The sequence below is a fragment of the Pedobacter sp. BMA genome, assembly GCF_001027745.1.
Classification (GTDB): domain Bacteria; phylum Bacteroidota; class Bacteroidia; order Sphingobacteriales; family Sphingobacteriaceae; genus Pedobacter.
The window spans coordinates 461,371-519,041 of the sequence record NZ_LECU01000001.1 but is presented as its reverse complement, the minus strand read 5'-3'; the positions used below and the strand labels follow the sequence as shown (position 1 = coordinate 519,041).

Below are 57,671 nucleotides of genomic sequence, written 5' to 3'. Positions count from 1 at the left end.
CTATTGCACTTGTTTTTCTAAGCTTCCTTTTGGTATTATATGCATCTTTCTTAACCAGAAGTGGTATTCTGGGTGATACATCAGTTCACTCCTTTACCGACATGGGTATGTTTGGGCATTTAATCCTGTACAACGTAGTTTTTGCTGTTCTAGCTATCGGATTAGTTATCTGGCGGTGGAAAGAATTGCCAATCACTACAAAGGATGAAGAGACGTATTCGCGCGAGTTCTGGATGTTTATCGGGGCACTTGTGGTAACCATTGCCTGCATTCAGGTTATATTCTCCACATCAGTTCCGGTATTTAATAAGGCCTTTGGAACAAATTTCTCTCCGCCTATCGATGCAGTAAAATATTATAATCAGTGGCAAGCGCCATTTGCGGTGTTGATTACACTTATTTCGGGGTTTTCTCAGTACCTAAAATATAAACGTACAGATCCACGGAAGTTTTACAGTAGTCTGGTTTCAGTAGTATTGTTTTCTATTGTTTTAACGGCAGGATTGGTGTACGTTACAGATGTGTATACCAATACCATGTATATCCTCATCACTTTCAGTTGTTTATTTGCCGTGCTTTCCAATGCCGCCGTATTATATCAGGCTTTTGGTGGCAAAGTTAAACTGGCCGGTTCGGCAATTGCACATATAGGTTTTGCCTTTTTGATATTGGGCGCCTTAATATCTGCGGCTACCAATAAACCAATTTCTATTAATGCGAATAATTTCATTCCTGTTAAAGATTTTGAAAAAACTGAAAAGCCAGGTGAGAACATTATGTTGTATAAGAACGAGCCTAAGCAAATGGGCAAATACACTGTTACTTATACAACAGACACAACAGTAGCACCTAATACCATTTACACCCTTAATTTTAAGATTGTAGACAAGGAAGGTAAGGTTAAAGAAGATTTCGATTTGCATCCGCACGTTCAGGATAATGAGAAAATGGGATTAATTGCATCGCCTGATACCAAGCATTATTTAACATATGATGTGTATACGCATATTACCAGTGCGGCCATAAAGACAGCATCGCATGATGATCACGAAGGACATTCGGACGATGAGAATTATAAAGAGCCACGCATTGTGAAAGTTTCGGCGGGTGATACCATTCACACCTCAAGTGGTGTAGTAACTGTAAAAGCTTTAAACAATAAACCAGAGGCCAAAGATTTAGTACTGGCACAAGGCGACTACGCAGTGGGATTGCCATTGGAAATTAACTCGGCAGGCAAAGTTTATAATGCTGAGCCGATGTTCTTAATCAAGGGGAACAACACTTTCGATTTTGCCCGGAAAGTGGACGAATTGGACTTAAAATTCCGTTTTTCGAAGGTTCTGCCTGATGAGAAGAAAGTGGAGCTTCAAATTTTTGAAAAGCCACAGCAGGCTAAAGACTGGGTGGTTTTTAAAGCGATAGAATTTCCATTCATTAACCTTTACTGGGCAGGTACAATTGTTATGGTTGTAGGCTTTTTACTTTCAATTTTCAGAAGAAGAAAAGAAGCCAAACTAGCTTAAGATGGATATCGTTATACTCGGTTCGGGGAATGTTGCAACAAATTTAGCCAAAGCATTTGATGCGGCTGGTGAAAGGCTATTACAGATTTACAGTCCAAACATTGAGCATGCATGTGTACTGGCCGAACAAGTCGGAGCCGAAGGTATCTCCAATTTATCTGAAGTTGTTCGTAATGCCGATTTATACATCATTTCCGTTAAAGATGATGCGATAGAACAGGTTGCTCAATCGCTTACTGAAGTAAGTGGGTTGGTTGTTCATACCTCGGGTACTACTGACCTTAAATCTTTGTCAAGGTATTTAAAAAGGGTAGGGGTGTTTTATCCTTTACAAACTTTTTCAAAAAGCAGATTGGTTTCATTGGACGATGTACCCCTTTGTTTGGAGAGTAGCAATGATGATGATTTAAGCATTCTGATTGCATTAGCAGAACGATTAAGCAGCCGGGTTTACCAATTAGATGGTGAAAAAAGAAAGGTGTTGCATCTTTCGGCAGTTTTTGCCTGTAATTTTCCAAATCACCTTTACGTATTAGCAGCAAAGGTTTTAAAAGAAAGCGGACTTGATTTTGATATCATGAGGCCATTGATCAGCGAAACTGCCGATAAAGTAATGTCGAATATGCCTTTTGATGTTCAAACTGGTCCATCTGTACGTAGGGATGAAACCACTATAAACAAGCATTTAAGTATGCTTAATAACCTTCCTCACTTGCAGGAAATTTATCAAACCTTAAGCAATAGCATTAAAATAATACATAAATAGCGTAAGTGCCGCTTTTGCTTATTACTTTTGCATTATATTATGAGCATTTTTAAATTAAAAATAAATTTTGAAGAAGCAGATCACGAATCGATAGAATTGCCTATTGCTGCGGGAGAATCTGTTTTAGATGTTTGCCTTGACAACGGTGTTGATTTACAACACAACTGTGGCGGGGTTTGCGGTTGCAGTACATGCCATGTATACGTAACCAAAGGAATGGATAACATTCAGGAAATCTCAGATAAGGAAGAAGATTTTATAGACAGGGCTGTTCGTCCGAGAATTACTTCAAGATTAGGCTGCCAGTGTATCGTAATTGATGGAGACATTGAAGTTACCATTCCAGATCAGTCTGGATTTATGGGTCACTAAATCACTCGCATCTTTAGCCTTTATTCGAGAACCATACTAAACAAACATTCAACTTTACAACAAAACAAACATGAACAACGATAAATTTGCCTTACCGTTTTACTGGAATGATTACGAAGACATAGCAATGTCTTTATATGAAAAATTTGGAGACGAATTTGGTGAAACTAAAATCTACCGTATTCGTTTTACCGACTTATTAGAATGGGTTTTAACCTTGCCAAACTTTAAAGGAACCCGGGAAGAAAGTAATGAAGGTCATCTGGAGCAAATTCAATCTGCCTGGGTTTACGAGTGGAGAGACAATCAAGATTAACTCCGGATTTGATCGGACTGTAACAGTCCTTCCCTTGTTTATAACTGCTCATGTTTCTACAAAAGCTCAAAGATATTACAACATTTATTTTTGATGTTGATGGTGTATTGACCGATGGATCTGTACAGGTAACTGATAACGGCCAATCGCTTCGCACTTTCAACATCAAAGATGGTTACGCTATGCAGCTAGCGGTAAAAAAGGGATATAAGCTCTGTATTATTTCAGGAGGCGACGGGATTGCTATGGGAAGGCGCTTTTCTAATCTTGGGATTTCAGATGTGTTTTTAGGTACCGGAGATAAGGTTGCCGTTTTTAATCAGTATTTAGCTGATAAAAATATTAGTGCTGCAGAGGTGTTGTATATGGGCGATGATATCCCGGATTTAAAAGTAATGAGGCTCGTAGGATTGGCTACTTGCCCTTCTGATGCTGTTGAAGAAATCAAGGCCGTTTCGGCATTCATTTCACCTTACCCTGGTGGAAAAACCGCTGTACGTGATATTATCGAGAAGGTAATGAAAGTTCAGGGAAGATGGCATGACGAAGATCCCAATGCAGCCGATTCCGGCGTTTAAATTCCCTTTCGATCATTATTATTTCTTCGTGTTTAGTGTTTGAGTGTAACAGTTAAGTTGCGTTTTTGCTGTTAAACTTTCAATCTTATTATGACTCCAACTAGTCTAAATTTCAAAACAAAAACAACATGAAAAAATTAATGATGATTTGTGCACTGTTATTTTCTGTGGTAACATTTGCAAATGCGCAGCAAGGTGGCGGTCCGTTAAGAGGCGGTATGATGATGAAACCTGAGGACAGGGTTAAGCAATTGGATGAGAAACTTAAATTAAGTGACGACCAAAAAACTAAACTTACAGCGATTTACGTCGAGCAGGCGGAAACGATGAAGAAAATGCGTGAAGAAGCTAAAGATGGTGATCGTGATGCAATGAGAGAGAAAGGCCAGAAATTGCGTGCTGAAAGCGAATTGAAAATCACTGCTCTTTTAACTGAAGATCAGAAAAAAACCTACAAAACGTGGCAGGATGAGCAACGTGCTGAAATGGAAAAACGCATGAAAGAGCGTCAGGGTGGTGGAAATAACTAATCTTTTTAGATTAGAACTAATATTAGGAGCGGCTTATCGGCCGCTTTTCTTATTTTAGGACCATATTATATACTATGCTGAAACACTTGTCTATTATATTAGCTTCGAAGTCGCCACGCAGGCAGGAACTTTTAACCTTAATGGGATTAAATTTTAAAGTTGTGCTTAAGGATGTAGACGAAAGCTACCCTGAAAACCTAAGTCCGGCAGAAATAGCCGTTTATATTTCTGAGCAGAAGGCCCGCGCTTTCGATGCTGCGGATGAGATTGTGATTACCGCCGACACTATTGTAGCGATTGGCGGAGAGATTTTAGGCAAACCACGCGACAAAGCACATGCTCAGGAAATGCTTAGAAAGCTTTCAGGGCAGAAACATGAGGTCTTTACCGGAGTAACGGTAATTCAGTCCGGACATTTAAGCTCTTTTTATGATCGCACTGTTGTATACTGCAGAACGGTAAGCGATGAGGAAATTGATTTCTATATAGACAATTATGAACCCTTCGACAAGGCTGGAAGCTATGGCGTACAAGATTGGTGGGGGAATACAGTAGTTGAAAAAATAGAAGGGTCGTACACCAATGTGATGGGCCTGCCAACAGAAAAGTTATACACCGTTCTTTCAGCTATATGTTAAGGGATTGATATCAGACGTAAGAAGCAATGATTCCCATTTTTAAATCGTAGGTAGAAAGCTTTAAATCAGCGATCTGCAGACGGTCTAATATGCAATTGGTAATTAATGTAGCCATCATAATCATATCTACGCGCAGGGGGATCATTCCTTTCATTTCTGAACGTTGCTGATGCGTTGATTTGATGATGTCTGTACTGATCCCAATATAATCTTCGTGTTTGAAAGTATAGTTTTTAATGTTTGCGATATCTATCACCCGATTGTATTTTGCTTCTATTAATTCAGCAAAGGTTTCAAATGCACCAGCTGAACCGATAAGTGTTTCGGGATTAAACGCTGCACAGGCGCTAAACAAATCTTGCAATTCATGTTGGATATGAGTGACAATATGAGTTTTATCGCTGTCTGCGATCGGATCGGATTTAAAAAATTGTTGCATCAGGCGAGCGGCACCTATGTTATAACTTTTCTTCCAAAATATTTGCCGTTCGTCGCACAAAATAAATTCTACGCTACCGCCTCCGATGTCCATAATGAGGCATTTTCCGTTAATGGCGCCACTCAGCTTTACGCCTCCATAAATCAACGTTGCTTCTTCATCCCCGGTTATAGCTTCAATACTGATATTGGCATTAGCTTTCGCTGCAGCGATAAATTCTTGTCCGTTGTTTGCGCTTCGAACTGCAGAAGTTGCTGTGGCTTTTACAATATCGACATTATAGGATTTAATCGTTTCGTTATAGGCCTTGAGGCAAATGATTGCTCTCTCGAAAGCAGGAGGGATGATTATGTTTTCGTTGATTCTTCCTTCGCCAAGTTTTACAGCCTGGTTGGTTTTGTAAAGTACCTGAAATGCCGAATCCTTAATTTCGACAATGATTAAATGGAATGTATTCGTACCTAAGTCAATAGCAGCAATGCGCATAATCGTTTACAATTAGAGTGACTACTAATGTAACCAGAAATAGATACAAATAAAAAAACCGGTGCTTTTGACACCGGTTTTAATAATATATTAATTACTTACTCAAAATATTCTTTCATTCTTTCGAAGAAGCTTTTATCATTTTTTCCAGGCTGTGGCTTGAAATTTGGCGATTCGCGTAGTTTTTCTAAAACGGTACGCTCTTCACTGCTTAACGCCTTAGGCGTCCAGATGTTAATATGGATAATTTCATCACCACGGTGATAAGAATTAACCTCTGGCAATCCTTTACCCTTCAAGCGTAATAATTTGCCACTTTGCGTACCTGGCTCGATCTTGATTTTTGCTTTACCATCAATTGTCGGAACTTCGATACTCATTCCCAGCGCCGCATCAACAAAGCTTAAATGTAAATCGTAAACAATATTATTTCCTTCGCGTTTCAGGGTTTCATGAGGAGTTTCTTCAATCAGTATAATCAAGTCTCCCGGAATACCGCCGTTAGGTGCGGCATTTCCTTTTCCACTCATGCTCAACTGCATTCCTTCACTTACACCAGCAGGAATATTTATGGTAATGGTTTCTTCTCCGCGAACAACGCCATCACCATGGCATACATTACATTTAGCCGTAATTTGCTGACCACTACCGTTACATGTAGGGCAGGTAGATGCCGTTTGCATCTGGCCTAATATGGTATTGGTAACTCTTCGTACCTGACCGCTACCGCCGCAGGTACCGCAAGTGCTTACTGATGATTTATCTTTTGCACCAGATCCATCGCAGGTTTTACAAACAATTAATTTGTTAACCTTGATCTTTTTCTCCGCACCATGGGCTATTTCTTCTAAAGTTAATTTTACTTTTATACGAAGATTAGATCCTTTAGCTACCCGTCGGCCACCACGTTGCTGGCCGCCGCCCCCTCCACCGCCGAAGAAGCTTTCAAACGGATTATGGCCACCAAAGATATCCCCGAAGTTACTGAAGATGTCGTCCATGTTCATGTTACCGCCACCATAACCACCGGAAGCACTGCTTCCCACGCCTGCGTGTCCAAACTGGTCGTAACGCTGTTTCTTCTCCGGATTGCTTAAAATTTCATAAGCTTCTGCGGCTTCTTTGAATTGATCTTCTGCTGCCTTATCACCAGGATTTTTATCAGGGTGATATTTTATTGCCATTTTGCGGTACGCTTTCTTGATTTCTTCTGCAGAAGAACTTTTGCTAACGCCTAATACGTCGTAGTAATCTCTTTTACTCATCTTTATTTTAATGATTGAATGACTGAATGATTGAGTGAATGAATGGGGTTAATATTCTATCATCCAAAATTCTCTCATTCAAAATTAATTTATGCTCCAACTACAACTTTAGCAAAGCGAATCACATTATCATTTAAGGTATAACCTTTTTCTACTTCATCAAGTACCTTTCCTTTAAGCTCCTCTGTAGGTGCTGGAATATTGGTAATCGCTTCATGGAAATCGGTGTTGAAAGGCTGATTGATACTTTCAACATCTTTGAGGCCTTTTTGCGATAGCGTATTTTTTAACTTATTGCTCACCAATAAAATACCTTCTTTAACCGGCGCAACATCTGCTGCAGTTTCCATGGCTTTTAAAGCACGGTCAAAATCATCCAATACCGGAAGTAAAGAAACGATTACGTCTTTACCTGCAGTTTGCAATAATTCTACGCGTTCTTTCTGGGTGCGGCGTTTGTAATTATCAAATTCCGCATAAAGGCGTAAATATTTATCGTTTAGTTGTTGAACTTCTGCCTGTAATTTTTCTTCTGCTGATAATTCAGGAGCTTGTTCTGTTTCGTTAGCAGTTGTATCAGTGTTTTCTACGTTTTCAGCAGGATTTTCTGATGCATTTTCAGTGTTCATTATATTTTCTTCTTGATCGTTATTTTTCTTCTTATTAAACATAACAGGAGGCTGAATTTTTTGTGGGATGATCAACTATTTTGCCATAAAGCAAAATCAGCCAAGCTGTCAGATTTATTTGGATTTATCTGTACAGATTGGCTGATAGACTGACGGATGTCAGCGTTTTATACGATTTGGCCGCCTTCTAAAACGGCACCGTTTTCACATTTGATGATTCTCGATGGAAAGGTACGGATGATGTGATAATCGTGCGTTGCCATCAGAACTGCTGTACCATTCTGACTAATTTGTTTTAACAGGGTTACAATTTCCTCAGATGTTTCCGGATCTAAATTCCCGGTTGGTTCATCCGCAAGAATAATTTCGGGATCATTTAACAGCGCCCTTGCAATTACAATTCTTTGTTGTTCGCCACCTGAAATTTCATGTGGCATTTTCTTGATTTTAGAACGCAATCCAACTTTATCTAAAACATCTTTAATGCGTTCACTGATCAGTTTCTCGTCTTTCCATCCTGTGGCTTTCAAAACAAATTCCAGATTTTTCTCTATGGTACGGTCGGTAAGCAATTGGAAATCCTGAAATACTACACCCAGTTTACGACGTAAAAAGGGAACCTGATTTTCTTTTAAGTTTTTAAGATCAAATCCGGCAATATTACCTTCTCCGTTACCGATGTGTAAATCGCCATACAATATTTTAAGCAAACTACTTTTACCTGAGCCTGTTTGACCGATTAGAAATATAAATTCATCTTTCTCGATATGTAAATTAACGTTTGAGAGTACTAAGTGTTTCTGTTGAAATACATCAACATTGCTTAAATGAATTACTGCGTTTCCTGCCATTTTATATTTCTAATTTTTTGATTTCCCCGAAAGGTAAATCCTTAACCATTTCCATTATGTAATCCTGCTTATCTGCCAGCCCTAGCTTTTCGAGTGATTTGTCTGGGCGATCAACCCTGAAATATGCCAGCAATGTGAACTTTTCATCCCTTAACTGAACATAATCAGGTATTTTGGCTATGCCTTTTACTTTAACGATATACATTGTGTTCAAAAATAGCATTTCAATTTATAAAACCCTTAAAAATTGATCTAATTTGGATTGAGAAATAAATTGAATGGTTTATAAAATATTTCTAATATCGTTTCTGACTTTTAGCATATCCGGATAATTGTTTTTACATTCCTGTACGCCAGCCGGATATTTGTCTTTAATAAAATCGTTGTAATCTTTACAGTTTTTAAAAATATTGAATTCATTATTTTTGAAATCCCAAAGAATTCCCTTGCTATTAACCATTGTTTGGGCAACTGCACCACCTACTCCGCCGCCCATTCCATAGGCAAAGCCCTGCGCCCAGGCATTAGCAAGGTTGGCTTCAGTATACAGATAATTGTTTCCTGAATACATTACACCTACAAATGCATTTGGATTACTATTGGTTTGAGACCGATCTGTTTTGTTCCTGTTTAACAAGATTGATTGAACGTTAAAAAATATGTAACCGCGATAGCTGATGGCAAATACATTTTTTACTTTTTTATCTGTAGCAAGTGTGTAGAAAAATGTATTCTGATTTAGGATGAGTGAGTCTTTTTTCTTACCTGGCAAGTTTTTGGGGATAACCTGCGTTGTATCACTTGGTAGTTTTTTCTGAAAGTCCTCCTTTGTCTTATAAATTCCAGTTGGATAATCGGAAACAAATAAATCACTATTTGTTAAAGCTATGTTACTGGTTGATTGTGCAAATCCTGAGCATGAAAGTGCTAATGCGAAAAAAAAGATTAGTAATTTTTTCATAATAATTTAGATATTAATGGTCATAGGTTAAAATCGTTGTCGTCTGTTTAATGGACCTCTTTGTTGCAAATGCTACCTAAGAAATGAATAGTATTCACATTATCTGCATAGTCCCACAGTTTGGGGTGCTGACTTTCTCCAAAAGGGAAGGTGGCTATATCAAGATCTAATTTCGAAACCACACATTGAATGTGATCTTCCAGGGATTTAAGTTTACCATTTACTTCATCAATAGTTTCATATTCTTCATAGTATAACACGGCCAGGGGGGAAGCCATACTATCATCTTCTTTCAGCAATAGAAAGCCATTGTCAAAATGTTTAGCTCCATTAACCAAATAAATGGACTTGTTGTAATCGTAGTTATTCTGGTATTTGAAGTGGTTAATAACCGGAAGGAAAATTTCAATTCCCTCATATAAGCTGGCAATATCATAATTTTTCGGTAAGTAAACCTTCGATACGTTTCTACATCCGAGACCAAAGTAATCGAAGATATCATTTCCAAGCAGTCCAATTTCTTCTTGTGTTTCTGATCCGTCCAGTACAGCTACACTATTTCTATTTTTTCTGATGATATTGGGCACTTTACTAAAATAGAAATCAAAGTATCGTGACGAGTTATTGCTTCCTGTTGCAATTACTGCATCAAAATCTTTTAACCTTTCCACATATTGAATTCGATCTGATAGCAATGGTTCGATATTGATCAGTTCAGCAATTACTATTTTGATCAACTTATCATCTGATGAAGATAGTTTAATTAAGGCAATATTGCCAGTTGCCAAAACGCACAATACATCATGGAAACCAACCATTGGAATATTACCCGCCAGTATCAAACCAACTTTTTTAGGCAATACAGTGAATGTCATTTTACTGAACCAGATATCGATATCAGCAGGATTTAACATCTCAGCAAATGATAAAAGTGATTTTTCTACATTTTCTGGCGTGAACCAGGAATTGCCGTTTTGAGCACTGTAAAACGCATCTCCTAGTATGTCAGTAGGGTTTATGAGCTTTTGTCCAAGCGCTTTAAATGCAATAATTACTTTATCCTGAGTTAATGCTGACATATTTAGAATTATTATTAATTGTTAATATCTTATATTTGCATCGCAAAGGTAAACTAAGCAAAAGAATTAGAAGAAAACATGGCAATTAAAATAACAGATGAGTGTATAAATTGTGGGGCCTGCGAACCAGAATGCCCGAATAATGCAATTTACGATGCCGGTACTGCATGGCGTTTCTCCGACGGAACAAATTTGGAAGGCGTTATAGATTTTGGTAATCAACAAATTGAAGCTGATGCCACTCAGGAAGCAGTTTCTGATGAAGTATACTATATTGTTTCTGATAAATGTACTGAATGTAAGGGTTTCCATGATGAGCCTCAATGTGCGGCTGTATGTCCGGTAGATTGTTGTGTTGACGATGAGGATATTCGTGAAACAGAAGAAGAATTATTGGCTAAGAAAGCGTGGTTACACCAGGAAGGATAGTGACCTGAAAGATATAGAAATGAAAGTCCCGGTATTGCCGGGACTTTTTTGTTTTCTTACTTATTTTATTGCCTGATATATCAGGGATTTAAACTGATCAGAAAGTTGTCCATGGGAAAATGGCCATTGCTGAATATAGATCTGGGCTACGATTTTCTTCTGTGGATCAACCCAATAAGTTGAGCCAAAAAAGCCTCCCCACCCGTATGAACCCACGCTCTGACCAAGCTCCCTGCTTCCCTTTTCGGAAATGATTTCAAAACCCAGGCCAAAATAATTATCGCCAAAAGAAATGTTTCCGAGCTGGTTGGTAGTCATTAGCGCTACACTCTGTTTAGAAAGTATTCTGTTACCATTCAATTCGCCGCTATTTGCAAGCATCTGGAGGAAATTACCATAATCTTTTGAAGTTGAGACCAGGCCCGCTCCGCCTGCGAAATACCCGTTGCCATTTGTCGGGTAATTAATAGTGGCACCTGGGAAAGTGCCATCTTTCCAGGGTTTAACACTTTTGGTATTAGGATCTTCGGTATATACTGTTGCCAGTCTGAATTGCTTTTCTTCTGGTAGGGCAAAATAAGTATCATTCATTCCAAGCGGCGTAAATATCTTCTCTTTAAAAAATTGGTCCAGATTTAAGCCCGATACAACTTCTACCAACCGGCCTAAAACATCCATACTTAAACTATATTGCCATTTCTGTCCGGGTTGTAGAGCAAGTGGAAGTGTTCCCAGTTTATTGATGTCGGTTTCCAGTGTTTTCTTTTTGATTACAAATCCGGCTTCAATCCCTGCTTTTGCATAAATTGCATTCATCTCTGGCGACCCAATCTGAGCATAACCCAGTCCTGACGTGTGGGTAAGTAAATCCCGAATGGTAATTTCCCTGTTTGCAGGCTTAGTGGTATAGGTCGAATCTTTTTTATTGAACTTATCTAAAACCTTCGGATGTTTGAAAGACGGAATGAATTTTGAGATGGGGTCATCGAGTGTAAACTTGCCCTGATCGAATAACATCATCACTGCAACACAGGTAACTGCTTTCGTTTGCGAGGCAATTCTTAAAATATCATTAGTTTTAAAAGGCCTGTTAATCTGATTACCAAAAGCCTTATTATATACCGTTTTTCCCTCGTAAGAAATATTTGCTGTAATGCCCTTAATCCACCCACTATCCAGATATTGTTTGAACAAGATATCTATTTTGCCGAGCCCTTTCTCGGATAAGGAATTTTTTGATTCTTTAACCTGAGCATAGGAAATATTAAAGAACAATACGAGAGATAGGAGCTGTACGTAGAAGTGCTTTCTCATCACTTAATGGCTAAACATCACATTTATTTGGGATAATCAAAACCGGACAAGCGGATTTTCGCGCCACGTGTTCTGCAACACTGCCCATCAGAAAATGATAGAGTCCGGTTCTTCCATAAGTTCCGATGACGATTAAATCTGATCCCCACTCGTCAGATTGTTGAATGATACCGTGAGCCGCTGTATCTACTACACTTAGATAGGTAGTTGTTATTCCATTGCCAAATTTGGTTTCAATTTCTCTTAGCAGAATATGACTATTTTCCTCACTGTTGTCGTAAGTCTCTAAAAATACAGGAGCCAGTGTTAAATCAGGATTTACATTCGCGGGTACGGGCTCAATAATATTGACCAGCGCTACTTCCGCGCCAAACTTTCCGGCCATATCATAACCCGCTTTAGCCGCTTTTTCCGAGCAGGTACTATTATCAACAGCAATTAATATTTTCTTAAAATTCATAACGGGCAGCTTTAAATGTGTACATCATAAAAATAACAAATTTCATGGCAAAATGTTAGGCAATGGATGTAAATTGTTAGATTTACTAAATCTTTCACGAGCATCATTAAATGGAAAATCAATACGGTATTTGCAGAATTGCAGTAGCTCCTCTAAGGGCTGAACCATCAGACAAAGCGGAGATTGTTTCGCAATTGTTATTCGGTGATCAGGTAGAAATTATAGAGAAAGAAGAAAGATGGTGGCTGATAAAAAACGGCTATGATAATTATGAAGGCTGGCTGGATTTCAGGCAACTTGCTGCTATTACTTATCAGCAGTTTACTGAAATTGAAGCTCAAAAACTATTAGCTCCATTAAGCTTTAATAATGTGTTAACTGCCTCCGATGGTAGCTTGTATCATTTAAGCCCTGGAAGTAATCTGCCATATTTGGCTGATGGCTACTGCTATGCAGGATCAGAAAAATTTAAGCTGAATTTCGAACCCTACAATATGACAGTAGCCGATTTCAAAGCTGATGTTGCATCTGCCGCTAAATTTTTCCTCAATATTCCTTATTTATGGGGTGGCAGGCACTTGTTTGGGATGGATTGCTCTGGTTTTGTTCAAACCGTTTTTAAATTGTTAAACGTGAAGCTGAAACGTGATGCCTCACAGCAGGCTGAACAAGGCGAATTAGTTGGGTTTCTGGCAGAAGTTAAACCCGGGGATGTGGCCTTTTTCGATAATGAAGATGGTAAAATAACCCATGTTGGAATTATGTTAAGCCCCAATGAAATTATCCATTCATCAGCCAAAGTAAAGATAGACCCAATTGATGATCAGGGAATTTTTAATAAAGAGCTAGGGAAATACACGCATAAGCTGAGGATTATTAAGCGGTTTGTGGATTGATGAAAGAAGTGGGTATTAACCCTCCATCTCCCAAATCATTATCTGCCTGTCGTCTCCCGTAGATATTAAATACCTTCCATCATTGCTCCATATCATTTTATTGATAGAATGCGTATGTCCGGTTCCTGTTTTTTCCAGGCTCAGGATTTTGTATAATCTAAAATTTTCTGCATCCCAGATTTTAATACTTTTATCCTGGCTGCTGGTTGCGAAATAGGGTAGGGTTGGATGAAAAGCGATGTTATATACGGTGAACATATGTGCTGGGATAGTCTGTAGCAGCTCATACGTGGGCAGGTTCCAGATTTTTAATTGTGCATCGCGTGAACCTGAAATCAAATATTTTCCTGCCGGATGATAGGCCAGGGCTGTAACTGGTAAGGTATGCCCGTCCAGGTTTTGCTTTAAACTATAGTCTTCGAGGTTGTAGATTTTAATCAGATGATCTTTACATCCAAAAGCAATTTCAGTTTCATCAGGCGATACTGCGATTACTCTCACGGTATCATACGCTGCCTGAAATCGATAAATCTCAGTAAAATCGTTTAATGACCAAACTGCAACTGTACCATCTTCGCCTGTGGTTAAAAGTTCGTTTTTACTTTTGATCGTTTGAATATTAAAAATAGGTTTTGTGTGTGCATTTATTCTTGCTACCACTTTTTCTTCAATCAAGTCATACACGCTAAAAGCGCCACTTCGCTCACCAATAAAAAGCCGGTTGTTATAGTAGTGCAGGTAATAAACCGAACTTTGAACGGGCATTTTAACCTTTACAAAAGCCATGCTTTCAAGCGACCATTCAACCACTCCTTTATCGTTTCCGGCACTGAAAAAAGTTGTAGAATGATCAGAATTAGCCAATGCATAAACAGGGTTTTGATGGCCGGAAAGTGTTTTAAGGTGTTTAAGCATATATAGGTTGGAAGGTTGAAGATTAGAAGGTAGAGGAATTAACCTTAAACCTACCTGCCTTCAACTTTATTTATGTCTTTTTTCTAAATTTTTCGCGATATCCTGAATTGATAATCCTTTTTCTTTTAACAAGAACAACAGGTGGAAAACCAGGTCAGATGCCTCACCAATAAACTCTTCTTCAGTTTCTGCTAGTGCAGCAATTACTGTCTCCACACCCTCCTCGCCAACCTTTTGAGCGATTTTATTCAAGCCCTTGCTTCGCATCTTATTGATGTAAGATCCTTCAACGGGATTTTCATACCTATCCGTAATGATGTTTTCGAGTTCGAAAATAAAGTTTTGGTTGAAATCTGTTTTAAAACAGCTGCGGCTACCGGTATGGCAGGTTGGACCAACTGCATCAGCCTTGATTAAGATGGTGTCGTTATCGCAATCCACAAAAAGTTCCTTAACATAAAGGAAGTTATTACTGGTTTCTCCTTTAGTCCAGAGACGTTTCTTAGACCGTGAAAAGAAAGTCACTTTGCCTTCCGCCTGTGTTTTCTCTAAAGCTTCGGCATTCATATAGCCCAGCATTAATACTTCTAACGTTTTGTAATCCTGAATGATTACCGGAAGTAATCCAGCTGTTTTATCCCAGTCAAGAGATGATGTATCGATATTCATTTTTATGGTGTTGCCGCCATTGCGAGATGCTAAGCAATTTTAATTGTTCTAAAATATTGCTTCGTGCCTCGAGATGACGTATTTATTATTGTTTTATATCCTTACCGGAATATGATTTCTTTTTAATTCCTGTTTTAAATCAGGAATCAGAATTTCCCCGTAATGAAATACTGATGCGGCTAATGCGGCATCAACGTTGGCTTTTTGAAAAACCTCTGTAAAATGCTCCATACTTCCCGCACCGCCCGAAGCAATGATTGGGATGTTGATCATTTGGTTTACCTTATGCAATAAACCACAATCAAAACCTGCTTTTGTACCGTCATGATCCATTGAGGTAAGCAAGATCTCTCCTGCACCTAAATCTTCTGCCTGCTTAATCCAGTTTTCGGTTTCCAGTTCAGTGATGAGCCTTCCGCCATTCAGGTGAACCATATTTTTTCCATCCACATGTTTGGTGTCTACAGCCAGCACTACGAACTGTACCCCGAATGCTTTGGCCAGTTCCTCAATTAGTTTAGGGTTTCTTACTGCAGCAGAGTTGATGCTGATTTTGTCGGCTCCTGCGTTTAATAGGGCTTCCGCATCCGCAATTTCTGTTATGCCACCACCAATGGTGAAAGGAATATTCAGCTGGCGTGCTACAGCCTTCACCATTTCTATCATTGTTTTCCGACGTTCATGAGTGGCTGTAATATCCAAGAAAACCAGTTCATCGGCACCTTGCTGTGCATATTGAGCCGCTAACTCTACCGGATCGCCTGCGTCACGTAAATCAACAAAGTTTACCCCTTTTACGGTACGGCCGTCTTTGACGTCAAGGCAGGGAATTATTCTTTTTGATAACATTTTTTTGTTTTATCGTCATTGCGAGGCACGAATCAATCCCTTTTGTGAGATTGCTTCTTGCCTCGCAATGACGAGTATTAATTGTATCTTTTTACTAATCCAAAAATTATTGATGCACTACCAATTAATAATACAGGTATAAAAAGCAAAATACAGTATTCACCTATTACACTTATTGCCCTCCAATGGTCACCCATGTAACTAAAAGTAGCAGCAATAAAAAGTAACATGGAAATTCCAAGCAATAAAAGGACAATTCCGGTAATGATAAAATTTTTTGCTTTCATTCAATTTTAAATCGAACTCAACATCTTCAAATTCCAATCTTTTACTTGTTCAATCGTGATTCGGTCTTCGTAAATGGCCTTTCCAACCACCACGCTTCTGATCGGGAATTTAGCCAGCTCATAAATATCTTCCATTGAGCTTACACCGCCTGATGCAATTAACTTAATCATCGGCGAGTGCTCCAACAGTTTTTTATACAACTCAACCGCTGCCCCGCCCAATTTTCCATCTTTGCTGATATCGGTACATAAGAACCTAAAGAAACCTAATGCAAGGCATTTATCAACATAATCCATCAATTTGATTGGCGAACTTTCCATCCAGCCCGAATACTTAATCACTTCATCCAAAACATCAATGGCAATTACGATGCGGTTGGCATAGTTATCTTTCTTGGCAAAAGCTTCGCTCAATTGCTGTAAGAAATCAGGATTGGTAATGGCCTGTGTACCTACAATAACGCGGTGTATCCCGGCATCAAGCAAATTGGTAACCTGCTCAATGGTACGGATTCCGCCGCCGTACTGCACTTTCATTTCAGTTTTTTTTATGATTTCAAATAATGATTTCTGGTTACTGAAATCGCCTTTTGCACCATTCAAATCAATGATGTGGATAAAATCTGTACCGTTTGACTGGTATTTTGCAATCATATCGGCAATAGAAACATCATATTCAGTTTTCTGGTTATAGTCGCCTTCGCGCAAGCGAACAACCTTACCGTCCAAAATATCAATAGCAGGAATTATGTACATTTTATAAGCTTAAGTTTGAAAAATTTTTTAGTATCTGTTCGCCAGCTTTCCCCGATTTCTCCGGGTGAAACTGAACCCCATAAAAGTTGTCTTTTTGCACAGCAGCGGAGAATTTCAATCCGTAATCCGCAGATGCGATGTCAAAAATAGGGTTATATTCAATAAAGTACGAATGAACGAAGTAAAATTGTGCATTATCTCCAATGCCTTCAAATAAAAGATTGTTTTCAGGAGTAACTTGGTTCCACCCCATATGGGGGATTTTGATATTCAAAGACTTACCGAATTTTTTAGTCTTCACCGGAACAATGTCCAAAAGGGCCGCATCGCCTTCCTCCGAATGCTCCGTAATCAGCTGCATCCCTACACAAATACCCAGAACGGGCTTGGTTAATGCCTTTATTGCCTGGACTAAACCTGTTTGATTAAGCTTTTTCATGGCTGCGCCGGCATGGCCTACACCAGGAATAATAATATGCGAGTATTTTTCGAGGTCGCCTTCGGTATTCACCATACCATATTCCAGGCCCAGGCGTTCTAAAGCAGCGGTTAAGGAAAAGATGTTGCCCGCGCCATAATTTACTATTCCAATCATATGTTTATCGAGTATTTAGTGTCAGGTGTTTAGTATCGAGTATCAAGTGCTGAGTATCGAAACGAGTTTTCATTAACGGCTTTAAATTTACAACATCCCCTTCGTGCTCGGTAAAACCATTTTCTCTGCATCACGCTTAATGGCCATTTTAATTGCTTTTGCAAATGCTTTAAAGATAGCTTCAATTTTATGATGCTCGTTATCACCTTCGGCTTTAACGTTCAAATTACACTTTGCTGCATCGCTAAAAGATTTAAAAAAGTGGTAAAACATTTCAGTAGGCATGTCTCCGACTTTTTCGCGTTTAAATTCAGCATCCCACACAATCCAGTTGCGGCCGCCAAAATCAATTGCCACCTGTGCCAGGCAGTCATCCATAGGTAAGCAGAAGCCATAACGTTCTATGCCCAGTTTGTTACCTAAGCCTTTCGCAAAAGCTTCTCCAAGCGCAATTCCGGTATCTTCAATGGTGTGGTGTTCGTCAATATGTAAATCGCCTTTTGCAATTACCTCTAAATCCACACTGCCGTGTCTGGCAATCTGATCGAGCATATGGTCAAAAAAATTAAGGCCTGTTTCGATTTTTGCTTTTCCGGTACCATCTAAATCAAGATTGATGGTAATATCAGTTTCATTGGTTTTACGCACATGGTTAATTTTTCTACTACCTGCTTTAAGCAGATTATAGATGTCCTTCCACTTTTGTGTTTCAAGAATAATGATGTCCAGCAAGGTTTCATGTTTATCCAAAGCTTCAGCAGATCCGAGTGCATCGTTCTGGCGAAGAAAGATGGCTTTCGCTCCTAAGTTTTTCGCCAGAACCACATCGTTCAGCCGGTCGCCGATGACATATGAATTCTTTAGATCATAATCGCCGGCTAAATATTTTGTCAACAAAGCGGTACCCGGTTTGCGGGTAGGTGCATTGTCTTTCGCGAAAGTTCTGTCGATAATAATCTCACTGAAATTTACCCCTTCACCGGCAAAAGTATCAAGCATAAAATTATGAATTGGCCAGAAGTTTTCTTCGGGATTTGACGGTGTTCCGAGTCCATCCTGGTTCGTTACCATCACCAGTTCATAATTCATTTCGCTGGCAATTTTCGAAAGGTAATACAGAGACCGCGGATAAAATTTTAACTTCGCAAAACTGTCAACCTGTTCGTCATCCGGTTCGATATTTAAGGTTCCGTCGCGGTCAATAAAAAGTACTTTCTTCATCTCTTAAAAGTTTTTCAGAATGGTTAATAGTTTATCGTTTTCTTCTTTAGTTCCTACAGTGATTCTTAAACAACCTTCACATAAAGTTACCTTCGAACGGTCGCGTACAATGATTCCTTCTTCTACCAAAGTGTCGTAAATTTTAATCGCATCCGTTACCTCGGCCAATATAAAATTTGCATCCGAAGGATAAACCTTTGTGACGATATTCAGGCTGTTTAAATCGACAGAAAGCCGCTCTCTTTCGGCAACAGATTCTTTAATCCATTCGTTAACCTGCGCAATGTTTTTCAGGGCTTCAAAAGCTAAATCCTGAGTGGCCTGATTAATGTTATATGGCGGCTTAATTTTATTCAAAACATCGATCACATTTCTTGATGAAAAGGCCATTCCCAACCGCAAAGCGGCGAGTCCCCAGGCCTTCGAAAAAGTTTGCAAAATAACGAGGTTTGCGTACTCAGTTAGCTCTTGTATAAATGTCTTTTGCCGGGCGTAATTAATGTACGCTTCATCCACTACAACGATCCCATTAAAGTTGTTTAAAATTGTTTCAATATCCTCACGGTTTATCGAATTTCCAGTCGGATTATTTGGAGAACAGATGAAGATTAATTTGGTGTTTTTATCGATGGTTTCAGCTATCTTTTCCATGTCTAACTGGAAGTTGGGAAGCAGGCTTACTTTACGGATTTCTACATCATTAATATTAGCAGAAACCTCATACATTCCATAGGTAGGAGGAAGTACAATTACATTGTCTTTTCCGGGGTTACAAAAGGCACGGAAAAGCAGGTCAATTGCTTCGTCGCTTCCGTTACCCAGAAAGGTATTTTCGATGGGCACACCTTTAATTTTACTGATCGCATCTTTCAGGTCTAGCTGTAGCGGATCAGGATAGCGGTTGTAATTTGCGGGTAGGGGAGAGCCATAACTGTTCTCATTGGCATCTAAAAACACCGATGCCTGACCTTTAAACTCATCTCTGGCGGTAGAGTATGGTTTAAGGTTTTTTATATTTTCTCTAACTAAATCGTTGATATCCATTTTTTGAGGTAAAAGGTAAAAGGTAAAAGGTAAAAAGGATTGGCATGATGCCTTGCCTTCTCTATTTTAGGCCTTTCACAGTGTTTAATCTAATCGTAACTGCATTTTTGTGGGCCTGCAAGCCTTCGGATGCGGCAAGTATTTCAACCGTACTTCCAATATTATTCAAGCCTTCCTGTGTCAAATGCTGAAAGGTTATTTTTTTTAAAAAAGCATCTGTTGATACGCCCGAATAAGCCTTCGCAAAGCCGCTTGTAGGTAAGGTGTGGTTCGTTCCAGAAGCGTAATCTCCTGCACTTTCAGGGGTAAGGTTACCCAGGAATACCGAGCCTGCATTAACTATTTTTGGGATCAGTGATTCATTGCTTTCTGTAGCCAAGATCAAATGTTCAGGTGCATATTCGTTTGAATAGCTCATAGCCGTCTCTAAATCGCTGACTAGCACTGCGTAAGAGTTGCTTATGGCTTTTGCTGCGATCTCTGCCCTGGGGAGTCGTTTTATCTGTAGCTCAATTTCTTGTAATGTTTCAGCTATAATCTCGTTTGAGGTGGCGACTAAAATAGCCTGACTATCAGATCCGTGCTCTGCCTGTGCAAGTAGATCTGCAGCTACGTATGACGGATTGGCAGTTTCATCAGCAATTATTAAAACCTCTGATGGACCAGCAGGCATATCAATAGCTACCTTGTTTTGCACCATGGTTTTGGCGGTTGTTACATAACGGTTGCCAGGGCCAAATATCTTGTATACCTGGGGTACAGTTTGTGTTCCGAATGCCATTGCAGCTATCGCCTGGGCACCGCCGATTAGGTATATTTTATCAATGCCCAGCAATACCGCACAGTAAGCAAGATAGCAATTGGTTTTACCATCACTTTGCGGCGGCGAGCAAACAATGATTTCTTTGCTGCCCGCAATTAATGCTGGTGTGGCAAGCATTAAAAACGTACTCGGTAAAACTGCTGTCCCGCCAGGGATATATAGTCCCACTTTCTCTATAGCCCTGGATTCACGCCAGCAGATAACGCCAGGCATGGTCTCTACTTTATCTTCCGTTTTAAGCTGAGATTCGTGAAAGGCTTTAATGTTTTGATAGGCCGTTTCTATTGCTTTTTTTGCATAGTCGGGAATAGTAGAAGCAATCGTTTTCAATTCTTCAGCATCCAAAAAAAGCTTATATAATTCAACTTTATCAAAAGCTTTTGCAAAGTTAAACAGCGCTTTGTCACCATCTATTTTTACGGTTTTGATGATGTCTTCAACCCGCTCCTCCACCAATTTATCGTCTTCAATTTGTCGCGAACAAAGTTCTTTGATTTTTGATTGAGATAAATCTGTATAATTGTAGATTTTCAATGTGTTAAGATTTACGATTAACTAATAGTTAATATGTTTTTTGTTTTTTTTATCCCTTTTTAACGAATAATTTTTTCGATTGGCATCACCAAAATTCCTTCTGCACCAGCTGCTTTTAAACTGTTTATTTTATCCCAGAAATCTTCTTCGGCAATTACAGAATGAACAGCTACCCAATCCGGTTCGAATAAGGGAACTACTGTTGGACTTTTAACACCTGGCAATAAATCGACAACTTTTTGAAGGTTATCTTTCGATACATTTAATACCACGTATTTATTAGATTTTGCACTTAGCACTGAACGGATTCTCTGAAGTAATTCAGCAACTTCGGGGTTATCTGCTATCGATTTATTTCCGATTAAAACCGCTTCCGATTGCATCACATCTGCAAATGGTTTGAGGCCGTTACTCTTTAAAGTTCCGCCTGTAGAAACGATATCGAAAATGGCATCACTTAAACCTAAACCCGGACCAATTTCTACCGAACCGGAGATCGTTCTGATGTCAGAATTTATACCTTTTTCTGTTAAGAATTTTTCAAGAATTACCGGGTAAGAAGTGGCAATTGCTTTGCCGTTTAGTTCGTCTAAATGCTGTATATCGCTTGTAGCCTGTACAGCGATTTTTAGCGTGCATTTTCCGAAGCCTAATTTCTGTAGATAGCTGACCTCAGCCCTGGTTTCTACAATAACATTTTCTCCAACAATTCCGAGATCAGCAATGCCGTCCTGAACATATTCAGGGATGTCGTCATCACGAAGGAAAAGGATCTCTAGCGGGAAGTTTGTTACAGTTGAAATAAGGGAACTTTTATAGTTCTCAAATGAGAGACCACAGTTCTTAAGAATTTCTACAGATTTTTCGTTTAACCTACCCGATTTCTGGATAGCAATTTTAAGTGTTTTCAAAGTATTGAATATAGAATGAACAAGAAATAATTTTACGGAAAAATAGTTTTGAAGTACAAAACAAACATATATCATCGCCTATCGGCGATGGTGCAAATGTAAGTGATGGTTCAAAGTTAATTTCATATATTTATTTCTGCCAATATCAATGCTTTAGCTGACTAGCGTTGGCAAATATAGTGTTTGAAACCGTAAAACAAAAAATAATGGCATTTAATTTGCCTTTATGCTGTTTATATATTGCAATCGGGCTATTTTTGTACTAAAACATAATGCATTGAAAAACTTCCGCTTTCTAATTATTCCCTTTGTATTAGGTATTTCTGCTTGTGGCTGGTTTAAATCTCCACCCGAAATAGGGAAAGTGTTAGCCGAACACTTCAAAAATAAAATTTACAAAGATTTCGATACAGCAGCCTACGACAGTGTTTTTGTCCAAACGATCAATGCTCTTTCTCCAGGTTTTATCAATCCGAAAACCATTAAAGCCTTTTACGCTGCAAATAACGATGCACCCGAATTGGTTACTAAATTTTACACTAATGGAGATTTGGATTCTCTGAACACTTACCTTGCAAATAGTACAGTTCATGGTCTTAATCCTAAAGTTTTTAATACAGAAGAAATAAAAGATCTGTTAAGCCAGCTTGGTGAAAATAAGTTTAAAAGAGTAGAGGATAGCTATCCAGTGATTGCCAGGCTTGAAATTTTAAGTGCCAATGCCTATTTAAACTATACCAATTTCCTGAAGTACGGGGTGGTCAATCCGAGAAACATTTTTTCCAGATATTACATCAAAGTGAAACGTCCGGACAGTGCCGGAATGTTAAGGCTTTTATCAACTGATCATTTGCTGGATTCCTTAAAATCTGCACAGCCAAAATCTCCACAATATAAGGCTTTGCAAACTGCTTATCTGAGTACAGATGTAGCCATTGAAAAACGAATTTTGTTATTGAATATGGAAAGGTTTCGCTGGCAGATGCCGGCAACCGGAACTAGTTATGTTCAGGTGAATATTCCTGATTTTAAACTCACCTGGTTTGATGCTCAGGATACCGTAATCAGTATGAAAGTTTGTGTTGGGGGGAGACGAGAAAGTGCATATGATGAGAAACTAAAAGCTTTTGCAAAATCCGGCAATCTCGATGACAAACCAAAGAACCATGAGACACCTTTGCTGTTCAGTAAAATCAATTCTATTCAGGCAAATCCAATCTGGAATATTCCTGTAAGTATTGCACAAAGCGAGATTTATTGGATGGCAAGGAAAGATCCATATTATCTTTCGAACAGCAACATTAAAGTTTATTACAAGGACAAGTTGATCGGCGAGCCTGATACCATAAACTGGAATAAATATTCGAGGGAAAAACTGCCTTTTAAATTTAAACAAGGCTCGGGCGGTGGAAATGCTTTAGGTAAATTTAAATTTATTTTCGATAATAGTTCGAGCATTTATCTGCACGATACAAATAATAAAAATGGCTTTAATTTGAGCAACCGCGCTATCAGTCATGGTTGCGTGCGTATTGAAAAACCATTGGAGTTTGCGGAGAAACTGGTAGGCGATACTTACACTTATGATAAGCTAAGAGCCGAGGTTGATTTGCCTCCGGTTGACAGCACGCATAACAGGTGGTACAAGAAACGAATGGCGGCAAAAGCTGATACTTCAAAAACTTTCCAATTGAAGCCGGCATGGTTTTCTCCAAAAAAAGATGTTCCGCTGCTCATTACTTATTTCACTGCCTGGTCTGAGAATAATAAGGTAGAATTTCGTCCTGATGTTTATGAAATGGACGAGAAGCTGTGGAAGGCGATGAAAAAATTCAGATAGAAGCTGTAGATTTGCCGGATGCAAAGTACCTCCCAGTTCAACCATCAGGCCGACATTGTGAATTCAGCCATCAGGTTTATCAGCTCATGGTTTAAGCAATCAAAGTCGATTATTAACGAATTGAACGATTTCTTTATCCTCCCAAAAGGTAAGGTGTTTGCTAAAGACGTTGTAATTGGCCGTTTGAAAGGTATTTTTGGTCAGGCTGATGAATATGTTGGTGGTAGATACGATATAATCGATGTGAACTTCGAATTGCTCGATGGTGGAAAGGGAATGGGTTTCGTTGAAGGTGTAGCGGGTTTCAGAGCAGTACTAAAAACGGAATCTAAAATCATCAGCGGTCCATTCAAGCTTTATTTTGCACTTAATAACGGCGAGTGGAAGATTGTGAATATTGAATTCCCGGGTTTCAGTTTTTAATCTTTCTAAGCTTCTATCTTCATTTCTGAAAAGCTGATTTTGCTCCCTGTTTGATGCAACATGGTTTTATTACACTTGTAATTCGCAGCTTTCCATAATTTTTCTATCTTTGGTTTTTAATGAATTTCCTTTATCCGGGCTTTCTTTTCGCACTAATATCGGTCGCTATCCCGGTTGTTATTCATTTATTCAATTTCCGGAAATTTAAAAAAGTTTATTTCTCAAACGTTCAGCTTCTAAAAGAGGTAGAACAACAAAACTCATCAAAAGAGAAACTTAAAAATTTGCTTATTCTGGCTTCCAGAATACTGGCAATCATCTTTTTGGTATTTGCTTTCGCACAACCCTATATTCCACTATCCGATCAGAAAACGGTTTCTTTGAATAATGCTGTAAGTATCTATATCGATAATTCTTACAGCATGGAGGCCATCAACAAAGATGGCAATTTATTAGATGAAGGCAGGCGCAGGGCAAAAGAACTGGTTAACGGTTTTGGAATTAACGATCGTTTCCAGCTTTTAACCAATGATTTCGAGGGCCGGCATCAGCGTTTGTTAAGTAAAGATGAGTTTCTCAAAGCACTTGAAGATGTCAGAATATCTTCGACACAAAGAAACCTTCAGCAAATATTAAACCGTCAGGCAAACGTGTTAACAGCATCCGCCAACAAATATAGTTTTCTGATTTCCGATTTTCAACAAAATATCTCTACCGGAAAAAAACTCGAAACGAAAGCTGATATCCAATATGCACTTTTGAAACTAAATGCGACTGCCTTACCAAATGTTGCGGTAGATAGTGTGTGGATGCTTTCGCCAAATCACCAATCCGGTGCAAACGAAAAACTGGTGGTACGTTTTAAAAACTATTCAGAGGAAGAGGCAAAAAACATCCCCGTAAAACTGATTGTTAACAATCAGCAGAAGGGTTTTAGTACAGTAACTATACCTGCGGGGAAAATCTTATCAGATACTTTAAGCTTCTCCGGATTAAAAGCAGGCTGGCAAAAAGGTATTGTTACCATTAAAGATTTTCCGGTAACCTTTGATGATACATTGTCATTCGCATTCAAAGTAGACGCCAGTATGTCGGTTTTAAATATTAATGGTGCAAACGGAGGCGGTTACATTAAAGCACTTTATGCTGCCGACAATTACTATAAACTAATAGAAAATACGGAAAGTAACATTAATTACAGCGCTTTTCCCAATTTTGGTTTAATCGTATTAAATGGCTTGAAAAATCCTTCAAGCGGATTGGCCCAGCAGTTGAAAAGCTATCTAAAGGCTGGAGGAAAGGTCGTTATTTTTCCAGATCTTGATGCCGATATTCAAAGTTATAATACTTTCTTAAGGGGCTTATCACTCCCGGTCATAGAGCGTTTAGATAAAACGGTAACCAGGGTTGAGCAGATTGACCTGCAAAACGAGGTCTTTAAATCTGTATTTGAGGAAGTTCCTAAAAACCTCGACCTCCCTGATGTCAGCCAGCACTTCACTTTTGCTGAAACCAATTCGGTAAATAAAGAGTCCCTTTTGTCTTTGCCGGGCGGTAAATTATTTTTTGCCAGGTTTGGCATTGGTAACGGATCAGTTTATCTATCTGCAACAGGACTTAACCCCGCCTATGGTAATATTGCGCGGCACCCCCTTTTCGTTCCTCTGATGTATCAGGTAGCTTTAAATGCAGGAAACGAAAATGCATTTTATTATAATTTAGGATACGATAATGCTCTAGCGAGCTCAAAGATTACCCTAGGGAGAAATCAAACTTTGAAGCTAAGTGCGAACGCCTTTGAGGCCATTCCGGAAATCCGGCAGGCTGATGGGAAAACTTTTGTGTACGTAGCCGATCAGGTTAAGCAGACTGGCTTTTACAATCTAACGCTTGCCGATTCACTAATCAATGTTTATGCCTTTAATAGTGGCAGAAGCGAGTCGGATATGCATTACCTGAGTAAAAATGAGCTGAGCAATCTTGCAGAAAGAAGTAACCTGAAAATATTTGATGCAGATAAAGATGCGGTGAAATTAACTTCTGGTACCAATAAAATCGGACAAACTTTATGGAAACTTTGTCTAATTTTGTCACTGATTTTTATTGCAGCAGAAATTTTGCTCATCCGATTTTTTAACAACCCTAAAAAAACAATATGAATCTCCTAGTTAAAAATGTAACCATTACCGATCCGCAAAGCAGTTTTAATAAACAACTATGCGATGTCAGGATAGTTGATGGTAAAATTCAAAGCATAGGAAAAATTACTCCTGAAGTAGATGAAAAACTTTTCGACGCTCAGGGAGCTTTTCTAACACCAGGTTTTTTCGACCTGAACTGTGTTGCCGGCGATCCGGGATTCGAAACCAAAGAAGATATTCGAACGCTAACCCAAACCGCCAGAGCAGGAGGTTTTACAGGTTTGGCCCTTTTGCCACAAACCAGCCCGGTAGTTCAATCAAAATCACAGGTGGAGTATATCATCAATAAAGGTAAAAATAACCTGGTTGATGTATATCCGGTTGGCGCAATCAGTCAGAATCGTGAAGCCAAAGAAATTGCAGAGTTATTTGATATGCAACAGGCCGGAGCGATTGCTTTTTCTGACGGTGACAGGGCATTGCAGGACGATGGCTTTATGAGCCGGGCATTGCAATACGCAAAAGGCTTACAAGCCTTGCTGATGGTTTATCCGGAAAATAAGTCTATTGCCGGTAAGTCACAGATCAATGAGAGTAAAAATTCTGTGCTTTTGGGTATGAAGGGGTTACCTGCTTTAGCTGAAGAAATGCATATTGCCCGTGATATTTTTCTGGCATCGTACAATGAAACTAAAATTCACATCAGCAACATCTCAACAGCGGGTTCGGTTGCTTTAATCCGCAAGGCGAAAAAAGATGGCGTTCAGATTTCCTGCGATGTTACCGCTCATCACCTGGTTTTTACCGAAGAACTCTTATCCGACTTTGACAGCAACTATAAAGTGAAACCGCCACTGCGGGGCAAATCTGATGTGAAAGCATTAATAGCCGGTTTGAAAGACGGAACGATCGATGCCATTACTTCACAACACCGTCCTGAAGAAATTGAATTTAAAAACGTGGAGTTTGAGATTGCACATTATGGAATTATCGCGCTGCAGACGGTTCTTCCTTTGTTAATAAAGGCGGGACTGGACGCCGGATTAATTGCAGAGAAGTTATCAATAAACCCACGTAAATTACTAAATTTAACTATCCCCGTTGTGGAGGAAGGTGCGGTAGCAAACTTTACAATCTTTAACACGAGTGACAAATGGTTGTATAATGCTTCCAGTAACCTTTCCAAATCAGCAAATAATCCGCTGTTAGGAACTGAACTTACGGGAAAAGTGATCTTAGTTTATAATAATAATCAATACCAGGAAAATTAAAAGTGACAAGCTATTCCAGATCCACTACCTGACATTGGATACCTGATACTCATTACTGGATACTCGCTACTTAATACAAAAACTTGATACGATAAAAACATGGATAATAGAGTAAAAAAAGCGCTTGTCGCTTCACTAAACAAATATGCTGAGGTTTCTGAAATAAACGTTGAAGGCTTCGAAACGGAGTTGATCGCAGCTTTCGAGCTTGACGTTAACTTTTTAGATAAAGCAACGGCTTTTGACGCTGTTTTTGACTCCCATTCCAGCTTTGAAGCATTACGGGAAATTTTCTTCGACCTACTCATGGTGAATTTCTTTAGCAGCGATGTTCAAAAGCTGGAAGATGATTACCTGGAAAGCGATGAGTGGGCCAATATTGAAGAAGAGACCATCGAGCGCGGCTCAGAATTGCTGAACCTTTTGCTATATATTAAAGAATGCAAAGATGAGGATATTGAGCCTGAACTTGGCGATTTCCTGAAAGAGTTTTTGCTAGTGGAAGATGATGAATTTCAAGATGAATTTGAAATTTATGAGGAAATGATCAGCAATCAAAATTTAGCAGAAACCAGTGTAGAAAATATCTGTAAAGCGGCAAAGGGTTTGAATATTAGTGAGGAACTACAAGAGCTTTTTGTCCCGTTTATGGTGTTCTTTCTTGATGTGGAAGGTAGTGCAACTACCACAAAAGAATTAATTCAGTTTAGCAGTAACAAAGCCTTCGATGCTGCATCTTATACTTTGATTACCACAATCAATAACTAAATTAAACATATATGGACAAAAGTGCTCAAATTTCCCAGCTATCACTAAAATACGGCTTTATCCTCGCAGCCGTTTCAATAGTTGTATCGCTTACATTACATTTTATCAACCCTGTACTTGTGTACACGAGCTTTGCGGCTCAAATTGGAATTTTCGTCTTATTTATAGCCCTACTGGTAGTTTCAGGGATTAACATCAGAAAAGAAATCGGCGGCTATTGGACTTTTGGTGAAGCCTTCAAAGCTTTTTTGATCATCTCATTGATACTTGCAATAACGGCAACACTATATAATGTTATTTTAATGAAATTTATCGATCCGGATCTTCCGGCGAAAGCTGCTGCGGCCATCGAAGATGCGCAAAGAGCCATGATGGCTAAGTTTGGTTTAGGTAATGAAGAAATTGACGAAGCTTTGGCGAAATCAGGTAATATGCAGGAAAAGCTTGAGCCTACCTTCAAAAATATTCTAACCAGCTTTGGTGTTTCAATTGCTATGTATGGTGTTCTCTCACTAATTTTGTCTGCAATTCTAAAGAAAAAACAGCCAGAAAGTTTAAGTACATTCCCTAAAGAAGCTTAATTAGCAATTACAAAATTTCGAACGTGCAGGTTTTATCATTTAATTTGATGAAATTTGCACGTTTTATTTTAAAGAGTTTTGCTGACAGGACTTAGGTTCTGATACCAGATGCTCGAATCTTGATACTCATAAATGGATATATCAGTTGTAGTACCTTTGTTTAACGAAGACGAATCTTTACCTGAATTAACGGCATGGATCGATAAAGTAATGGTTGAAAATAGCTTTACTTATGAAGTTATTTTGGTTGATGATGGTAGCACGGATAAATCATGGGATGTTATCGAAGCGCTTCGGGCAAACAATCCTGCAATTAAAGGAATCAAATTCAGAAGAAATTATGGTAAATCTGCAGCCTTAAATGTAGGCTTCGAGGCAACCCAGGGCGACGTAGTGATTACCATGGACGCTGATCTGCAGGATAGTCCTGATGAAATCCCCGAACTGTACAGAAGAATTAAAGATGAAAAACTGGATTTAGTTTCAGGTTGGAAAAAGAAACGCTACGATCCGATCACTAAAACAATACCTACTAAACTGTTCAATGCTGCAACCCGTAAAATGAGCGGCATAGAGCTGAATGACTTTAACTGTGGTTTAAAAGCGTACCGCTGCGATGTGGTTAAAACCATTGAGGTATATGGCGAAATGCACCGTTATATTCCGGTTATAGCAAAATGGGCAGGCTTTAGTAAAATTGCAGAGCAGGTTGTAGAGCATCGTGCCCGTAAATATGGTACCACTAAGTTTGGTTTCAGCCGTTTTATTAATGGCTTTTTAGATCTGCTGTCCATTTTCTTTGTAGGTAAATTTGGAAAACGCCCGATGCATTTTTTTGGCTCACTGGGCGTTTTAAGTTTCTTTATCGGCATTATCATGTCGCTTTATATTTTAATAGAAAAGAAAATCCTGATCTGGCAAGGCCTGGCTTATCGCGATGTCACCCAGCAACCCTTATTTTATTTATCATTAGTGGCTATTGTAGTTGGCTCCCAAATGTTTCTTGCCGGATTTATTGCCGAACTTTTATCCCGTAATGCACCAGAAAGAAACCAATACCTGATAGAAAAGGAACTAAAATAAAATGTTTTTCTCAATCATCATACCGCTTTACAATCGTCCGCAGGAAATAGACGAGCTTTTATATACCCTTACCAAACAAACCTATTTGCAGTTTGAGGTTCTGGTTATTGAAGATGGCTCTAAACTTGATGCGAAGGCAATTGTTGAGTCCTATCAGGATAAGCTCGATATTAAATACTATTTCAAAGAAAATGCTGGTCAGGGTTTTGCACGGAATTATGCCTTCGAAAGGGCAACCGGAGACTACTTCATCATTTTCGACTCTGATATTCTCGTGCCGCCGGATTACCTGGAGATTGTTAAAAACTACCTCTTCGAACATCATTTAGATGCTTACGGCGGTCCCGATGCGGCGCATGATAGCTTTACTCCCGTACAGAAAGCCATTAGCTACGCAATGACATCACCGTTTACTACCGGCGGAATTCGTGGCAACAAAAAACATGTAGGCCAGTTTCATCCGCGGAGTTTCAATATGGGGATTTCCCGTCAGGCTTACGAAAAAGTAGGAGGCTTTATCCTTACCCGCTTGGGTGAAGATATCGAGTACAGCATCCGTATTCACGAAAATGGTTTCAAAATTGGATTAATACCAAATGCGAAGGTTTATCATAAAAGACGCACAAGCTTTAGTCAGTTTTATAAACAACTGCATTTCTTCGGCAGGGCAAGAATTAATATTTATAAACATTTCCCCAAAGAGTTAAAACTGGTCCATTTCTTCCCTGCAATGTTTACCCTGGGCCTTGGATTTACCATATTGTGTAACTTTATTTATCCGCCACTAGCCTATGTTTGCAATTTCTTTCTGTTGGTTTACTTTATGTTGATATTTTTTCACGCATGGTTTGTAAATAAATCTTTAAAAGTTGCATTTTTGAGCATTATATCTTCCTTCATCCAATTAACTGCCTATGGTTTAGGATTTATACAGGATTTATTTAAAAGAGTGGTATTCAAACAACAATGATTAATTATTTAAAAGAAAGTACATTCGCCGTTAACGATGTCATTCAGAAGGCATGGAGCATCACCAGAAAACATTATTTTTCTATTGCTACCCTATGCTTTTTAATGTTCATTACAGCCAGCGCATCTAGTTTAATGGCCTTTTTTATTAAAGACGTAAGCAAGGCACTCAGTTTTGTAATGGCAATTGTTTTCGTGTTTTTGTATTTCACCATTAATCTTTCTTTGTTTAAATACATTTTTCACCTGATGGATGATGAGGAGCATGATGTTAAAATTGTTGATACCTTGCCAACCCGACAACAGATTATAAGATTCTTAATTGCAACGCTATATTTCATTGGCTGTATTTTATTCATTGGCCTGATTTTGTTTCCGGTGTTATATGTATTAGACCCGTTTTTGAGGTATCTGGTCCAAATTGGCTGGGTAAGCAGCTTCAGGGAAACAGGCGTCATCATTACTCAGGTGGCAGTGGGGATTGCAATTCTGGCCTTATTTATTACCTGGCTGAGAATTTCTTTTTTTCCATTTTTTATTATCGATAAAAATGCTGCCCCTTTCGAATCCATCAAATTAAGTTTAGCGATTACAAAAGGTAACTTTACAAAAATTTTATTGCTGTTGTTGGTTCTGGGTGGAGGCTATTTGATTTACTTACTGTTTAACCTGCTACACTGGCCGTTTGTAGCGTTCATCGTCAATATTTTAAGCTCATTTATTATTGTTCCTTTGTCCAGTGTTGCTTTAACGGTTGCCTATCGCAAAATTGCAGGCGAATATAAAGGTGATGAGCATCCGGATATTTTGCATAACATCGTTTAGAATCACGGTTATTCACCATTCAATTATCAAATCTTAAAGTATGGGGTTAAAAGCGGCATTAAGTAAGCCTTTTGCAGCATTTGCTGTTTGGAAGATTAATAAATGGAAAAAAAATGCTGTTGGTGCTCAACACAAAATACTTCAGCAACTCATCGCAGAGGCAAGAAATACAGCTTTCGGAAAAGACCACCATTTCGGAGAAATAAAAAGCTACACAGATTTTAAGAAACAGGTGCCCGTTCAGGATTATGAAGGTTTGAAGCCTTACGTAGACAGGGTGGTGGCCGGTGAGGCCGACGTATTGTGGAAAGGTAAACCCCTGTACTTTGCCAAAACATCAGGAACAACTTCCGGCGTAAAGTACATCCCACTTTCCAGGGAGTCGATGCCCGAGCACATTAAGGCTGCAAGAAATGCCATTTTAACCTATATTCATGAAACCGGAAAGGCTGATTTTGTAAACGGCAAGATGATTTTCCTGCAGGGGAGCCCGGTATTGACCGTGAAACACGGGATCAATATTGGCCGCTTATCTGGAATTGTTGCACACCATGTTCCCGCTTATTTGCAGAAAAACCGTTTGCCATCCTACCCAACTAATATTATCGAAGACTGGGAGCAAAAGGTTGATGCCATTGTTGAGGAAACGATCGATGAAGATATGACCCTCATTTCTGGTATTCCACCATGGGTGCAGATGTATTTCGATAAGCTTTCGGAGAAAAGCGGAGGTGCGAAGATTGCATCGATCTTCAGGAATTTTAGCCTGTTTATCTATGGGGGCGTAAACTTTGAACCCTACAGAGCAAAAATAGAACAGAGTATCGGGAAGAAAATTGATTCCATAGAAACCTATCCTGCATCCGAGGGTTTCATTGCTTACCAGGATTCGCAAAAGGAAAAGGGCTTGCTTCTTTTAGCAGATGCCGGCATTTTTTACGAATTTATTCCTGCTGATGAATATTACAATGAAAATCCAACCCGTTTATCTTTGGCCGGGATTGAATTAGATATCAATTATGCACTTATATTAAATACAAATGCAGGTTTGTGGGGATACAGTATTGGCGATACCGTTAAATTTGTTTCTAAAAATCCTTATAAAATTGTAGTAACCGGCAGGATCAAGCACTTTATTTCGGCATTTGGTGAACATGTTATCGGCGAAGAAGTAGAACATGCCCTGCTGAGTGTGGCCAATGAAGAGCAGGTAGAAATTACCGAGTTTACGGTTGCGCCACAGGTAAACCCTAAGGCAGGTGAGTTGCCTTACCACGAATGGTTTGTGGAGTTTTCTTCGGCACCCAAAGATATGGCAACTTTCAGCAAAAAGGTAGATCAGGCTTTGCAGAAGAAAAATATTTATTACTTTGACCTCATTGAGGGAAACATCCTTCAGCCTCTTGTGATCCGGTTGCTGCAAAAAGATGCTTTCGTAAACTATATGAAAAGCGAAGGGAAATTAGGCGGGCAGAATAAAGTGCCAAGATTGAGTAACGACCGGAAACTGGCCGATGGCCTTGAACCGTATATGATTTAAATAGAGAATCAAAAGAAAACATTGACAAAACAACATAAAAATATAACCATTCTCGGCTCTACCGGCAGTATAGGTACCCAGGCGCTCGAGGTTGTGCGCGATAACCCCGACATTTTTAAAGTGTCTGTGTTATCGGCCTTAAAAAATTCCGAGTTATTGATACAACAAGCCAGAGCATTTAAACCTGAGGTTGTTGTCATCTGCGATGAAAGCCAGTATGCTTATGTAAAAGAATCCCTCTCGCCCTTGGCGATTAAAGTATTAGCTGGTGAGCAGGCGTTGACAGAGGTTGCGGCCTATCCTGATAGCGACATTGTGCTCACTGCCCTGATGGGATCGGTTGGCTTAAAACCAACCATTGCAGCAATCAAAGCAGGAAAAGATATTGCACTGGCCAATAAGGAAACCTTGGTGGTAGCAGGCGGATACATTACCCGCCTGGCTGCCGAATATCAGGTAAAGATTCTTCCTGTCGATTCTGAACACTCTGCTATTTTTCAATGCCTGGTGGGTGAAACGCAAAACGAGATCGAAAAAATTTACCTGACCGCATCCGGCGGCCCTTTTCTGGGCAAAAGCCGGGAATTTCTCTCAACAGTAAAAAAAGAGCAGGCTTTAAAACACCCTAACTGGGTAATGGGGGCTAAAATTACCATCGACTCTGCCTCTTTGATGAATAAAGGCCTGGAAGTCATTGAAGCTAAATGGCTTTTTAATCTCGATGTAGATCAGATCGACGTAATTGTTCACCCGCAGTCTATCATCCACTCAATTGTACAGTTTACAGACGGATCGATGAAAGCGCAAATGGGTGTGCCCGATATGAAATTGCCTATTCAGTACGCACTGAATTATCCCGACAGGCTAAAAAACGATTTTAAACGTTTTAATTTTCTGGATTATCCAAACTTCAGCTTTCAGCAGGCCGATATGCAAACCTTTAAAAACCTGGATTTAGCATTCAGTTCTTTGCGAAAAGGCGGCAATATGCCCTGTATTTTAAACGCAGCGAATGAGGTAGTAGTAGAATCATTTTTGAAAGACAAAATAGGTTTCCTGCAAATGAGCGATGTAATTGAACGGTGTATGGATGAAATCAAATTCATAGAACACCCGCAATTAGACGATTATTTAGAAACTGACAAACATAGCCGTATCTTAGCCGGCGAATTGGTAACAAAAAGTATAGTTTAACATCTAACATAAAAATATTAGAATAGAATATGAATGGATTGATTATGGCGGGGCAGCTGCTGCTTGGATTGTCTTTATTGGTTATCTTACACGAATTAGGACATTTTCTGGCAGCCAGGGCATTTGGTATTAAAGTAGAAAAATTTTATTTGTTTTTTGATGCCTGGGGTTTTAAACTTTTTAGCTTTAAAAGAGGCGATGTTGAATATGGTGTGGGATGGTTACCATTGGGTGGCTATGTGAAAATTGCCGGAATGATCGATGAAAGTATGGATACTGAGCAAATGGCTCAGCCTGCTCAGTCCTGGGAATTTCGCTCAAAACCAGCATGGCAACGTTTAATCGTGATGCTTGGCGGTATTATCGTTAACGTTATTGTAGGGGTCATCATCTTCTGGATGCTTACTTTCAAATACGGGCAGAACTACACCGTTAATGGTAAACTGACTGATGGTATTTCTGTAGGAAACATTGGTAAAGAGATTGGATTGAAAAACGGGGATAGGATTTTAGCGATAAACGGAAATAAACTGATCCGTTTCGAAGATGCTATTTCTAGCAAAGTTTTGTTTGATGGTGCCCAGCTGACTATTTTGCGTGGCAACCAAACCCTTTATGTTTCCGTACCTGATACCATATTAAACAAAATCTCTAAAAACGAAAAAGATAACTTTATTGCGCCCAGGTACCGGATGCAAAGCATAGAAAAAGTTGTAGTACCCGATCCGTCTGTGGATGAGCAATCTTTTATCGGTAAAATTTTAGATAAATTATTCGGACGGAAGTTCGAGAAGCCATTATATCCGGCCTATAGTGCGGGTATCAAACCTGGGGATAGTATTTTGACCGTTAACGGCAAGCCTGTCACATTCTTTGATCAGTTTAAAGATGAGGTTTCAGCTAATAAAAATAAAAAGGTAACGATCGTAGCTTTACGTAAAGGGAAGGAAATCACCTTTAATCCAATCGTGAATACCGATGGAACGATCGGTGTTGGCCCTAACTTTAAAATGCCGGAGAGTGCCCATATCGATTACGGATTTGCCGAATCACTTCCTATTGGTGCCAACATGGCCTGGAGCACCTTCCTGGATAATGCCAAGGGTATTGGCAAAATGATTACCGGTAAATTGAGTGCACGTAACATCAGCAGTCCGGTAGGTATTGCCAAGGCTTATGGCAGCAACTTCGACTGGGTTAAATTCTGGACTTTAACCGGATTAATTTCAATGGCACTTGCATTTATGAACTTATTGCCTATACCAGGTTTGGACGGGGGACACGTCGTGTTCCTGCTCATCGAGATGGTTCAACGCAAACCAGTGAGCGAAAAAGTACTGGAGCGCGCTCAAATTGTGGGCTTTGTGATCCTGATTTGTTTAATGGTGTTTGCTTTTGGTAATGATATTTTAAAATCTTTCGGTAAGTAAAACCAATTTGATAATATTGCCGCAGATGCAGAGGTTAATCGTTAACCTGTGCATCTGCGGCTTTTTTAATTTATAATATCATGAGCGAACAAACAAACCAGCCTGATTATTTCGAATTCTACGAATTACCAATATCATTTAATCCTGATCAGGCGGCAATCAAAACCAAATTCTATGCCTTAAGCAAGTTATACCACCCTGATTTCTATGCAAACGAAAGTGAGGATAAGCAAGATGAAGTACTGGCCCTTTCCACATTGAACAATAAAGCTTACCAGACATTAAGTAATCACAAGAAGCGCTTGAGGTATGTATTAACGCTTAAGGGGATCGTTGAAACAGATGAAGGCTATCAGTTGCCACAATCGTTTTTAATGGAAATGATGGACGTTAACGAGGCGCTAATGGATTTGCAGTTTGAACCTGATGCTGACAAACTAAAAGAAGTAAGTAAAGCTGTTGAAGACATTGAGCGCGATCTTGCTGCGGAAATGAAGGGACTTACAGATCAGTTCGATGAAAATCCGGAAGCTTCGGAAACGTTGTTTCCAGCACTAAAAGATAATTTCTATCGTCAAAAATATATTGATCGTATCCGGGAGAAACTTCCACGCTAATGCCAAATCAGCAGGATACTTATAAGATGAATATTTTTTATAAATAAAAAAGCCTTAGATTTCTCTAAGGCTTTAATTCGTACCCGGAGCCGGAGTCGAACCGGCACGGTTTCCCACAGGTGTTTGAGACCAGCGCGTCTACCAATTCCGCCATCCGGGCATGTGTTGGACGGGGTTGCAAATGTAGATAACGAAAATGAAAAAGCAAAAAATATTTTCAAATAGTTCGTAACTGATTTATTGAGTGTTGTTTGCATTTTCCGGCCGCTCGTCTTTTAACTTCCTATCCACTACAAATGGCGCAAACGGAAGTAATGAAGCCAGAAAAATCAAAATGGCTTTACCAAATTTCCATTTCTGCTCCTGCCAGGCCATCACCAGGCAAGCGATATAGGCAATAAACAAAATCCCATGGAGCCAGCCGGTATATTTAACTACCTCTTTATAATGGAAAATGTATTTTATCGGCATGGCAATAAATAACAGCAGCAAATAAGAAATGCCTTCTGCAACAGCAACTTTGCGAAAAATGGAAAGAGAACTCATGAATCTGATTTTTTCCGAAAGTAAGTTAAAGCTGCCGCTGGACAAAAACTAAATCATGATTTTACACTTTCCTGTTTAATTTCGATAATTGTTCAATTAACCCGCTAATTTCTTTCATGTATCCGGGTAGTATCGATCATCTTGATGCCCACCACCAGCAATATGTATGGATTAATCCGGATAGCATGCCGAAAAAGCATAGCTAAATACTCGGAATACAATACCCTGCACTTAAATACTTTCCCTTATCTTTGCCCTAAATTCAATATTTCAAGACAGTGATTAATGTAAACAACATCTCCGTTTCATTCGGCGGAACCACGCTCTTCAGCGATGTAACCTTTTCGATTAACGAGAATGATAAGATAGCCCTGATGGGTAAGAACGGTGCGGGAAAATCTACCATCCTTAAAATTATTGCGGATGTAGCCAAGCCAACTTCAGGAAATGTAACTGGTCCCAAAGATGCAGTGATAGCCTATTTGCCACAACATTTGCTTACTCACGATAAGGCTACCGTTTTCGAAGAAGCCATGAAGGCTTTTGAAGAGGTTAACCAGATGCAGAAAGAGCTCGACGAATTAAATGAGCAGCTTACTATCCGTACTGATTATGAAAGCGATGATTACATGAAGCTCATCGAACGGGTATCAGAGCTGAGTGAAACATTTTACTCGATCGAAGAAACCAATTACGATGCTGAAGTTGAAAAAGTGCTGAAAGGCCTGGGTTTCGAACGTAAAGACTTTACCCGCCAAACTTCTGAATTTTCAGGTGGATGGCGCATGCGCATCGAGCTGGCAAAAATCCTGTTAAAAAAACCTGATTTAATTTTACTGGATGAGCCTACCAACCACATGGATATTGAAAGTATTCAATGGCTGGAAGATTTTCTGGTCAATTCAGCAAAAGCAGTAATGGTAATCTCACACGATCGTGCCTTTGTTGATAACATTACCAACCGGACTATTGAAGTTACCATGGGCCGGATTTACGATTATAAAGCGAAGTATACCCATTATTTGCAGCTGAGGGCTGAACGCCGTATACACCAGCTCAAAGCTTACGAAGAGCAGCAACGGTTCATTGCCGATAACCAGGAGTTTATCGATCGTTTCAGGGGTACCTATTCCAAAACCCTCCAGGTACAGTCGCGCGTAAAGATGCTTGAGAAACTCGAGGTTATTGAAATCGATGAAGTAGACACTTCGGCATTGCGATTGAAGTTTCCTCCTTCACCGCGCTCCGGGCAGTATCCGGTAATGGTAGAAGAGCTGACCAAAACTTATGGCGATCATACCGTATTTCAAAAAGCATCTATGGTTATTGAGAGAGGGGAGAAGGTTGCTTTTGTAGGTAAAAACGGCGAAGGTAAATCAACCATGATTAAAGCCATTATGAACGAAATTGACTTTGAAGGAAGTTTAAAAGTAGGGCATAATGCCAAAATCGGCTACTTCGCCCAGAATCAGGCTGCTTTGCTGGATGAAAACCTGACCGTATTCGAAACGATTGATCAGATTCCGTTAAGCGACAATACTATCAAAATAAAAGATCTTCTTGGTGCTTTCATGTTTAGTGGTGACGATACTACTAAAAAAGTTAAAGTGCTTTCAGGAGGAGAAAAAACGCGTTTAGCCATGATTAAATTATTGCTTGAACCGGTTAATGTTTTGATCCTCGATGAGCCCACCAACCATCTGGACATGAAAACCAAAGATATCATCAAAGATGCCTTAAAAGATTTTGATGGTACCCTAATTCTGGTATCGCACGACAGGGACTTCCTCGACGGTCTGGTACAGAAGGTGTTTGAATTTGGAAACAAGCGGGTTCGCGAACATTTTGAAGACATCAAAGGGTTTCTGGCTTATAAGAAAATGGACAACCTGAAAGAAATTGAACAAAATTAATGAGGTCTTTTTAAAGTATAGCCCTTCAGTAATTCTAAAAAACCTTCGGTGAAACCGAAGGTTTTTTAGATTAAATGGGTCATTCTCCATAAGAATGGCCGGACCTTGAGAGTTTGTAAAATGCTGCAGGCGGCGGTTAATCATTCCGCTCCGTGAAGTTCGCAGTTTTAAGTTTGCTCACATTTTTCTGTTCAATGGCTTTGCCGGCATAGGTTGGTTTGTTCCGTCCCCAAATCACCTGGCTGTTAGATACATTGATATTCCCGGTGTTCTCAAAATAGAACCCTGCAATCGGGCTTTTAATCAGCCCTTCTACATTACTGGGTCTTCGATCGTAAATCCCACCCATTTCTGTTGTGCTTTTATTCATGAAAACACTTACCTGATCGAACTCGATGTTGCTGATTTTTTCAGGTGATTCTCCGCTGATGTAAACTCCTCCTTCTCCTGTACAACGGATGTTGCTGAAATATATATTTTTAACCGCGCCTACAAAACCCTTCGTTTGTCCTTTTGGTAAACGCCAGCCCGCATCTTTATTATTGGCAGTTGCCCTCGGGTAAGCGGTAATGTAAATCGGCTCAGATTTACCCCACCAAACATCCGAAAATAGTTTCGATTCAATAATCAGGTTAGAGAAGATGACCTCGCTCACTGTTCCCTCATCACGGTTTTGTATACCTATGCCACGGTTACTCTTACGGATATTGCAGTTATTGATCAGTACATTACTGATTCTGTCCATATTTTCCGACCCGATTTTGATGGCACATGAGCTTGATGTCATTGTACAGTTACTCACCACAATATTTTCACAGGCACCATATTCCTCAAATTCACGGCGGTTTTTCAGGCAAATGCAGTCGTCACCCGATTCAATATAACAATTGGTGATCCTCACATTTTTACTATGGTCAAGATCAATCCCATCACTGTTCCTGATTTTAATACTGTTTAGTAAAGTGATATTGGCGATGGATACATCATTACAGCCAATCAGGTGAACAGTCCAGTAGGCAGAGTTTTGAAAAGTTACCCCTTCGATGTTCAGCTTGTTACATCCCTCCAATGTTAACAGGTGTGGTCGTGGATCAATGATATTGAATGGTTTAAGTACATACGAATCACTTAATTCTTCGCCCATAAATGAAATGCCGTTTCCATCAATTACACCGCCTCCGGTAATGCTTACCTGTTCCAGTTTTTTGCCCCCGATCCAGATGGTGCCTTCACCCTTATTATCCCTGAAAGCACTTTGTTTGTATATACTTTCGTCAGGGCTTGCCAGCAATTTAGCGCCCGATTCTACCCTGAATTCTACAAATGATTTCAGATTAAACGGGCCTGAGAGGTACACATGACCTGCAGGTAAAAGCACCTGTCCTCCGCCGGCAGCAGCGCAGGCATCTATGGCTTTTTGAATGGCCCTTGCATCATTGGTTTTGCCATCGCCTTTGGCACCGTAACGAATAATGTTATATTGCGCTCCGGCGGGCATACTAATCGTGATCAAAAGGGCAATGGCAATAAGGAATTTCATGTTGAATGTGTTGATGATGAAACTTGTTGTTATGAATTGATGAATCTACCAGAAAACCGTATAAAGTGCGGCAAGTATGCCACAGATCATTACTGAAGCCACCGCAAATGCCGGGGTAACCTTAAACATGCTTTTATCGATTTCGAGTCCCTGTTTATTGTCTTTGCTTTTCGGATCTGCGAGTGTGATTAACACCATCAGTACAATGATAATCACAAAAACCCACGACATTCGGTTCAGAAAGGGGATGGGTTCAATCCAGCCATTGGTTAATACAGGTAAAAATTTAAGGAGTATAGAGAGTGGGATGGTGAGCAAAGCTGCGGAAAGGGCTGCTTTCGAAGTGGTTCTTTTCCAAAAGAAACCGAGCAGGAAAATCGCAAATACACCCGGTGAAATAAAGCCAACATATTCCTAAATAAACTGATATACCTGATCAAAACTCCTTAAGGCCGGAGCAACTACTATAGCAATGAGTGAGGCCACAACTACGGCCCATCTGCCTACATTCACCAGCTTCCGTTCTGATGCAGCAGGGTTGAGGTATTTTTTGTAGATATCCAGTGTGAAAATAGTGGCAATGCTATTTGATTTCCCGGCAAGCGATGCAACAATAGCAGCGGTAAGCGCTGCAAAGGCCATCCCTTTAATGCCCGTGGGAAGCAGATTCATCAGCACAGGATAGGCATGATCCGGCTTAAGAACCCCGGCTGCGTCCAGCATTTCAGCCTGGAAATACCCCCTTTGATAAAGTACAAATGCTGCAATACCCGGAATCACTACCATCACCGGGATGAGCAATTTTAAGAATGCTGCAAATATCAATCCGTTCCGGCCGGTTTTCAAATCTGCCCCAAGGGCACGCTGAACAATGTATTGGTTACATCCCCAATAATTCAGGTTATTGATCCAAAGTCCCCCAACCAATACCGCAATACCCGGTAACTCATGGTAAAACTTGTCGCCTTTATTAAAAATCATATGAAAATGATCAGAAGCTTCAGTCCGGAGCAGGGGGAGAGCATCCAGTACCGTTTGGGTGTGTAGTTTCTCCGACACCAGTTTAAGCGCCATGTAGCAGGTAATTAATCCGCCAATAACCAGTACAACCACCTGTATCACATCCGTATAGCCAATCACCTTCATTCCTCCAAGGGTTATGATTGCAGAAAATATAGCGAGAAAAATGATGCAGGTACTAAAAGGGATTCCGGTAATGGTTTCTATGGCCACTGCACCTAAAAAGAATATGGAGGTGAGGTTTACAAAAACATATACCAATAACCAGAATACAGCCATTAAAGTACTTACCGTATTATTATACCGCCTTGATAAAAACTGCGGCATGGTGTATATGTGATTCTTGATGTAGATGGGGAGGAAGTAAACCGCAACAATAATCAGCGTTGCGGCAGCCATCCATTCATAACTGGCAATTGCAAGTCCCATAGCAAAACCAGATCCCGACATGCCGATAAAATGTTCTGCAGAGATATTGGAAGCAATAATAGATGCACCGATAGCCCACCAGGTTAAAGAACCTTCTGCCAGAAAATAGTCTTTAGTATCGGTTTTCTGTTGTTTTTTGCTGCGGTAAACCCAATAACCGTAAGCTGAAACGATAATAAAATAAATAAAGAATACAGTACAGTCAAGCCCTGATAAATGGTTCATAGAAAGGAATTATATTTGGTTCTTTTAAAAGTCCGAAAAAATCCCATAGTTAAAAGAATTAGCAGCTTATTTAATTACGTAAACGTTTTCGGGTAGCGGCTAAATGCCTGGATGTTTAACAGCCTGTAGAAGCCCGTTTAATGAGCACTGATTTTAGCACTACATCCCGCTCATCATCAATACCTTTTTTATTTAAAATTTTAAACAAACATTTGGCAGCTTCATTCCCGATTTCAAATGCGGGTTGCGTGATGGTGGTAAGCGAAGGATGGAGTAACCGGGCCGAGCTCATATTGGAGAAGCTTAAAATTTTTACATCTTCAGGGATATTTAGTTTCAGATCAATGCAAGCCGAGTACGCAGGAATGATAAATTCTTCAATTGAAGAAAAGAGTGCATCAGGTTGCTGATCTTGAAAAAGCTGTTTGATCTGCTTTAGGTTTACTTCCTCTTCGGGTTGGTATTTTACAATAAGTTCTTCTCTCGGTTCAAGTCCGTTCGCATGCAGTGCGTCAGTATATCCCATAAACCTTGCCCTTCCGGCAGGCAATTGATCCAGCCCATACAGGTAAGCAATTTTCTTACAACCACATTGAATCAAGTGCGTTGTTGCTTCAAACGATATTTGATAGTCATCGGTAGTCACCTTGAAGGTATCCAGGCTTTCATATACACGGTCGAAGAGCACCACAGGTATTTTCTTTACCAGCTCCCGGTAATACTCATCATTGTATTCATTGCTCGAAACGGAGGTCAGTATGCCATCTACTCTTCCATTCAGCAAGCTGTTGGTAAATGATTTTTCCATTTCCGTATCTTCATGCGTTTGATAGATGAGTACATGGTAGCCATATTGCCGGGCTATTTCTTCAATACCTTTAATGGCGAGCGAAAAAAAGTTATTGGCCACACATGGAATAATTACAGCGATGGTTTTGGTTTTATTGCTCCTTAAATTGCTGGCTGCAGGATTTGGGGTATAGTTAAGTGCTTTCGCCAGTGTCCATACACGGGTTTTGGTTTTTAAACTGATTTCGTAACTATCATTTAGCGCCTTAGAAACCGTTGCAATAGAGATGTTCAGCTCCTGCGCAAGTCTTTTAATATTAACTTCCCCCGACATTTTATAATTCTTAGTTTGTTAGTCTTTAATTCTGCTTCAATATCCCGAAAACACCAGACATTGGCTTATTCATGATAGACTCTGCTATTACGAAAATATAAAATAATTGTTACAATAGCATCTTTTTAACATGTGATTGAGCAGGATGTTTACAACCTTGAATCATTCTAAACAAATATATAATTTATTGATTTTCAGTAATTAGTAATCTATTTTTTAAAATTTACGTAATCGTTTAAGTAAATATAGTTGCCAAAATATAATGCTTTACGTTTTCAAACTCTCAATTTTAGCTAACCAAAGAAATATTTTTTAACCAAATCATTTCTAGTATTATGAGAAACGAAAACCTGATTTCAAAGGAAAATGAAAACCCTATGAAAAATCTCGATCAGTGGGAGGAGGATTTATTAGTCCGTTATCCCGATCCAACAACCATCAATACCGATAAAAAAGAGGAACAGTTCCGGAATTACGAGGAAACCGAAAAAGATGGGGTAAAGGAGTTTTACAGACTCAATCATACCTATCAGACCTACGACTTCGTTCAGCAGAAAAAAGCAGATTACCTGAAGTTCGATAAAGAGGAGATGCCGATATGGAGTGCTTTCGATTTTCTCAATCAGCTGGTAGATGATTCAGATCCCGACACCGACCTCGACCAGATGCAACATTTACTTCAAACATCCGAAGCCATCCGCAATGACGGTCACCCGGATTGGATGGTATTGGTGGGGCTGATCCATGATATGGGTAAAGTGCTTTGCCTGTATGGTGAACCACAGTGGGCTGTAGTTGGTGATACTTTCCCGGTTGGATGTGCCTATTCAGATAAAATTGTTTACTCAGAGTTTTTTGCCAATAATCCTGATTATCATAAACCAGAATACCAGACTAAGCTGGGGGTATATACGCAAAACTGCGGATTGGATCATGTGCATATGTCGTGGGGCCACGATGAATATGTGTATCACATGATGAAACCCTATATACCGGAAGGGGGGCTTTACATGTTGCGTTACCATTCCTTTTATGCCCAACACAGAGAGAATGCTTACGATCATTTGATGAGTGAGAAGGACCACGAAATGTTTAAATGGGTAAGGTTGTTTAACCCTTACGATCTTTACTCGAAAAACCCAAATCAGAAAAGCTGGGAAGAATTAAAACCCTATTATCAGGCGCTGGTAGCCAAATACCTGCCGGTAAACATAAAGTTCTAATCAATAACAAATATCCTTATAACCAAATTAAACTAACCAATTATGAACCAAATGCTACACGAATCATGAAATCAAAATTAAAAAGCTTAAATACTGGCTGCATTATTTTGCTCTTTCTATTGATCAGCCAATCGTTCAATATCGCCTTTGCGCAAACTGAACGGAAAATCACCGGAAACTTAGTTGAGGCTTCCGGGGCCCCCATTATCGGTGCCTCTGTATCGGTAAAAGGAACCAGCAAAGCAACAATTACGGGTGATAAAGGTGCTTTTAGCATCGCGGCAAAAACAGGTGATAAACTTGTTTTCACTTTCATGGGCTTTGAAACAAAAGAAATCAGCGTAGGCGCCTCTTCTAACTATAAGGTAACCATTGCTGAAGCTACTGCTTCGCTTACCGATGTAGTGGTTGTAGGTTATGGAAAAAGCTCCCGTAAAACGTTGTCGAGTGCCATTACCACTATAAAACCCGAAGAACTGAATAAAGGTGCCATTTCTGATGTGGGTCAGTTATTGCAGGGAAAAGTTGCCGGTGTAAATATCAGTGCCAGCGGCGATCCGAATAAGCCTGCAGCAGTTATTTTGCGTGGAGCATCCACTGTAAACAGTCCTGGAGCGCCCTTCTATGTGATTGATGGAATTCCAGGAGCCGATATTGCTGCAATCGCACCAGCCGATATCGCCTCAATCGATGTGTTGAAAGATGCTGCTGCAACGGCAATTTATGGTAACCGCGCAGCTAGTGGGGTAATCATGGTGACTACTAAAAGAGGTAAATCCGGTAAACCACAACTCAGCTACAGCGGTTATGCCGCTGCGGAAAAAGTGAGCAGCCAGCTTGATTTAATGGATGCCGATCAACTCAGAAGTTATCTTACCGCCAATAAAGTTTCCTTTTCTCCAAACGATGACAAAGGCCAGAATACAAACTGGATGAAAGCCATCGAGCGTTCTACCGCATATTCACAAAACCATAACCTTTCCTTTAGCGGCGGGGCAGAGCACAGTAACTACAGTGCCAGCTTAAATTATTTCGATAAAGAAGGGATCCTGTCAAAAAGTTCACTCGAAAGGATCATCGGCCGTTTGAATATCGATCAATATGCTTTTAACGATAAGGTGAAATTTAGCTTAAACCTATCCAATTCAAGTAGCAAATCAATAAATGAGCCATTGCAAAACATAGTTTTGCTGCAGGCGGCTAAACGTTTACCCGTTTCACCGATATACAATGCCGATGGAAGTTATTTTGAAAACCTGAATAACACAGGGTATTTCAATCCCATCGCCATTTCAGATAATGCACAGGATGAAACCAAATACAATGTGCTGCTCGGTGGATTTAATACAGAAGTAAAGTTGCCATTTGGTTTTACGTATAACGTAAACTTATCTTACCAGAAAACCACTGCCGCACACGGAGAATTTTACAGCAGCTATTTTGGTAAATACCCAACGTCAAACTTTTATAATAATCCTGATCCTGGTATAGGCATAGCGCACACCCTCATCGGAAGCTTGTTCGGAACAAACGGATCTGCATTGAGAAGCAATTATGAGAACTCTACAAAAACACTGGAAACCTTTTTAACCTGGGATAAGAAGATTGGTGACCACAGCATCAACGCAGTATTGGGCTATACTTACCAGGATAACGTGGTGGGTGACGGGTTTCAGACTTCAAGTACCAATTTCCCGACAGATTACATTGGCTTTGCCAACCTGGCACTTGGAAATCCTTATGCCATTTCCTCTTACCGTATTAATCTAGGTAACGACCTTACCTATGGAAGAATCAAGATGATTTCCGACTTCTTCAGGGTGAACTATAATTATAAAAGCAAATATTTATTACAAGGATCGATCAGACGCGACGGGAGTTCAGTATTTGGTAAAAACAACCAGTGGGGTTATTTTCCTTCAGTGGGTTTAGCATGGAGAGTGAGTGAAGAAGATTTTATGAAAGGGCAAACCGTGGTAAGCGATTTAAAAATCCGTGCCAGTTATGGTATTACGGGTAACTCTTCGGGCATCGGAGCATACACCGGTCAGTTAATTTATGGTATAAGCGGTACTTACTATAACAATGGGGTACAGGCTGCTGCTTACGCCCCGATTCAGGGTTCAAATCCTGATTTGAAATGGGAGCGTACAGCAACCAAAAATTTAGGTGTCGACTTCGGTCTTTTCAACAATAAGGTTTCTGGTAGTGTTGATGTTTATGATAAAAATACCACAGATATGTTATTCAAATATAGTGTATCGGCTTCTCTGGTACCTGGAGGCGCAATCTGGGCAAATGGTGGAAGTATCAACAACAAAGGTATCGAGGTAAGCTTAAGCAGCTCGCCGGTAGCTACAAAAAACTTTAGCTGGTCTACCACCATTAATATGGCTTACAACAAAAACAAAATTACCAGCTTAAAAGGACCATATTCAAACGGAGATTCTGTACGCTACTCAGATCCTGAGGGGCCGGGACAAACCAATGCCACTTTGCAGATTCTTAAAGTAGGCTACCCGCTAGGTCAGTTTTTCTCCCTTAAATATGCAGGAAAAGACGCCGCCGGCAATTCACTTTTCTATAAAAGAGACGGATCCACAACTACCACACCCGCCATCGGAACTGACTACTTTTACCTTGGCAGCGCACAGCCAAAAGTGCTGATGGGCTGGAGCAATACATTCAAATATAAAGAGCTGGAGTTAAACATCTTTTTAAGGGGGACCTTTGGCAATAAAATCTTTAACGCCACACGAGCCGATTTATCTTACACCGCTGGTGCAGCAGTAAATAACATCCTCAACAGCGCCGCTGATGATAAAGTAAGCGATACCCGGAATTCATTCTACTCTGACCGGTATATTGAAAGCGGTTCATACGTCAGGCTGGATAATGCCACACTGGGTTATAACTTCAAAAACCTGATTAAGAATGTAAGCAATGTAAGGCTGTATGTTTCCACCAACAACCTGTTTACCATCACCGGATATAAGGGAATTGATCCGGAAATTAACCAGGGAGGAGTTGCGCCAGGTATTGATTATAACAATTTTTACCCTAAAACCCGCACTTTCTTATTAGGCCTTAACGCATCATTTTAACAAAATAATTTTAAGAACATGAAAAAGATATTATTTGGAATATTATGCGCACTAAGCGGGGCATTGATATTCTCTTCATGCCAAAAGCTTGAGGTACCCATTTCTTCAGAACTTACCCCCGAAACTTACCCCCAAACCGCTGCCCAGTTAACCTCTGCATCAGGTGCGGTATACATTAATTTACGGAGCGATTACGCCACAACCTATTTCTTTTTGCAAAGTTCATCTACAGATGAATCGGTATTGCCTATTTTTGCTTCCGACTGGATTGATGGGAATAAGTATCTCGAACTGCACCGCCATACCTGGACTAAAGACAATGCATGGGTGGCAGCAGGCTGGTCGTACCTCACCAATATCATCGGTACCGCTAATCAAACCATTTCAATCATCAGGCAATCCGCTCCGGCTGGCGAGGCGAAAAACACCAACCTTGCCGAACTGAAAACCATGCGTTCGCTGGCATATTTCATGATGATGGATTTATATGGAAATGTACCTCTGGATACACTTTACGGCTCAACAGCATTAAAAACCAATTCACCACGCGCTACCGTTTTCAATTTTGTAGAAAGCGAACTTAAAGCGGCTATTCTATATTTGAAAGGCACTTCCGGTATCGCAACTTATGGCTTGCCGACAAAATATCTGGCTTATTCCATTCTGGCTAAGATGTACCTGAATGCTGCGGTATATACCGGTACTCCACGTTACGATGATTGTATCGCCGCTTGTGATCAGGTCATCAGTTCAGGCTTATACAGCGTTGAACCTTTGTCAACTTATCTGCAAATGTTTTACCCTACCAATGGACCGTCACAAAAGGAATTCATTTTTGCCATACCCTTCGATGCATCTACCTCCATCGGAAATATGTTTATGGCCCGTTACGATTTAAACCGGAACCTTGGTATCCGTTACCTCTATTCAGGATCAACACCGGGCTCATTCACCAATCCCGTAATGAACCAGAGCAGTGGTGGCGGCCTGGTTAATAACAAGCCCAGCGGACCAAGAATGACAACAACTGAATTTTATGCCAACTTTAACGATGCAAACGATATCAGGAATAAACAATGGCTTACCGGATTGCAATACTGGCAGGATGGAAATCCGATTATGGTGAATACCACAAACTTAGGCTATGATCAGTTTTACACAGGCGGTACACCGGCAGGAAGTTATACTTACCAGTTAAATCTTACTCCATTATCAAGTTCGCGCTTAGGCGCATCTTCCTATGATTTAGGTAAGGATGAAATTGCCTGGAACACTGGCTATCGTAACATTAAATTCATAGCTGATTATACCAATACCACTAACCGTAATCAGAATAATGATATGCCTTTGTTCAGGTATTCAGATATTGTATTGATGAAAGCTGAAGCCATTTTCAGGGGAGGTACACCAACCCTGGGCGCTACTGCTTTAGGTCTGGTAAATAGCGTTCGAAGCAACAGAACAACATCTGCTGTGTTAGGCGCACTAACCCTCGATGTATTATACAACGAACGCTCAAAAGAATTTGCATGGGAATGCTGGCACCGTAATGACATGATCCGGTTTGGTAAATTTGAAAATACTTACGGTTTGTCTAAAACCAATGCCGACACTTACCGACGCATTTTTCCTATACCGAGTACAGCCATCGCCACCAACAATACCCTGGTTCAAAATCCAGGCTACTAATTTATTGCATTCTTTTTACCAATTAACATTCCCCTTCATTTCATGGGGAATGTTAATTTTAACCATCAATTAAGCGATTTTTAATTTGCTGATCGCACAATAATACCCTGCCAAAGGATAAAAACAATATGAATTTCAAACAACCCGCAAAAGCCGGATCGGATGAAAAGCCAAAAAGACTAGTTTCTTTGGATGCCCTGCGCGGTTTCGATATGTTCTGGATCGTTAGTGGTGAAGGGATTTTTCATGGCATAGCAAATGGAATAAAAGAACAGCATAGGCTGGTGAGAAATCCCTTAGACTGGACCATTGCCACCAACGAGAATCTTTCTTTTTTCGAGCGACTGTTTATCGGACTAAGTAATCAATTACACCATTCCCCCTGGAATGGTTTTACCTTTTACGACCTGATCTTTCCGCTTTTTATATTTATTTCAGGAGTATCAATGCCTTTTTCCTATCATAAACACCTCAGTAGCGGTGTAAAAAATAAAAAGTCAGTTTACCTTCCATTAATCAAAAGAACCCTGGTACTGATTGTGCTGGGAATGATTGTTAATGGATTATTGCAATGGAATGGTTACGAAAACATTCGCTTCGCCAGTGTGCTTGGGCGCATTGGTCTGGCAACTTTCTTCGCGGCAGTTATTTATTTAAACTGTAAGCTCCCGAAGCAGGTTTTGTGTTTTGTTTTAATATTGGCAGGCTACTACTTACTGATGGCCTTCGTTTCGGTTCCTGGTTTTGGAAAGGGTGTGTTTACAGCGGAAGGCAATTTATCTGCTTATGTAGACCGGTTGTTTCTACCAGGTAAGCTCCATCGCCTGGTGTACGATCCCGAAGGTTTATTAAGTACCGTTCCGGCGATATGTTCGGCAATGATAGGTGTTTTTACAGGAACATTCATTAAAACAGAAATGCAACGGATTAGTTCCCTTAAAAAAACCGGAATCATGTTGCTCGCTGGCCTGCTGTTTATTCTCGCAGGCTGGGTTCTGAATCCTGTTTTTCCAATCAATAAAACGATGTGGAGCAGCACCTTTGTGTTATATGCAGGGGGCTGGAGTATCGTTCTTTTTGCTGTCTTCTACTTTATTATTGATGTTCAGTTCTGGCAGAAATGGAGTATACCCTTTATCTGGATGGGAACAAATTCAATACTCATTTATGTTTGTGCCCACGGTTTTTTTAATTTCGAATCTTCATCAGCATTTCTTTTCGGCGGACTGGTCAAAATGATCCCGTCAATATGGCAATCAGCGGCCTTGTGGACAGGTGTTCTGGTCATACAGCTCTTACTCTTAAAATTTTTATACGATAAAAAGTGGTTCTTAAAAATATGAAATACAAACTATTACTATCACTTACCTTACTCACGCTGCTGGCAACAAAAACATGGTCACAGCCATTTCTGAAGGCCTCAAATGCATTGATCAGCCGCGTTGTTCCCAAGCACCACCAGTTTTTTGTTACGCAAAGCATTGGTTTGGAAAGCGGAAAAGACGTCTTTGAAATTGAAAGTAAGAACGGAAAAATTATATTAAGGGGCAGCAGCGGTGTAGCAGTGGCTTCCGCATTCTATCATTACCTAACTAACTATACCCATAGCCAGGTTACGTGGAATGGGACAAATTTGAACCTGCCTCCAAAATTACCTGTGGTTGCCAAGAAAATCAGAAAGCAAACCCCTTACGATTATCGCTATTACCTGAATTATTGTACCTTCAACTATAGCATGAGCTGGTGGGACTGGGCACGATGGGAAAAGGAAATCGACTGGATGGCATTACACGGCATTAATATGCCCCTGGCCATTACTGGTGAGGAATATACCTGGTACCTGCTTTATAAAGAAATGGGTTTTTCTGACGATGAATTAAAGGGTTTCTTTACCGGGCCGGCTTATTTTTCCTGGTTCTGGATGGGTAATATCGATGGCTGGGGTGGCCCGCTTCCCCTAAGCTGGATGAAAAGTCATTTCGAACTACAAAAGAAAATATTGGCCCGGGCACGGTCATTGGGGATGAAACCCGTTCTGCCCGCATTTACCGGTCACGTTCCGGCTGCTTTTAAACAAAAATTCCCAAATGCAAAGTTGAAATCCACAAACTGGACCAACGGCTTTGCCGATACCTATATCCTGGATGCCGGAGACCCAATGTTTGCAACAATCGGAAAGAAATTCCTGCAGAAACAAACAGCACTTCTGGGAACCGACCACCTGTATTCTGCAGATACTTTTAATGAAAATGAGCCCCCATCATCCGACCCTGGATTTTTAAGTGAACTGTCTGCAAAAGTATATGGTGGTATGTCGGCTGCAGATCCCAAGGCCATTTGGGTAATGCAGGGCTGGCTGTTTTATAGCGATAGAAAGTTCTGGAAAGAAGCGCAGACAGAAGCCCTTCTACGTGCTGTGCCCGATGATAAAATGATTCTGCTGGATCTGGCTACCGAAATTGAACCCGTTTGGAAACGAACTAATGGCTTTTATGGTAAGCCCTGGATCTGGAATATGCTCCATAATTTCGGTGGAAATACCAATTTGTTCGGCCGCATGGATGTGGTAGCAACGCAGCCGGCTGCAGCACTTCAAAATCCGCAAAGCGGAAAAATGACAGGCATCGGACTTAGCATGGAAGGGATTGAGCAAAATCCGGTACTTTATGAGCTTATGATGGAAAATGTATGGACCTCTAAACCAATTAACCTGGATAACTGGCTGCCTGAATTCGTCCGCAACCGCTATGGAACCCCTGATGTGCATGCAATAAAAGCCTGGCAGATTTTGAGGCAAACGGTATATAAAGTGCCCGAAGACCGATACATCAGAGATGGGGCCGAATCCATTATCCAGGCAAGGCCAACTTTAGATTCACTTTCACGATGGGCAAAAACAACACTTAATTATAACGAAAAGGATTTACTACCCGCATGGGACGAACTCATCAAAGCAAGTGCGGCATGCAAAACGAATGATGGTTTTCAATACGACCTGGTTGATGTAACCCGGCAGGTTCTGGCCAATTATGCGCTACCGGTTCAGCGTAAATTTGTTGAAGCATACCGGAAGAAAGACTTTCAAACCTTCAAAGCGGAAAGTCGCAAATTTTTGCAGCTTATCGATGACCTCGACAGATTATTGGCTACCAGAAAAGATTTTATGCTTGGCCCCTGGGTAAGTCAGGCACGGGCCTGGGGAACTACTGCCAAAGAAAAATCTTTATATGAAATGAATGCCAAAGATTTGATTACTTTGTGGGGCGATGCTAAAAGTCCGTTGAATGAATACGCCTGCAGACAATGGAGTGGTTTACTGGCTGATTTTTATAAGCCGCGATGGGAGCAATTTCTTGGTAAACTGGAACAATCTATGGCAGCAGGGAAGGAAGCTGATCTGGATCAGTTCAAAGATGAAATAAGCGTCTGGGAATGGAAGTGGGTAAATACACGAAAAGATTATCCTTTAAATCCCAAAGGTGATGCAGTAAATACCGCCATCGAGTTACACACAAAATACAGAGAAATAGCAGGAACCAGCCATGCAAAATAAAGGATAAATGATATTTAAGATGCTTACGTTACCAAATAAGAATAATTTTTTTAAGTGCAGTAACCGGTTTTTACTGATAGTTTTAATAGCGCTTGCGGGGAATGAAAGTTTCGCGCAAAAACAATTCATTAAATACGTGCAGCCATTCTCCGGTACTTCAGCCAGTACCACACCGGCAAGTCAGCACGTAGAAGATAAAACCGAACGGCTTGCCAATACCATCCCTGCGGTTGCACCGCCATTCAGCATGACGCAATGGACGCCACAGACGCAGCTTTCTGAAACAAAATGCCTGGCACCCTATTACTATAACAATAAAAAAATCTATGGCTTCAGGGCCAGTCACTGGATTAGTGGTTCCTGTACCCAGGATTATGGCAGCTTCACCATTATGGCCATTTCTGGGAAACTTAAAACCCAGTCTTCCGCATATGCCGATGATTACAGCCATAGCGGAGAGGTTTCTACACCCGCCTATTATAAGGTGAATTTGCCTAATTACAATCTTCAGGTCGAACTTACCGCTACCTTACGCAGCAGTGTAATGAAAATTACTGCATTAAAAGCCGATAGTGTGTACCTGCTGATTACCCCAAACAGCGATCAGAAGAAGGGATCTGTCCATGTTGATGCAAGCAAAGGTGAGGTTTCGGGCTTCAATCCTGCACACCGCATTTATCAGGGATGGGGGCAGCCTGCAGGATTCAGCGGATACTTCTTTACGCAGATTAAGCGCAGCTTCAGCAACAGTGGGGTATTTTCGGAAGAAAAAATCATTCATCAGCAATCCCTCAGCAATCAGAAAGATATCGGCGCGTATGTAGGCTTCAAACTTCAAAAAGGCGAGTCTGTTCTGGTGTACTCGGGCACGTCGTTCACGAGCATCGAAGCCGCAAAGCATAACCTGAAAACGGAGATCGGTAACGATGGCTTTGAACAGGTAGTAAGCAAAACCACTGCAGTATGGGAAAAGTCACTCTCCCAGATCAGTATCACTGATCAGGATGAAAAGAAAAAAAGAATTTTCTATACCGCATTGTATCATGCCCAACAACATCCCCGCTTATTTAATGATGTAGATGGGGGCTATCCTGCTTTTTCGGGCAACTACCAGCGCAAAGTGATCGATAAGGGTAATTACTATGATGACTTTTCCATGTGGGATATTTACCGTGCACAACTGCCTTTGGTCGAATTGCTGAATCCATCATTTGCAAATGCTTTTGCCAAGTCGCTGGTGTTGAAAGGCCAGCAAGGTGGTTGGCTGCCTATATTTCCATGCTGGAACAGTTACACCGCTGCAATGATTGGCGACCACAGTACGGCCTTCCTGGCTTCAGCCTACAATAAGGGTATACGGGATTATGATGTTAACGAAGCCTACCGTTTGATGAGGCAAAATGCTTTCGAAATGCCCGATTCTGTCAGTTATCTGGATGGAAAAGGCAGGAGAGGGATTACCAGTTATATGAAATATGGTTATATCCCGATGGAAGACAGCATTCCGAATGCCTTTCATAAAAAAGAGCAGGTAAGCAGAACGCTTGAATATGCATACGATGATTACGCACTGGCAACTGTGGCTAAAAGCTTAGGTAAAACCGACGACTACAATGCGCTGATGAAGAGATCCGGTAATTATCAGCATGTTTTTAATAAAGAAGTGGGGATGGTGAGCGGCAGATATGCCAGTGGAAAATGGTATCAGCCATTTTATGCTGATCACCGTGAACCCTATATCACCGAGGGAACCCCAAGGCAGTATACCTTTTATGTGCCGCAGGATATGCCTGGTTTGATCAGATTAATGGGTGGACAAAAGCAGCTGGAAAATGAGCTCGATTCAATTTTTAAGAAAAAAGAATACTGGCACGGAAACGAACCCGGACATCAGATCCCGTTCCTGTACAACTTTACCAACGCGCCCTGGAAAACACAGCAGGCGGTTACCCGGATTTTAAATGAAGAGTATAGTGATGGCCCGGGCGGCCTGAGCGGAAATGATGATGCCGGGCAAATGTCGGCATGGTATGTATTCGCTGCTTTGGGTTTCTACCCTGTGGATCCGGTTTCCGGTATCTACCAGATGACATCACCCGCATTTACACAGGCCAGCCTGAGCTTTGCAAACGGAAAAGTACTCAGAATTAACCGCGTCAAAAGCAGCTCAAATGCGATGTATATCGCTAAGATAACCTTGAACGGGATAACCCTCACAGGTAATCAGATTTCGCACAAAGAACTTACTGCGGGAGGGGTGCTCACGTTCTATCTGAAAGAAATGAAGTAACCCCGTTACTGATGATTTTGTTATGATGACCATAAGGAAAAAAGTCCTGCTCGTATTTGAGCGGGACTTCCTTTTTTATTTCGAAATGAGTATAGCGAATGCCTGTTATCCGATAAACTTCAAATTGCTGTTGTTCTTTTCTGCGGCCTCAATAGGAGCATAGTCTGACAGGATCAATGCCTTACCTTTTTTAACGCATACATCATGCTCAAAATGAACAGAAGGCTTTCCGTCTTTCGTTCTCACCGTCCATCCGTCTTTCTCAATGTATACCTCTTTCTTGCCGAGGTTAATCATGGGCTCGATGGCTAGCACAAGGTTTTCCTTTAGCATTAAACCCGATCCGCGTTTTCCATAGTTAGGCACCTGAGGATCCTCGTGCATACTTTTTCCCAATCCGTGGCCAACAAAATCCCGCACCACACCATAACCCTTTTTCTCATTGTGATTCTGAATGGCGAAACCAATATCGCCTAGTCTTTTACCAACAACAGCTTCAGCTATTCCTACAAATAGCGACTCTTTAGTTGTTCTAACTAAATCCAGAATTTCCTCGCTTGCATCGCCAATTACAAAAGTATAGGCATGGTCACCATGGTATTCATTTTTAATTACACCAACGTCTACAGAAATGATATCTCCATCTTTTAAAATTTCTTTACCCGGAAAACCGTGAACCACTACGTCATTAACAGAAGTGATGATGTGGTGAGGAAATCCACTATAATTATAAAATGAAGGTACGGCACCATGATCCAAAATGAATTCATTCGCCAGCTTGTCTATTTCAATTGTGGCCAGGCCGGGACGTAATATCTTCGCGATTTCGGCCAGCGTTTCGCTCACCAAAAGTGCACTGATTCGCATCAGTTCTACTTGTTCGTCAGTTTTGTAAAAAATCATTGGCGCAAAATTACGAATAAAGTAGCAAGTATTGAGTATCAAGTTTACCTTCCTTTTTGTAGTTTTGAAAACAACAGGTCAATATTCCGTATCAAACATGAACCATCAGGAAAATCTTTCCCAGCTTAGAAAATTAATGCAGGAGCATCAGGTAGATGCCTATATTATCCCTTCAGCCGATCCACACCTCAGCGAATACGTGCCTGAGTTTTACAAACAACTCCGGTTTATCTGTGGTTTCAGCGGGTCTATGGGGACAGTGGTGGTAACGAAGGATTTTGCCGGCTTATGGACAGATTTCAGGTATTTCCAGCAGGCCGGAAAAGAACTGATCAACACGGGTTTTGAACTGGTTAAACTGAAGGTCCAGTATCAGCCTGAATACATCGAATGGTTACATGGCTGTCTTCCCGATGGCGCAACAGTAGGTTTTGATTTCCGTTTGCTTCCTGTTTCACTGGTTGGCCAGATCGAAGAAGGCCTGTCAGATAAACAGGTGGTGTTAAGAAATATCGATTTTATCGCTGGAATCTGGACTGAACGTCCGTTAATGCCTTCACAAGAAGCATTTTTGCTCGATGAATCTAACTGCGGAATGTCGTTTTCAGAGAAATTAAAGCAGGTGAGGAATAAAATGAAGCAGCAGAAAACAAATACCCTCATCCTTCCCGCCCTCGATGAAATCGCCTGGCTGTTTAACCTGCGTGGATCGGATGTTATTTTCAACCCGGTTGTACTTGGATTTGCGGTTGTTACAACTACTGAAGTGAAACTGTACCTTGCCGAAGGCAAATTAAATGAGCAGGATTTAACCTCACTTCATGCTCAGGGTATTCATGTTTATCCTTATGATGATTTTGAAGGCCATCTGGCATCACTTCCCATTACATCCGAAATTTTGATCGATCCAAAGAAAACCAGCCATCAGGTTCAACATATACTTCCCGGGCAGGTCAAACTCAAATTTGGCGATAGTTTAATTGCACCATTAAAATCAATAAAGAACAGTGTTGAAGTGGCAAACATTATCTCGTCAATGCTCAGAGACGGCGTAGCGATTACGCGCTTTTTCAAATGGCTGGAAGAAAATGCAGGTTCAGGTAAAGTGACGGAGTGGATGGCCGCTGAAAAAATTACGGCTTACCGCGCAGCACAGGAAGGATATGCAGGACCGAGTTTTGCGCCCATTTCTGCATATGGCCCTAACGCAGCGATGCCACATTATTCTCCAGATCAACGGGATGAAACAAAACTCAAATCTGAAGGTCTCTATCTGCTCGATTCAGGCGGTC

General features: G+C 40.3%; 56 protein-coding genes and 1 tRNA gene (2 of these 57 only partly in view). 31 read left to right on the top strand and 26 right to left on the bottom strand.

All coding sequences use genetic code 11. From position 1 onward, the window contains the following. The 7 genes from ccsA to AB669_RS02000 form a co-directional block, all read left to right on the top strand. Positions 1–1,526, top strand: the 3' portion of a protein-coding gene (gene ccsA / locus AB669_RS02030; RefSeq protein WP_047797585.1) for a cytochrome c biogenesis protein CcsA. It extends 940 nt beyond the left edge of the window; 1,526 of the gene's 2,466 nt are visible here — the last part of the coding sequence; the start codon falls outside the window, past its left edge; the stop codon is at positions 1,524–1,526. Position 1,527: 1 nt separating this feature from the next. Next, positions 1,528–2,292, top strand: coding sequence for a Rossmann-like and DUF2520 domain-containing protein (locus AB669_RS02025; RefSeq protein ID WP_047797584.1), 765 nt, complete (start codon positions 1,528–1,530; stop codon positions 2,290–2,292). A 39-nt stretch (positions 2,293–2,331) separates the two neighbouring features. Continuing rightward, positions 2,332–2,664, top strand: a complete 333-nt coding sequence (locus tag AB669_RS02020) for a 2Fe-2S iron-sulfur cluster-binding protein (RefSeq protein ID WP_047797583.1) — start codon at positions 2,332–2,334, stop codon at positions 2,662–2,664. A gap of 70 nt (positions 2,665–2,734) precedes the next feature. Next, positions 2,735–2,980, top strand: a complete 246-nt coding sequence (gene iscX / locus AB669_RS02015) for a Fe-S cluster assembly protein IscX (protein WP_047797582.1) — start codon at positions 2,735–2,737, stop codon at positions 2,978–2,980. Positions 2,981–3,030: 50 nt separating this feature from the next. Continuing rightward, on the top strand, positions 3,031–3,558 hold the full coding sequence (locus AB669_RS02010; protein WP_047797581.1) for an HAD family hydrolase: 528 nt from the start codon (positions 3,031–3,033) through the stop codon (positions 3,556–3,558). Positions 3,559–3,686: 128 nt separating this feature from the next. Further along, a complete protein-coding gene (locus AB669_RS02005; protein ID WP_047797580.1) occupies positions 3,687–4,088 on the top strand; it encodes a Spy/CpxP family protein refolding chaperone in 402 nt (133 codons plus the stop codon). Between the two features lie 74 nt (positions 4,089–4,162). Further along, positions 4,163–4,726, top strand: a complete 564-nt coding sequence (locus AB669_RS02000; RefSeq protein ID WP_047797579.1) for a nucleoside triphosphate pyrophosphatase — start codon at positions 4,163–4,165, stop codon at positions 4,724–4,726. Between the two features lie 10 nt (positions 4,727–4,736). Here AB669_RS02000 and AB669_RS01995 read toward each other — a convergent pair whose 3' ends face one another. The 7 genes from AB669_RS01995 to AB669_RS01965 all read right to left on the bottom strand — a co-directional run bounded on the left by AB669_RS01995 (position 4,737) and on the right by AB669_RS01965 (position 10,436). Beyond that, complete coding sequence (locus AB669_RS01995; RefSeq protein WP_047797578.1) at positions 4,737–5,651, bottom strand: exopolyphosphatase; 915 nt, start codon at positions 5,649–5,651, stop codon at positions 4,737–4,739. A gap of 98 nt (positions 5,652–5,749) precedes the next feature. Then, positions 5,750–6,916, bottom strand: a complete 1,167-nt coding sequence (gene dnaJ / locus AB669_RS01990) for a molecular chaperone DnaJ (protein WP_047797577.1) — start codon at positions 6,914–6,916, stop codon at positions 5,750–5,752. Positions 6,917–7,005: 89 nt separating this feature from the next. Further along, complete coding sequence (locus AB669_RS01985; RefSeq protein ID WP_047797724.1) at positions 7,006–7,545, bottom strand: nucleotide exchange factor GrpE; 540 nt, start codon at positions 7,543–7,545, stop codon at positions 7,006–7,008. Between the two features lie 167 nt (positions 7,546–7,712). Beyond that, positions 7,713–8,396 carry a cell division ATP-binding protein FtsE gene (locus AB669_RS01980; protein ID WP_047797576.1) on the bottom strand — a complete coding sequence of 228 codons (684 nt, stop codon included), beginning with the start codon at positions 8,394–8,396 and terminating at the stop codon, positions 7,713–7,715. A 1-nt stretch (position 8,397) separates the two neighbouring features. Beyond that, the gene (locus tag AB669_RS01975; protein WP_047797575.1) at positions 8,398–8,601 is read right to left on the bottom strand and encodes a fructose-6-phosphate aldolase; all 204 of its coding nucleotides are present in this window, start codon (positions 8,599–8,601) and stop codon (positions 8,398–8,400) included. A 78-nt stretch (positions 8,602–8,679) separates the two neighbouring features. Continuing rightward, positions 8,680–9,357 carry a hypothetical protein gene (locus AB669_RS01970; protein ID WP_047797574.1) on the bottom strand — a complete coding sequence of 226 codons (678 nt, stop codon included), beginning with the start codon at positions 9,355–9,357 and terminating at the stop codon, positions 8,680–8,682. A gap of 47 nt (positions 9,358–9,404) precedes the next feature. Beyond that, positions 9,405–10,436: an acyl-CoA reductase gene (locus AB669_RS01965; protein WP_047797573.1), complete on the bottom strand. Its 1,032-nt coding sequence runs from the start codon at positions 10,434–10,436 to the stop codon at positions 9,405–9,407. A gap of 78 nt (positions 10,437–10,514) precedes the next feature. Between AB669_RS01965 and AB669_RS01960 the strand changes: the two genes are divergently transcribed. After that, on the top strand, positions 10,515–10,865 hold the full coding sequence (locus tag AB669_RS01960) for a 4Fe-4S dicluster domain-containing protein (RefSeq protein ID WP_047797572.1): 351 nt from the start codon (positions 10,515–10,517) through the stop codon (positions 10,863–10,865). 60 nt (positions 10,866–10,925) lie between these two features. Here AB669_RS01960 and AB669_RS01955 read toward each other — a convergent pair whose 3' ends face one another. After that, complete coding sequence (locus AB669_RS01955; RefSeq protein WP_047797571.1) at positions 10,926–12,179, bottom strand: serine hydrolase; 1,254 nt, start codon at positions 12,177–12,179, stop codon at positions 10,926–10,928. A 10-nt stretch (positions 12,180–12,189) separates the two neighbouring features. Next, a complete protein-coding gene (locus AB669_RS01950) occupies positions 12,190–12,639 on the bottom strand; it encodes a universal stress protein (RefSeq protein WP_047797570.1) in 450 nt (149 codons plus the stop codon). 110 nt (positions 12,640–12,749) lie between these two features. Between AB669_RS01950 and AB669_RS01945 the strand changes: the two genes are divergently transcribed. Beyond that, positions 12,750–13,535 carry a C40 family peptidase gene (locus AB669_RS01945; protein WP_047797569.1) on the top strand — a complete coding sequence of 262 codons (786 nt, stop codon included), beginning with the start codon at positions 12,750–12,752 and terminating at the stop codon, positions 13,533–13,535. 15 nt (positions 13,536–13,550) lie between these two features. On the opposite strand, the gene AB669_RS01940 is transcribed toward AB669_RS01945, so the two are convergent. From AB669_RS01940 to hisG, 10 genes are all read right to left on the bottom strand, one after another. After that, positions 13,551–14,450: a WD40 repeat domain-containing protein gene (locus tag AB669_RS01940; RefSeq protein WP_047797568.1), complete on the bottom strand. Its 900-nt coding sequence runs from the start codon at positions 14,448–14,450 to the stop codon at positions 13,551–13,553. 66 nt (positions 14,451–14,516) lie between these two features. Continuing rightward, positions 14,517–15,119: a bifunctional phosphoribosyl-AMP cyclohydrolase/phosphoribosyl-ATP diphosphatase HisIE gene (gene hisIE, locus AB669_RS01935; RefSeq protein ID WP_047797567.1), complete on the bottom strand. Its 603-nt coding sequence runs from the start codon at positions 15,117–15,119 to the stop codon at positions 14,517–14,519. 93 nt (positions 15,120–15,212) lie between these two features. Continuing rightward, complete coding sequence (hisF, locus tag AB669_RS01930; RefSeq protein ID WP_047797566.1) at positions 15,213–15,968, bottom strand: imidazole glycerol phosphate synthase subunit HisF; 756 nt, start codon at positions 15,966–15,968, stop codon at positions 15,213–15,215. Between the two features lie 77 nt (positions 15,969–16,045). After that, positions 16,046–16,255 carry a hypothetical protein gene (locus AB669_RS01925; RefSeq protein ID WP_047797565.1) on the bottom strand — a complete coding sequence of 70 codons (210 nt, stop codon included), beginning with the start codon at positions 16,253–16,255 and terminating at the stop codon, positions 16,046–16,048. A gap of 6 nt (positions 16,256–16,261) precedes the next feature. Beyond that, positions 16,262–17,011: a 1-(5-phosphoribosyl)-5-[(5-phosphoribosylamino)methylideneamino]imidazole-4-carboxamide isomerase gene (gene hisA / locus AB669_RS01920; protein WP_047797564.1), complete on the bottom strand. Its 750-nt coding sequence runs from the start codon at positions 17,009–17,011 to the stop codon at positions 16,262–16,264. 1 nt (position 17,012) lies between these two features. Continuing rightward, positions 17,013–17,606, bottom strand: a complete 594-nt coding sequence (gene hisH / locus AB669_RS01915) for an imidazole glycerol phosphate synthase subunit HisH (protein WP_047797563.1) — start codon at positions 17,604–17,606, stop codon at positions 17,013–17,015. Between the two features lie 87 nt (positions 17,607–17,693). Next, a complete protein-coding gene (hisB, locus tag AB669_RS01910) occupies positions 17,694–18,827 on the bottom strand; it encodes a bifunctional histidinol-phosphatase/imidazoleglycerol-phosphate dehydratase HisB (protein ID WP_047797562.1) in 1,134 nt (377 codons plus the stop codon). Positions 18,828–18,830: 3 nt separating this feature from the next. Then, a complete protein-coding gene (gene hisC, locus AB669_RS01905) occupies positions 18,831–19,871 on the bottom strand; it encodes a histidinol-phosphate transaminase (protein WP_047797561.1) in 1,041 nt (346 codons plus the stop codon). A 61-nt stretch (positions 19,872–19,932) separates the two neighbouring features. Continuing rightward, positions 19,933–21,228 carry a histidinol dehydrogenase gene (gene hisD / locus AB669_RS01900; RefSeq protein ID WP_047797560.1) on the bottom strand — a complete coding sequence of 432 codons (1,296 nt, stop codon included), beginning with the start codon at positions 21,226–21,228 and terminating at the stop codon, positions 19,933–19,935. A gap of 59 nt (positions 21,229–21,287) precedes the next feature. Next, the gene (hisG, locus tag AB669_RS01895; RefSeq protein ID WP_047797723.1) at positions 21,288–22,139 is read right to left on the bottom strand and encodes an ATP phosphoribosyltransferase; all 852 of its coding nucleotides are present in this window, start codon (positions 22,137–22,139) and stop codon (positions 21,288–21,290) included. 277 nt (positions 22,140–22,416) lie between these two features. Here hisG and AB669_RS01890 point away from each other — a divergent pair, with 277 nt between their 5' ends. From AB669_RS01890 to AB669_RS01830, 13 genes are all read left to right on the top strand, one after another. Next, a complete protein-coding gene (locus AB669_RS01890; RefSeq protein ID WP_047797722.1) occupies positions 22,417–23,979 on the top strand; it encodes a L,D-transpeptidase family protein in 1,563 nt (520 codons plus the stop codon). Between the two features lie 18 nt (positions 23,980–23,997). Then, entirely contained in the window at positions 23,998–24,402 is a 405-nt protein-coding gene (locus AB669_RS01885) for a hypothetical protein (RefSeq protein WP_047797559.1), read from the top strand. Between the two features lie 119 nt (positions 24,403–24,521). Beyond that, on the top strand, positions 24,522–26,561 hold the full coding sequence (locus tag AB669_RS01880) for a BatA domain-containing protein (protein WP_047797558.1): 2,040 nt from the start codon (positions 24,522–24,524) through the stop codon (positions 26,559–26,561). Next, positions 26,558–27,814, top strand: coding sequence for a dihydroorotase family protein (locus AB669_RS01875; protein WP_047797557.1), 1,257 nt, complete (start codon positions 26,558–26,560; stop codon positions 27,812–27,814). Before AB669_RS01880 ends, AB669_RS01875 begins: the two co-directional genes overlap by 4 nt. Positions 27,815–27,913: 99 nt before the next feature. After that, a complete protein-coding gene (locus AB669_RS01870) occupies positions 27,914–28,582 on the top strand; it encodes a hypothetical protein (RefSeq protein WP_047797556.1) in 669 nt (222 codons plus the stop codon). Positions 28,583–28,593: 11 nt separating this feature from the next. Beyond that, positions 28,594–29,163, top strand: coding sequence for a DUF4199 domain-containing protein (locus tag AB669_RS01865; protein WP_047797555.1), 570 nt, complete (start codon positions 28,594–28,596; stop codon positions 29,161–29,163). A 132-nt stretch (positions 29,164–29,295) separates the two neighbouring features. Further along, positions 29,296–30,246, top strand: coding sequence for a glycosyltransferase family 2 protein (locus AB669_RS01860; RefSeq protein ID WP_047797554.1), 951 nt, complete (start codon positions 29,296–29,298; stop codon positions 30,244–30,246). Between the two features lies 1 nt (position 30,247). Continuing rightward, the gene (locus AB669_RS01855; protein ID WP_047797553.1) at positions 30,248–31,216 is read left to right on the top strand and encodes a glycosyltransferase family 2 protein; all 969 of its coding nucleotides are present in this window, start codon (positions 30,248–30,250) and stop codon (positions 31,214–31,216) included. Continuing rightward, positions 31,213–32,040, top strand: a complete 828-nt coding sequence (locus AB669_RS01850; protein ID WP_047797552.1) for a hypothetical protein — start codon at positions 31,213–31,215, stop codon at positions 32,038–32,040. The genes AB669_RS01855 and AB669_RS01850 overlap by 4 nt, the downstream gene beginning before the upstream one ends. Before the next feature lie 40 nt (positions 32,041–32,080). Further along, a complete protein-coding gene (locus tag AB669_RS01845) occupies positions 32,081–33,580 on the top strand; it encodes a GH3 auxin-responsive promoter family protein (RefSeq protein WP_047797551.1) in 1,500 nt (499 codons plus the stop codon). Positions 33,581–33,601: 21 nt separating this feature from the next. Then, positions 33,602–34,774: a 1-deoxy-D-xylulose-5-phosphate reductoisomerase gene (locus AB669_RS01840; RefSeq protein WP_047797550.1), complete on the top strand. Its 1,173-nt coding sequence runs from the start codon at positions 33,602–33,604 to the stop codon at positions 34,772–34,774. Positions 34,775–34,803: 29 nt separating this feature from the next. Further along, on the top strand, positions 34,804–36,204 hold the full coding sequence (rseP, locus tag AB669_RS01835; protein WP_047797549.1) for an RIP metalloprotease RseP: 1,401 nt from the start codon (positions 34,804–34,806) through the stop codon (positions 36,202–36,204). Positions 36,205–36,284: 80 nt separating this feature from the next. Beyond that, positions 36,285–36,821: an iron-sulfur cluster co-chaperone HscB C-terminal domain-containing protein gene (locus tag AB669_RS01830; protein WP_047797548.1), complete on the top strand. Its 537-nt coding sequence runs from the start codon at positions 36,285–36,287 to the stop codon at positions 36,819–36,821. Between the two features lie 80 nt (positions 36,822–36,901). Here AB669_RS01830 and AB669_RS01825 read toward each other — a convergent pair. Beyond that, positions 36,902–36,981 (bottom strand) — tRNA-Leu (locus tag AB669_RS01825). Between the two features lie 77 nt (positions 36,982–37,058). Continuing rightward, positions 37,059–37,367: a DUF3817 domain-containing protein gene (locus AB669_RS01820; RefSeq protein WP_047797721.1), complete on the bottom strand. Its 309-nt coding sequence runs from the start codon at positions 37,365–37,367 to the stop codon at positions 37,059–37,061. Between the two features lie 278 nt (positions 37,368–37,645). Here AB669_RS01820 and AB669_RS01815 point away from each other — a divergent pair, with 278 nt between their 5' ends. After that, a complete protein-coding gene (locus AB669_RS01815) occupies positions 37,646–39,280 on the top strand; it encodes an ABC-F family ATP-binding cassette domain-containing protein (protein ID WP_047797547.1) in 1,635 nt (544 codons plus the stop codon). Positions 39,281–39,416: 136 nt separating this feature from the next. Here AB669_RS01815 and AB669_RS01810 read toward each other — a convergent pair whose 3' ends face one another. Then, on the bottom strand, positions 39,417–40,820 hold the full coding sequence (locus AB669_RS01810; protein WP_047797546.1) for a glycoside hydrolase family 28 protein: 1,404 nt from the start codon (positions 40,818–40,820) through the stop codon (positions 39,417–39,419). A 45-nt stretch (positions 40,821–40,865) separates the two neighbouring features. Then, positions 40,866–41,018, bottom strand: coding sequence for a hypothetical protein (locus AB669_RS22525; protein ID WP_369799726.1), 153 nt, complete (start codon positions 41,016–41,018; stop codon positions 40,866–40,868). A 7-nt stretch (positions 41,019–41,025) separates the two neighbouring features. Here AB669_RS22525 and AB669_RS22520 point away from each other — a divergent pair, with 7 nt between their 5' ends. Then, positions 41,026–41,238, top strand: a complete 213-nt coding sequence (locus AB669_RS22520; RefSeq protein WP_369799725.1) for a hypothetical protein — start codon at positions 41,026–41,028, stop codon at positions 41,236–41,238. On the opposite strand, the gene AB669_RS01805 is transcribed toward AB669_RS22520, so the two are convergent. Together AB669_RS01805 and AB669_RS01800 are read right to left on the bottom strand one after the other, a co-directional pair. Next, positions 41,235–42,494: a sodium/solute symporter gene (locus tag AB669_RS01805; RefSeq protein WP_369799724.1), complete on the bottom strand. Its 1,260-nt coding sequence runs from the start codon at positions 42,492–42,494 to the stop codon at positions 41,235–41,237. The genes AB669_RS22520 and AB669_RS01805 overlap by 4 nt on opposite strands. Before the next feature lie 115 nt (positions 42,495–42,609). Next, positions 42,610–43,617, bottom strand: coding sequence for a LacI family DNA-binding transcriptional regulator (locus AB669_RS01800; protein ID WP_047797545.1), 1,008 nt, complete (start codon positions 43,615–43,617; stop codon positions 42,610–42,612). A gap of 335 nt (positions 43,618–43,952) precedes the next feature. Between AB669_RS01800 and AB669_RS01795 the strand changes: the two genes are divergently transcribed. The 6 genes from AB669_RS01795 (at position 43,953) to AB669_RS01770 (ending at position 55,476) form a co-directional block, all read left to right on the top strand. Further along, positions 43,953–44,840 carry an inositol oxygenase family protein gene (locus AB669_RS01795; RefSeq protein ID WP_047797544.1) on the top strand — a complete coding sequence of 296 codons (888 nt, stop codon included), beginning with the start codon at positions 43,953–43,955 and terminating at the stop codon, positions 44,838–44,840. 65 nt (positions 44,841–44,905) lie between these two features. Next, the gene (locus AB669_RS01790) at positions 44,906–47,944 is read left to right on the top strand and encodes a SusC/RagA family TonB-linked outer membrane protein (protein ID WP_047797543.1); all 3,039 of its coding nucleotides are present in this window, start codon (positions 44,906–44,908) and stop codon (positions 47,942–47,944) included. An 18-nt stretch (positions 47,945–47,962) separates the two neighbouring features. After that, positions 47,963–49,633 carry a RagB/SusD family nutrient uptake outer membrane protein gene (locus AB669_RS01785; protein ID WP_047797542.1) on the top strand — a complete coding sequence of 557 codons (1,671 nt, stop codon included), beginning with the start codon at positions 47,963–47,965 and terminating at the stop codon, positions 49,631–49,633. Positions 49,634–49,761: 128 nt separating this feature from the next. Continuing rightward, positions 49,762–50,976: an acyltransferase family protein gene (locus AB669_RS01780; RefSeq protein ID WP_047797541.1), complete on the top strand. Its 1,215-nt coding sequence runs from the start codon at positions 49,762–49,764 to the stop codon at positions 50,974–50,976. Then, a complete protein-coding gene (locus AB669_RS01775; RefSeq protein ID WP_047797540.1) occupies positions 50,973–53,186 on the top strand; it encodes an alpha-N-acetylglucosaminidase in 2,214 nt (737 codons plus the stop codon). Before AB669_RS01780 ends, AB669_RS01775 begins: the two co-directional genes overlap by 4 nt. A gap of 19 nt (positions 53,187–53,205) precedes the next feature. Further along, positions 53,206–55,476, top strand: coding sequence for a GH92 family glycosyl hydrolase (locus AB669_RS01770; protein WP_047797539.1), 2,271 nt, complete (start codon positions 53,206–53,208; stop codon positions 55,474–55,476). Positions 55,477–55,581: 105 nt separating this feature from the next. Here AB669_RS01770 and map read toward each other — a convergent pair whose 3' ends face one another. After that, positions 55,582–56,379 carry a type I methionyl aminopeptidase gene (gene map, locus AB669_RS01765; RefSeq protein ID WP_047797538.1) on the bottom strand — a complete coding sequence of 266 codons (798 nt, stop codon included), beginning with the start codon at positions 56,377–56,379 and terminating at the stop codon, positions 55,582–55,584. 97 nt (positions 56,380–56,476) lie between these two features. Here map and AB669_RS01760 point away from each other — a divergent pair, with 97 nt between their 5' ends. Then, on the top strand, positions 56,477–57,671 hold the 5' portion of the coding sequence (locus AB669_RS01760; RefSeq protein WP_047797537.1) for an aminopeptidase P family protein. It continues 581 nt past the right edge of the window; the window shows 1,195 of its 1,776 coding nt (coding positions 1–1,195); it begins with the start codon at positions 56,477–56,479; its stop codon lies off the right edge, out of view.

What these genes read in the sequence shown, in the direction of transcription:
- AB669_RS02025 (WP_047797584.1), top strand. Translation starts at nt 1,528, where the DNA reads ATGGATATCGTTATACTCGGTTCGGGGAATGTTGCAACAAATTTAGCC.
- AB669_RS02020 (WP_047797583.1), top strand. Translation starts at nt 2,332, where the DNA reads ATGAGCATTTTTAAATTAAAAATAAATTTTGAAGAAGCAGATCACGAA.
- iscX (WP_047797582.1), top strand. Translation starts at nt 2,735, where the DNA reads ATGAACAACGATAAATTTGCCTTACCGTTTTACTGGAATGATTACGAA.
- AB669_RS02010 (WP_047797581.1), top strand. Translation starts at nt 3,031, where the DNA reads ATGTTTCTACAAAAGCTCAAAGATATTACAACATTTATTTTTGATGTT.
- AB669_RS02005 (WP_047797580.1), top strand. Translation starts at nt 3,687, where the DNA reads ATGAAAAAATTAATGATGATTTGTGCACTGTTATTTTCTGTGGTAACA.
- AB669_RS02000 (WP_047797579.1), top strand. Translation starts at nt 4,163, where the DNA reads ATGCTGAAACACTTGTCTATTATATTAGCTTCGAAGTCGCCACGCAGG.
- AB669_RS01995 (WP_047797578.1), bottom strand. Translation starts at nt 5,651, where the DNA reads ATGCGCATTGCTGCTATTGACTTAGGTACGAATACATTCCATTTAATC.
- dnaJ (WP_047797577.1), bottom strand. Translation starts at nt 6,916, where the DNA reads ATGAGTAAAAGAGATTACTACGACGTATTAGGCGTTAGCAAAAGTTCT.
- AB669_RS01985 (WP_047797724.1), bottom strand. Translation starts at nt 7,545, where the DNA reads ATGAACACTGAAAATGCATCAGAAAATCCTGCTGAAAACGTAGAAAAC.
- AB669_RS01980 (WP_047797576.1), bottom strand. Translation starts at nt 8,396, where the DNA reads ATGGCAGGAAACGCAGTAATTCATTTAAGCAATGTTGATGTATTTCAA.
- AB669_RS01975 (WP_047797575.1), bottom strand. Translation starts at nt 8,601, where the DNA reads ATGTATATCGTTAAAGTAAAAGGCATAGCCAAAATACCTGATTATGTT.
- AB669_RS01970 (WP_047797574.1), bottom strand. Translation starts at nt 9,357, where the DNA reads ATGAAAAAATTACTAATCTTTTTTTTCGCATTAGCACTTTCATGCTCA.
- AB669_RS01965 (WP_047797573.1), bottom strand. Translation starts at nt 10,436, where the DNA reads ATGTCAGCATTAACTCAGGATAAAGTAATTATTGCATTTAAAGCGCTT.
- AB669_RS01960 (WP_047797572.1), top strand. Translation starts at nt 10,515, where the DNA reads ATGGCAATTAAAATAACAGATGAGTGTATAAATTGTGGGGCCTGCGAA.
- AB669_RS01955 (WP_047797571.1), bottom strand. Translation starts at nt 12,179, where the DNA reads ATGAGAAAGCACTTCTACGTACAGCTCCTATCTCTCGTATTGTTCTTT.
- AB669_RS01950 (WP_047797570.1), bottom strand. Translation starts at nt 12,639, where the DNA reads ATGAATTTTAAGAAAATATTAATTGCTGTTGATAATAGTACCTGCTCG.
- AB669_RS01945 (WP_047797569.1), top strand. Translation starts at nt 12,750, where the DNA reads ATGGAAAATCAATACGGTATTTGCAGAATTGCAGTAGCTCCTCTAAGG.
- AB669_RS01940 (WP_047797568.1), bottom strand. Translation starts at nt 14,450, where the DNA reads ATGCTTAAACACCTTAAAACACTTTCCGGCCATCAAAACCCTGTTTAT.
- hisIE (WP_047797567.1), bottom strand. Translation starts at nt 15,119, where the DNA reads ATGAATATCGATACATCATCTCTTGACTGGGATAAAACAGCTGGATTA.
- hisF (WP_047797566.1), bottom strand. Translation starts at nt 15,968, where the DNA reads ATGTTATCAAAAAGAATAATTCCCTGCCTTGACGTCAAAGACGGCCGT.
- AB669_RS01925 (WP_047797565.1), bottom strand. Translation starts at nt 16,255, where the DNA reads ATGAAAGCAAAAAATTTTATCATTACCGGAATTGTCCTTTTATTGCTT.
- hisA (WP_047797564.1), bottom strand. Translation starts at nt 17,011, where the DNA reads ATGTACATAATTCCTGCTATTGATATTTTGGACGGTAAGGTTGTTCGC.
- hisH (WP_047797563.1), bottom strand. Translation starts at nt 17,606, where the DNA reads ATGATTGGAATAGTAAATTATGGCGCGGGCAACATCTTTTCCTTAACC.
- hisB (WP_047797562.1), bottom strand. Translation starts at nt 18,827, where the DNA reads ATGAAGAAAGTACTTTTTATTGACCGCGACGGAACCTTAAATATCGAA.
- hisC (WP_047797561.1), bottom strand. Translation starts at nt 19,871, where the DNA reads ATGGATATCAACGATTTAGTTAGAGAAAATATAAAAAACCTTAAACCA.
- AB669_RS01885 (WP_047797559.1), top strand. Translation starts at nt 23,998, where the DNA reads ATGCAAAGTACCTCCCAGTTCAACCATCAGGCCGACATTGTGAATTCA.
- AB669_RS01880 (WP_047797558.1), top strand. Translation starts at nt 24,522, where the DNA reads ATGAATTTCCTTTATCCGGGCTTTCTTTTCGCACTAATATCGGTCGCT.
- AB669_RS01875 (WP_047797557.1), top strand. Translation starts at nt 26,558, where the DNA reads ATGAATCTCCTAGTTAAAAATGTAACCATTACCGATCCGCAAAGCAGT.
- AB669_RS01870 (WP_047797556.1), top strand. Translation starts at nt 27,914, where the DNA reads ATGGATAATAGAGTAAAAAAAGCGCTTGTCGCTTCACTAAACAAATAT.
- AB669_RS01865 (WP_047797555.1), top strand. Translation starts at nt 28,594, where the DNA reads ATGGACAAAAGTGCTCAAATTTCCCAGCTATCACTAAAATACGGCTTT.
- AB669_RS01860 (WP_047797554.1), top strand. Translation starts at nt 29,296, where the DNA reads ATGGATATATCAGTTGTAGTACCTTTGTTTAACGAAGACGAATCTTTA.
- AB669_RS01855 (WP_047797553.1), top strand. Translation starts at nt 30,248, where the DNA reads ATGTTTTTCTCAATCATCATACCGCTTTACAATCGTCCGCAGGAAATA.
- AB669_RS01850 (WP_047797552.1), top strand. Translation starts at nt 31,213, where the DNA reads ATGATTAATTATTTAAAAGAAAGTACATTCGCCGTTAACGATGTCATT.
- AB669_RS01845 (WP_047797551.1), top strand. Translation starts at nt 32,081, where the DNA reads ATGGGGTTAAAAGCGGCATTAAGTAAGCCTTTTGCAGCATTTGCTGTT.
- rseP (WP_047797549.1), top strand. Translation starts at nt 34,804, where the DNA reads ATGAATGGATTGATTATGGCGGGGCAGCTGCTGCTTGGATTGTCTTTA.
- AB669_RS01830 (WP_047797548.1), top strand. Translation starts at nt 36,285, where the DNA reads ATGAGCGAACAAACAAACCAGCCTGATTATTTCGAATTCTACGAATTA.
- AB669_RS01820 (WP_047797721.1), bottom strand. Translation starts at nt 37,367, where the DNA reads ATGAGTTCTCTTTCCATTTTTCGCAAAGTTGCTGTTGCAGAAGGCATT.
- AB669_RS01810 (WP_047797546.1), bottom strand. Translation starts at nt 40,820, where the DNA reads ATGAAATTCCTTATTGCCATTGCCCTTTTGATCACGATTAGTATGCCC.
- AB669_RS22525 (WP_369799726.1), bottom strand. Translation starts at nt 41,018, where the DNA reads ATGGTGTTAATCACACTCGCAGATCCGAAAAGCAAAGACAATAAACAG.
- AB669_RS22520 (WP_369799725.1), top strand. Translation starts at nt 41,026, where the DNA reads ATGATAATCACAAAAACCCACGACATTCGGTTCAGAAAGGGGATGGGT.
- AB669_RS01805 (WP_369799724.1), bottom strand. Translation starts at nt 42,494, where the DNA reads ATGAACCATTTATCAGGGCTTGACTGTACTGTATTCTTTATTTATTTT.
- AB669_RS01800 (WP_047797545.1), bottom strand. Translation starts at nt 43,617, where the DNA reads ATGTCGGGGGAAGTTAATATTAAAAGACTTGCGCAGGAGCTGAACATC.
- AB669_RS01795 (WP_047797544.1), top strand. Translation starts at nt 43,953, where the DNA reads ATGAGAAACGAAAACCTGATTTCAAAGGAAAATGAAAACCCTATGAAA.
- AB669_RS01790 (WP_047797543.1), top strand. Translation starts at nt 44,906, where the DNA reads ATGAAATCAAAATTAAAAAGCTTAAATACTGGCTGCATTATTTTGCTC.
- AB669_RS01785 (WP_047797542.1), top strand. Translation starts at nt 47,963, where the DNA reads ATGAAAAAGATATTATTTGGAATATTATGCGCACTAAGCGGGGCATTG.
- AB669_RS01780 (WP_047797541.1), top strand. Translation starts at nt 49,762, where the DNA reads ATGAATTTCAAACAACCCGCAAAAGCCGGATCGGATGAAAAGCCAAAA.
- AB669_RS01775 (WP_047797540.1), top strand. Translation starts at nt 50,973, where the DNA reads ATGAAATACAAACTATTACTATCACTTACCTTACTCACGCTGCTGGCA.
- AB669_RS01770 (WP_047797539.1), top strand. Translation starts at nt 53,206, where the DNA reads ATGCTTACGTTACCAAATAAGAATAATTTTTTTAAGTGCAGTAACCGG.
- map (WP_047797538.1), bottom strand. Translation starts at nt 56,379, where the DNA reads ATGATTTTTTACAAAACTGACGAACAAGTAGAACTGATGCGAATCAGT.